The following is a 46522-nucleotide window of genomic DNA, read 5'->3' as shown; positions in this document are numbered from 1 at the left end:
GCGCCGCTGGCCCCGATCATCACGTTCCGAAACGAGGCGGACGTGATCGCGATGGCGAACTCAACGGAGTTCGGGCTGGCGAGCTATTTCTACGCCCGCGACATGAAGCGCATCTTCACGGTGGCCGAGGCGCTGCAGTCGGGCATGGTCGGGGTCAACACCGGCGCGCTGGCCAACGAGATGGCGCCGTTCGGCGGCGTCAAGCAGTCCGGCCTCGGCCGCGAAGGCTCCCACCACGGCATCGAGGGCTATCTCGAACTCAAATACGTCGCGCTGTCGGGCCTTTAGTTCCGCGCGGCGAGCCAATCCTCCACGCCCTTCGCCGCCGCTAAGCCGGTGGCGAAGCAGGCGGTGAGAAGATAGCCGCCGGTCGGGGCTTCCCAATCCAGCATTTCGCCGGAAACGAATACGCCCGGCATCGCGCGAAGGCCGAAGCCGGTGCCGACTTCCGAAAGCGCCACGCCGCCGGCCGATGAGATCGCCTCCTCGATCGGGCGCGGTCGCACGACGCGCAAGGGCAGGGACTTGATCGCCCGCGCCAGAGCCGCTGGATCGCGAGGCAGCGTCGATCCCCCGACTTCGCGAAGAAGCGCCGCTTTGACGCCGGATAGTCCGGCGGCTTTTCGAAGCAGGTTGGAAAGGCTCGTTTTCCCGCCTTGTTTTGCGATCGCCGTTTCCAGCGCGGCGGCGGTGCGGCCGGGGGTCAGGTCGAGGAAAAGGGCGGCCGTGCCGTTTCGCTCCAGGCCGTCGCGCAGGGCGCTCGCATGAGCATAGACGAGGCTTCCTTCGATGCCGGTCCGCGTCACCACGAACTCGCCCTGAACCTGCGCCCCGTCGGATCGTGCCGAAACCGCCTTCACCGGCTCGCCCGCGAAGCGGTTCGCGAAGTCGGCGCCCCATTCCACATCGAACCCGCAATTGGCCGGGCGGAAGGGTTCGACCGCGACGCCTCGATCTTGAAGCCACGGCTGCCACGCGCCGTCCGAGCCGAGGCGCGGCCAGCTCGCGCCCCCGAGCGCCAGAAGCGTGGCGTCGGCCCGGATCGTCTTCTCGCCCTTCGGGGTCTCGAAAAGAAGCGCGCCGTTTTCACTGAACCTCTTCCAACGATGGCGTGCCAGAAGGGTGACGCCAGACCCCTCCAGCCGCCTCAGCCAGGCGCGCAGAAGCGGCGAGGCTTTCATCGTGGTGGGAAAAACGCGGCCGGAAGAGCCGACGAACGTCTCGATGCCGAGGCCCGCCGCCCATTCGCGCATGTCGCTCGGCGTGAAGCCGTCGAGGGCGGCGGCCAGATGAGGCAGGCCTGCGCCGAAGCGTGTGCGGAAGCGGGCGTAGTCTTCCGAATGGGTGAGGTTGAGGCCGGACTTGCCGGCGAGCAGGAATTTGCGCCCGAAGGTCGGCATCCGCTCGAAGACGCTGACGCGATGACCGCTCGACGCCAACCGTTCGGCGGCCATGAGCCCCGCCGGCCCGCCGCCGATCACCGCGACCGAATGTGTCGTCACGCCTTCATTTCCGGCTCGATCCATGTGCCGGTCGATAAAGGGAAAACGCCTTCGACGCCAGCGCGGCGAGGCTTCAGCTTTGCGGCGAGGCCGCGCCCGCTCGGGTGGCGAAGAGATCGAGCTTCACCGTCACGTCCTTGCCCAGCCACTGCGCGGTGGAATCGTTCTGGAGGCCAAGGCCGAGCACGAGGCGATCCAGCACGACCGAGGCCGTGACATGCGCGCGTCCATCGCTTTCCGTGAAAATGAAGGGCAGGTAGAGCGGCACGATCTTGTCCTTCACGTTCATCGTGCCGTGGCCGACGAAGCCGTTCGCCGCCGCCTCGAAACGATCGACCGAGAGTGTGACCGTCGGATGGGCGGCGACATCGAAACCGTCGGGGCCGGGAACGTTGGATTTGACGAAGGCGTCTTCCACGTCGATCGATGCGGCGTCCACCGTCACCTTGGCCGAGCCCTCGGTCGGCTTTGCCGGGTCGAAGGCGATCGCGGCATCCCAGCGGCCCAACGTGCCGCCGATCGGGTTGCCGGAAAAGGCGACCTCGTAGCGGATGCTGGACGCGGTCTTGTCGATTGTCCAGGCCGAAGCGCCCGTCGCGGCCGGCGCACTTTCACCGGGCGCGGCATTGACCGCAAGGGATGTAGATTCCGGCCCGAGACGCCCTGCGGCCAAGCCGCCGCCGAAGAAGGCGACCGCGAGCCCGGCCGCCAGCGGCACGGCCAAAAATGCCGTCGACTGACGCGGCAACCGGCCGAGCGGCATCATGCGGGAAAAGGATGGCTCGCGGTCGATCGCCGAATGCTTGATCGCGCCGGCGACATGAAGAACGAGCAGGCCGAGCGTCGAATAAGCCAGAACCGCATGCATCGTGCCGGCGAGATCGGACACGCCTTCGCCCTTCCACGCGGCCGGCAGAGGCAGGTGCGGCCAGGGAAGATCGGGCGACATGGCGAGAAGCGTCGGGATCGCGGTCGGCGAAACCGACACGACCAGCCAGCCGGCCAGCGGCACGGCGAGCATCAGCAGGTAAAAAAGGAAATGCACGAGATGCGCGAGGCCGCTTTCGACCCGCGACATCGGCGCATGGGCCGGCGGCGGGTTGAGGAGGCGCCAGGCGATGCGGGCGAGCGTCAAGGCCAGGACGAGGAGGCCGATCGTCTTGTGCCATTGGAAGGTGGTGAAGCGCAGCGCGTCCGGAATGATTTGCGTGTGCATCATGGCGAAGCCACCGGCGATCTGCAGAATGATCGCGAGCGCTATCGCCCAATGGAGAAGCATCGCGCCGGCATTGTAGCCGCGCACCTTGCCCATCGCCGTCATGGAATCGTCCCGCTTTGGAATACGAAAAAGGGCGGATGCGTCCGCACCCGCCCTTTCGTGTCTTGTCCGCTTACTGCGGAACGAACTCGCTCTCGATCGTCAGCTTGACGTCGTCGGCAACCGGACCGACCAGGGTCGCGATGCCGAACTCGGAGCGCTTGATCGTGCCGGTGGCGGAGAAGCCGATCGCCGGCTTCTTGGACATCGGATGCGGGTTCAACTGCGCGTTCAGCTTGACGTCGAGTACCACCGGCTTCGTCACGCCGTGGAGCGTCAGGTCGCCCGTCACCTTACCGGTGTTGTCGCCCGTGGTTTCGATCTTGTTGGACACGAACTCGATCTTGCCGAACTTGGCGGCGTCGAGGAACATCGGGCTCGCGATCTCGGCGTTGAAGTCCTTGTCCTTGCCCGGATAGTTCGTATCGACGGAGGCCGGGTCGATCGTCGCGGTCAGCTTGGACTTCGTCGGGTCGCTGGCGTCGAGGTCGAGCGTTGCGGCGATGGTGCGGAAGCGGCCGATATAGTTGGACAGGCCGAAATGGCTGACGGTCCAGAGAACGTTGGTATGGGCGGGATCGGCCTTGTAGGTTCCGGAGGGCACGCTGATCGTCTGCGCCGAGGCGGCGGACAAGCCGGCGAGAAGCGCGCCGGCAACGGCGAGGGACTTCAGGAGCGACATCGGGTTTCCTTCTTCCGAAATGGAATGAGGGCGAACCTAACGATCGCTCCAGGCAGGCGAAATAGCCCCGGACAAGACGCACTGTTCACTTGAATGCGAAGTTTTGGGGCCGCCGTTCACATTTCGATGTCATGCGCAAAAGCGGCGCCCCGAAGGACGCCGCTCGAAAGCCGTTTCGAATCAAGGCTTCAGGACGACCTTGATGCATCCGTCCTTCTTGTCCCGGAAGGTCTTGTAGAGTTCCGGCCCGTCCGCGAGCGGGGCGGTGTGCGTGATCACGAATGAGGGATCGATCTCCCCGTTCTCGATCCGCCCGAGGAGCTTCTCCAGATAGAACTGCACCGGCGTCTGCGCCATTTTCATGGTGATGCCGCGATTGATGGCGGAACCGAAGGGGATTTTGTCGAGGAAGCCGCCGTAAACGCCGATCACCGCGACGACGCCGAAGTTGCGGCAGCAATGGATCGCCTGCCTGAGGACATGCGGGCGGTCGGTACCCATGAAGGTCGCGACCTTGATGCGGTCGATCACTGAATCGACGCTGGCCGTCGCATCGGCTTCCGAGCCCACCGCATCGATGCAGCCATCCGCGCCGCGCCCGTTGGTGAGCGCCATGATGCGGTCGTAGACGTCCTCTTCCTTGAAGTCGATGGTGATCGCGCCGGCCGCCCGCGCCATGGCGAGGCGCTCCGGCACCGTGTCGATGGCGATCACCCGCTCGGCGCCGAGCATGAAGGCGGAGCGGATGGAGAACTGGCCGACCGGCCCGCAGCCCCAGACCGCGATGGTCTCGCCGCCTTTGATGTTGCACATCTCGGCGCCCATGTAGCCGGTCGGGAAGATGTCCGACAGGAACAGGGCCTGCTCGTCGGTCATGCCGTCCGGGATCTTGATCGGGCCCACATCGGCATAGGGCACGCGGATATATTCGGCTTGGCCGCCGGCATAGCCGCCGAGGAGATGCGAATAGCCGAACAGGCCGGCGGGCGCGTTGCCCCAGAGCTTCGCAGCCTTCTCGCGGTCCGGATTGGAGCGCTCGCAGCCGGAGAAATAACCGCGCTGGCAGAAGAAGCATTCGCCGCAGGCGATCACGAAGGGGATGACGACCCGATCGCCGACCTTCAGCTTGGAGGACGCGCCGGAGCCGACATCCACCACTTCGCCCATGGTCTCGTGGCCGATCACGTCGCCGTGCTGCATGGACGGAATGACGCCGTCATAGATGTGGAGATCGGAGCCGCAGATCGCGCAGGACGTGACCTTGATGATCGCGTCGCGCGCGTCCTCGATCTTGGGGTCGGGCACGCTTTCGCAGCGCATGTCGCCCTTGCCGTGCCAGGTGAGTGCTTTCATGGATGTCGATCCTTGACGGGTTGGGGGAGGAGTTCAGTTCGCGGAGCCGGGCTCGGACATGCCGCGGTGAATCTGGGCAGCCGCGCGGTCGGGCAGCATGTCGGCCACGACGCCCATGACTTTGTTCTTCAGCGTCGGGGTGATCTTGTCCTTGCCGGCTTCCAGCGCCTCGAAAGCCGCCTTGGCGACCACGGCCGGATCGTCCTTGGAGTTCGAGGCTCCGGCTTTCGTGTCCATCATCTCGGCGCGGTTGAAGAAGTTCGTTTCGGTCACGCCCGGCAGCAGCACGGTGACGGACACGCCCGTGTCCTTCAGCTCGTTGTGCAGCGCCTCCCCGAACCAGCGCAGGAACACCTTGGTCGCCCCGTACACCGCCTCGAAGGGGTCGGGCATGGTGGAAGCGATGGAGGAGGTGAGAAGGATTTTGCCCGCGTCTCGCGCCGCCATGTCCTTCAGGACCAGCTTGGTGAGTTGAACCGCGCCGCGCACGTTGAGGTCGATCATCTTCAGCTCTTTCTGAAGATCGGTCTCGGCGAACGCGCCGCCGAGGCCGACGCCGGCATTGACGCAAAGCGCGTCCACCGGACGTCCACCCGAGCGAATCGCCTCGTACAAACCGTCGACGCCCTGTTCAGTGGAAAGGTCGCCGGCATGAACGGCGATCTCGGCTCCGTTTCGGCGCAATCGCGTCGCCGCTTCTTCCAGGTGAGCGGCGTTCTCGGCCGCGATCAGGATATCGTAGCCGTTTTCCACGAACTGCACGGCGAGCTCGAAGCCGATGCCGTTCGAACCGCCGGTGACGACGGCCAGGGGCCGGCTGGTTGTATTGCTCATGAAAAGCTCCCTTTGATCGGCAAACCGGAGGGATTCCGCGACGGTTCCGCCTGGGTTGTGGGAAAGGGTTGGCTGGCTCTCGATTATGCCGCGCCGGGAGGGCTCGCCGGAGCGTTTGCCCGATGACCGGCCGAGCGACGCTTCGGCCAAGGCGCAACGGGAACGACTTTCATGAAACTACAGAACAAGCGCGCCCTCGTGACGGGCGGCGATTCCGGCATCGGGCAGGCCATCGCGGCGATCTTCGCGGAACAAGGCGCGGATGTCGCCGTGGTGTATCACACGGATGCGGAAGGTGCGGCCGAGACCCGGCGGCGCGTCGAGGCTGCGGGCCGCAAGGCGCTCGTTCTTCAGGGCGATGTCGGCGATCCGGCTTCCGTCGCGAAGATCTACGAGGCTGTCGCGCGCGATCTCGGGCCCCTCGACATTCTCGTTAATAATGCCGGCATCGCGCCGGACGATGCCGAGGTCGCGGACCTCACCGACGAAGCGCTGGAAAGCGTCCTTCGTACCAACCTGATGGGGCCGCTGTTCTGCGCCCGGCCCTTCATTCGCCTGCGTCGTCAGAACGGCGGGGGCGGACGGATCGTCAACATCTCCTCCGTCGCCCAGCATCTGCCGACGCCCGAAAGCGCGCCCTACGGCATGGCGAAGGCCGGGCTCGGTTCCTTCGCCCGCAGCTTGTCGCGGGAACTCGCCGAGGACAAGATCAACGTCAACAACATCGCGCCCGGCCTCATCCAGACGCCGATGACGCAGGATCGCCTGGACGACCCGAAGGCCCGCGCGGAATCCTTCGAGAAGATCCCGTGGCACCGCGCCGGTCAGCCGGAGGAGATCGCGCGCCTCGCCTTGTTTCTTGCCAGCGACGACGGCGACTACGTGACGGGGCAGACCTGGGTGATGGATGGCGGCCTCACCATGCAATGGGGCGGCGCATGAGGCGAGCTGTCGTGACGTGCAACCAAACGGCGGGCGCCCGCCTTTCGGGCAGACCACGCGTGTCTCGCTTGAAAGGAAACGGAATGCGGTCCTTGTCCTCCACACGGTTCGGCGCTCTTCTCGCGCTCGTTCTTCTGGCGCCCGTTCCCGCCGCGACGGCGCAGGAAGCGGCGAAGGCGAGCCTCGAGAAGGTGGCCGACTTTCCGCATCAGGTGACGGGCGTCACCGTTTCCGAGGACAACCGCATCTTCGTCAACTTCCCCCGCTGGACGGAAGACTCGCCCGTGTCCGTCGCGGAGGTCGCCAAGGACGGTTCGATCAAGGCCTATCCGGATGACGAGTGGAACGCTTGGCGCAATGCCCGGAAGGACGAGCTCGCCCCGCAGCAGCATTTCGTCTGCGTCCAGAGCGTCGTCGCCGACAAACGAGGCGGGCTTTGGGTCCTGGACGCCGCCGCGCCGGCGCAAGCCATTCTGGTGCCGGGCGGCGCGAAGCTCGTCAAGATCGACCTGAAGACCAATAAGGCGGTGAAGACGATCGCCTTCGACGAGATCGCCGCACCGCAGGGCTCCTATCTCAACGACGTGCGCTTTTCCGTGGACGGCCGCCATGCCTTCATCACCGATTCCGGTGCCAAGGGCGCGCTTCTCGTCGTGGATCTCGAAAGCGGCAAGACGGTGAGGGTTCTCGACGGGCATCCGTCCACGCAGGTCGAGAAGGGCCTCGTGGTCCAGGCGGACGGCAAGCCGCTGCGCCGGCCGGACGGGCGCGGCGTCGAGTTTTCCGCCGACGGCATCGCGCTGTCCAAGGACGGCGCGCATCTCTACTGGCAGGCGATCAAGGGCTCCAAGCTCTACCGCGTGCCGACCAAGGACCTCACTGAACGCGCCATGGCAGGCCGGGACGTGGCCGATCTCGTGGAGCCCTTCGGCAATAACGGCGTGGCGGACGGCCTTTTGATCGGGCGGGAAAGCGGCGACATGTATGTCTCGGCCCCGCAGGAGGACGCGGTGAAGATCCGCGATCTCGATGCCGGCCCGAATGCTGAGCCGAAGATCCTCGTCAAGGACGCGCGCCTGCGCTGGCCCGACACCTTCTCGGAAGGCCCGGACGGCGTGGTCTACATCACCTCGTCGCACATTCAGGACTCGGCCTTCTTCAAGCCGGACGCCCCCGCGAGCCTGCCGACGGAGCTTTGGCGGATCAACCAGGGCAACGCGCAGCCGAAGTAACGTCCTTCTGGACGTGGGGAAGCAAGGCACCAGATGCCGGTGCCTTGCTTCCTTCGCATTCAAAGGCGGTTTCACGATGTCCGACAACTCGTTCGAGCTTTATGCCTTCTGGCGCACCTCCGCGACCTACCGGGTGCGCGTCGCCCTGGCCCTGAAGGGACTGACGGCGAAGGAGCGGATCGTCGATCTCGAAAAGGGCGAGCAGCGCGATCCGGAATTCCTGAAGCTGAACCCGATGGGCGCCATTCCGGCGCTTCGCGTCTCGAATGACGCCGCGCCGCTGACGCAGTCGCTCGCGATCCTCGAATATCTGGAAGAAACTGCGCCGGAGCCTGCGCTTCTGCCCGCCGATCCCTTAGGTCGGGCGCGCGTCCGATCGCTTGCCCTGATGATGGCCGCCGACACCCATCCGCTCGTCGTGCCGCGCGTGCGGAAAGTTCTGACCGGCGAGCACGGCTTCGATGCCGAGGCCTGGAAGGCTTGGCAGACCCGCTGGTTCACCACCGGCCTTCAGGCCATGGAGCAGAGACTGGCGGCCGAGCCCGACACCGGCACTTTCTGCCATGGCGACCGCGTGACCATCGCCGATATCTGCCTGTGCAGCATTCCGGCGGTCATGCAGGTCTTCGGTATCAAGGCGGAAGGCGTGCCGACGGTGGACCGTATCGTTGCCGCCTGCAACGCCATGCCGGAATTCGCCGATGCCGACCCGTTCCGACAGGAAGGTGCGCCGGCGCGGTGAAGCCCCGCGCCGGCGATTATGTCAGCGGTCGATCAGCGCCATCATTCTTTCCGGATAGCGCGGGCCGGCAGTGGTCTTCAGCGCCGCCTCGAGACGCGACAGGTCGTCGGCGGAAAGCTGGATGGCGGCTGACGCCACGTTCTCTTCCAGATAAGTGCGGCGCTTGGTGCCGGGGATCGGCACCACGTCGTCGCCCCGGTGGAGAAGCCAGGCGAGCGCGATCTGGCCGGGCTTGACGCCCTTCTCGTCCGCCAGCGCCTTCACCTCGTCGGCGGCGCGCATGTTGGCGTCGAAGTTCTCGCCCTGGAAGCGCGGATCGCCGCGGCGGAAATCGCCTTCCGGATAGTCCTCCGCCCGCTGCGCCGTGCCGGTCAGAAAGCCGCGTCCGAGCGGACTGAAGGGCACGAGGCCGATGCCGAGTTCGCGCAAAGCCGGAATGATCTCGTCTTCGAGATTGCGCTCCCAAAGCGAGTATTCGCTTTGCAGCGCGGAAACGGGATGAACGCCGTGGGCGCGACGGACCGTGCCCGCGCCGGCTTCCGACAGGCCGAAGAAGCGTACCTTGCCGGCCTGCACCAGTTCCCCGACCGCTCCCGCCACGTCCTCGATCGGCACATTCGGGTCGACGCGGTGCTGGTAGAGAAGGTCGATATGGTCGGTTCGCAGCCGCTTCAGCGAAGCGTCCACGACCTCGCGGATATGCTTCGGCCGGCTGTCGGCCTGCGACAAGCGGTCCTTGCCGATCACGAAGCCGAACTTGGTGGCGATCGTCACCTTATCGCGGCGGTCAGCGAAGGCGCGGCCGAGAAGTTCCTCGTTGGTGAAGGGGCCGTAGACTTCGGCCGTGTCGAAGAAGGTGACGCCGAGTTCGATCGCGCGATGCAGGGTGGCGATGGATTCCGCGTCGTCGAAACTGCCATAGGACTGGCTCATCCCCATGCAGCCGAGGCCGAGGGCGGACACTTCGAGACCCTGGCTGCCGAGCTTGCGCTTCTGGAGCATATCGCTCTCCGTTCGTTTCATGCGTGGGTTCTATATGGGGTTCAGGATGGAGCGAGCGACGACCGGGCTCGCAGAACTTGACTAGCCGCCGTCCCGTTCCGTCGATCCGTCAAGCGACCCGGCGGCGGGCGCGGGCGGCCGAGCCGTCGCGCATCGCCCAGCGGGTGACGGTGCCGACCCCGCTGACGCCGGCCCTGATGGCCTGACGACGGATTTCCGACATCTCGAAGCCGTGCATCCGCGCCGCCCAGACGGGCAGGAGGTCGATCCCGGCATCCATCGCGACTTCCCGGAAAGGGCCGAGAAGGGCGTTCGGGGCCGGTTGCGACAGAAGCGCATGGGCGACTTGGCGCGTGCGCTCGTCGTAGCGGAGGGCAGGGCGCATGGACTGGAGATAGGCTTCCACTTCCGCTCGCGATTGCGGCACGTCCAGCGCCCCAAGACGTTGTGCGACAAGCGCATATTCACGGAAGTAGCGGTCCTGTTCGGCGACCGGCAGAGCAGGATCGCGATAGCGCAGATAGGCGTCGAGAAAGGCCTTCACTTCCGCAACGTGCACCCAGGTGAGAAGCGCGGGATCGTTGGCGGAATAAGGCGTTCCATCCGGCAGGGTACCGTGCACGCGATCATGAATGCGCTGCACCCGCTCGATGAGCCGCGTCGCCTCGCCGACCGAAGCGTAGGTCGTTCCGGAAATGAACTGCGCCGTTCCCTTGAGCCGCCCGACCATATCGCGGCGAAAATCGGAATGATCCCAGACCCCGGCAAGCGCTCCGGGATGCAGCATCTGGAGAAGGAGAGCCGAGATGCCGCCGATCATCATGGAAGTGAAGTCGCCATGCACTTTCCAGGTGACGGAGCCCGGCCCGAAGAGGCCGGGATCGCCGCGAGGATTGTCGAGATCGACCACACCCGAGCCGAAGCCCACGAGCTTGTGGACTTCGCCTTGCAAACGGTCGCGGATGCCGAACATCGTGTCTTTATCCGCTCCTCTTCGCCGATCAGACCTCGTCGGCCTCGTCGGTGGTGTTCAGAAGATCGTCGATCTCGTCGGCGATGAGGTCGAGCTGCTCGCGCGTCGCGGTCAGGACGAGTTCGCCCCCCGACTCGTCGGCGATGTGTAGCGTCGCGCCTTCGCCCGAGCCGTCGGTGCGGATTTCAAATGTCTTCAGCTTCTTCTCGTTCGCCATGGTCTTCTTTCCACGATGCCGTGATGCGATTCGACTTCGGCCCAACCGACGATGCGGGGAGCCGTTCCCTCCATGCGCGAAAGCGCCGAATCCTTGTTCAGGGACGCGGCGCTTCCGTGCGGGTCGGCGTTTTACTTGTTGGGACGAACCAGTTCGGTTTCCGCCAGATGCTCGGCGATGAACCACACCTGGGGCTCGTTCGCGCGGATCACATCGCTGACCAGAAGGTCGTTCGTACCGTCGTCACCCGACTCATCGGCTGCGTCGGCCCCTTCGTGGCATTCGCGAAGGATGATTTCGTGCGCTTCCAGCAGGCGGGCGAGCTGGGTCGGCACATCCTCGCGGCCCTTCGGCGGGCGCGGAATCTTGGTCAGCTCCACCACGTCCTGCGGGGCGGCGATGCTGATGCCGCCGAGCGCCATGATGCGTTCCGCGATCGTATCGACCAGCGCCGACTGGATCTTGTAGTGCTCGTCCAGAAGCAGGTGAAGCTGGTAGAAGGTCGCGCCGGACATCTGCCAATGGTGCTTCTTGTAGAGGTCGCGGATCATGATCGTATCGGCGAGCACCTGATTGAGAATATCGATGCTCTGCTTGCGCGCGTTGTCTTCCAGCGCCAGCGGAAGCTGCTTCAGCGTGCCGAAAGGCTGGATCTCGCGATATTCGACCTTGTATTGCGGCTGGGCGGCGCCTTCGGCGTTTTTCGCCATGCTCGTATCACTCCTGTAGTTTGTAACGGTTCTAATGTCTGCGCGAAGCGACCGTTCCCGCATTGCGGCATGATGGCTCGTCGTCGCGGGTTCAGACGTTCAGCCGCCATGTTCGCGGCCATGCACCTCGGCCGGCGGGCTCGTCGCTTCGACGGCCGTGAAGGTCTCGATGATGCGATAGGTGTGCTCGGCATCGGCCGGCACGAGCCATGAATCGCCGGGCTCGATCAGGATCGTCTGCCCTTCGATCTTCAGTTCGGCCTTCCCTGAAATGGCGTAGCCGACGACCTCGTAGGAATGCCGGCTCGGTTCCTTGTCGGCGTTCGGCTCCTCGTCCTTCCAAAGGCGCATGGAAACGCGCTTGCCGGAGGCAAGGTAGATTTGCCCCTGGTCGCCGCGCGGCGAGGTGGCGCTCATGACCTTCTTGACGCTCGTATCGGTCATCGGACTTGGCTCCTTGCGCGATGGGATCATTCTCAAGACGTTTGGCGGCGGCGCGCCGTTCCCGCCGCGCTGCCGAAAGCTTGAGAGAAATCAGAAGTCGGCCGTCATCGGATCGGGACCGATCCGGCCGTTGGAATCGTCCAGTCCTTCCACGGCTTTCAAATCCTCGGCGTCGAGCTTGAAGTCGAAGACCTGGAAGTTCTGCTCGATGCGGCTCGGCGTCACGGATTTCGGGATCACGATGAGACCGTTGTCGATGTGCCAGCGAATGATGACCTGCGCGGGCGTCTTGCCGTGCTTTTCCGCGATCCGGGCGATCGCCGGGTCTTCGAGAAGTTGGCCTTGGCCGAGCGGGCTCCAGGATTGCGTCTTGATGCCGAGCTTCTCGTGCACCGCCCGCATCTGGCGCTGCTGGAAGCGCGGATGGAGTTCGATCTGGTTGAGAACCGGCGTTACATCGGTTTCGCCGATGATGCGGTCGAGATGCTCGGCGGTGAAGTTGGACACGCCGATCGAGCGCGCCTTGCCGTCTTCCTTCGCGCGGATCAAGGCGCGCCAGGTATCGACGTAGAGGTCCTTCTTCGGCATCGGCCAATGGATCAGGTAAAGGTCGACATGGTCGAGGCCGAGCCGTTCGAGGCTCGCTTCGAGGGCGCGAAGCGTCGAGTCGAAGCCTTGCTCGGCGTTCCAGAGCTTGGTGGTGACGAAGACCTGCGAACGATCGACGCTGGCCGCGCGCAAGCCTTCGCCGACGCCCTTCTCGTTGTCATAGGCGGCGGCCGTGTCGACATGGCGATAGCCGGCGCGAAGCGCGGTGGAAACGACGGTCGCGGCCTGGTCGTTCGGCGTGCGCCAAACGCCGAGACCGACCTGCGGGATCGAGCGACCGTCGTTGAAGGTGACGGTGGGCTGTTCGGACATGAAGGCTCCTCGAAACTGTCTCGGGGCCTTGAAAGCGCCCCCCGGTTTCGACGGACTTGGCGCGGGCCGCCGCCAAATCCATCGCCATCGGTACGATTTGACTCAGCCGGCCAAGCGCAGCCGGTTCGCCGTGCCCGCTTGGAGCGCGCGTTCCGTCGCGTCGACGAAGATGTCGGCGCAGGCTTCCCAGGAGAAGTCGAGCGAGCGGCGATAGGCCGCCTCGCGGGGCAAGGCGAGCGCGTCGAGGCAGGCCTGGCGGAGGTCCGGCGACAGGACGCCCGCGCCCGAATTGCCGATCACGTCGAGCGGCCCTGGAACGGGAAAGGCGGCCACCGGCACGCCGCAGGCCAGGGCCTCGATCATCACGATGCCGAAGGTGTCGGTGAGCGAGGGAAACACGAAGACATCGGCGCTGGCATAGTATCGCGCCAGGGCCTCGCCGGTCTGGAGCCCGGCGAAATGGACCTTCGGATAGCGCGCGATCATCTGGGCGAGCGACGGGCCGGCCCCGACCACGACTTTGGAGCCCGGCAGATCGAGATCGAGAAAGGCGGAAAGGTTCTTTTCCGGCGCGATGCGCGACACGCAAAGGAAGATCGGGCCGGGCAGGCCGAGCGGCAGCGGCTCGGTCTGGCAGAACTCGGCACGATCGACCCCGCGCGTCCAGACAACGAGGTTGCGGAAACCCCGCCCTTCGAGATCGCGCCGGATGCTTTCCGTCGGCACGAGACAGGAGGCGGCGGGGGCATGGAAGCGGCGAAGAAGGGCGTAGGAGAAACTGTCCGGCACCGGCGCGCGCTTGGCGATATATTCGGGAAAGCGGGTGTGGAAGCTCGTGGTGAAGGGCAGGCCGCGCTGAAGGGCCGCCCGGCGCGCCGCGATGCCGACCGGGCCTTCCGTCGCGATATGGATCGTGTCGGGCCGGAACGCATCGATCTCGCGCCCGAGGCGGAAGCTGGTCGCGAGCGCCAACCGGATTTCGGGATAGGTCGGGCAGGGAACGGTGCGAAAGTCGCGCGGCGCGACGATCTTGACCTCCACGCCGCGCGCCGACAGTTCGCGGGCGAGGTTTGAGAGCGTGCGGACCACGCCGTTGACCTGGGGCTCCCAGGCGTCGGTCGCCAAAAGAAGGCGCATCAGGCGGCCTCGTCCAGAAGATGCGCCAGCGTCGGAACCGGCACCTTGCCGCGACGACGACCCTCCACCTTGACGACATTCGTCCAGCGGATGAGTTCGAGCGAGCCGTCCGGCCCCTCGGCGACCGCCGTGCAGCTTTCCACCCAGTCGCCGGTATTGACGTATTGAATGCCCTCGCGCGTCGCGATCTCGGCATGGTGGATATGGCCGCAAATCACGCCGTCGCAGTTCTGCCGCCGCGCTTCTTCCGCCAGCGCCGTTTCGAAGGCGCCGATGAAGGACACGGCGTTCTTCACCTTCAGCTTCGCCCAGGACGAGAAGGACCAGTAGGGAAAGCCGAGCGCCCGCCGGACGCGGTTGAACACCACGTTGATCGCGATCGCCGCGTCATAGGCCCAGTCGCCGAGATAGGCGAGAAGGCGGGCATTGCGCACCACCACGTCGAACTCGTCGCCGTGCATCACGAGGAAGCGCCGTCCGTCGGCGGTTTGGTGGATGTCGTTCTGCCGCACTTCGATGCCGCCGAAATGCTGGCCGGGAAAATCGCGCAGCACTTCGTCGTGGTTGCCGGGGATATAAACGATGCGCGTGCCCTTGCGCGCCTTGCGCAGGAGCTTCTGCACCACGTCGTTATGCGATTGCGGCCAGTGCCAGGAGCGTTTCAGCCGCCACCCGTCGAAGATATCGCCGACGAGATAGATCGTCTCGGCCTCATGGAAGCGCAGAAAGTCGATCAGGAGATCGGCTTGGGCTGCCTTCGAGCCGAGATGAACGTCGGAGATAAAAAGCGTGCGGAACTGTCGGGTTTCTGTGGGAGCAACGGGCATGGCATGCGGTCTCCGCTGTTCGATGCGGGAGACATGCACGATTCCGTTTGCAGGCTTGTGACAAAGCCCGACCCGCTGCCGGGGTGATCAGTTCACTGCGGCATGGACGACACGCGCGGAAGGCGGGTGCCGTTCGGCGGGGATGACCTCAGGCGAGAAGCGGTGGAAAGCTTTCGACGGTCTCCTCCGCTTCGGCGGCTGCCGCGCTGCATCGGTCGCCCGCGAAGGCGAAGACCTCGATCGGTTCGCCGAGGCCCTTCAGCGGATAAGCGCCGAGGCTTTCCAGGGTCTTCTGGCACCCCGCCATCTCGGCGAAGGTCTTGGACAGGAGAACGGGGCGCTTCACCTTTTTGGTCAGGGCTTCCAGCCGCGCGGCGATGTTCACCGCCGGTCCGATCACGGTGAAGTCGAGACGCCGCTTGGAGCCGATATTGCCGTACATCACGTCGCCGACATGGATGCCGATGCCGTAGCCGAGCGTCGGACGGCCGAGCTGTTCGTGCTTGAGGTTCAAGGCGACCATCGCGCTCTGCGCTTCGGCGACGGCGCGCAGGAGGTCCACCGCGGCGGTCGGCTTGTCGAGCGGGAAGATGGCCAGAAGACCGTCGCCGACGAATTTCAGGATTTCGCCGCCATGCTTCTCGATCGGCTCCGACATCGCATCGAAATAGCCGTTCAGCATGTCGATCACGTCGTCGCGCGGCCAAAGCTCGGAAAGATTGGTGAAGTCGCGAAGGTCGCAGATCAGGATCGCCGCGCCAACCGTGGTGCCGCTGCCGCGCGTGATGGCGCCCGCCAGGATTTCGGCGCTTGCGTGGGGGCCGACATAGGTGTCGAGGAGCGTGCGGGCGAGGCGGTTCTTCAGCCGGATTTCGCTGACGAGGGCGAAGGCCGGCAGAAGATCGCGCAGGAGTTCGACCTCGTCGTCCCGAAAGCCTCCCGGACGGTCCGTCGCGAAGGACACCACGTGCCGGCGCCCGAGCGTATGGTCGATCGGCCAGGCCACATAATCGGTATAGCCCTGCGCGCGAAGCTCGTCGTAGATCGAGTAATGGGCGGCGTTGCCGTTGCCGCGCTCCCCCAAACGGCCGCGAATCTCGCCCAGGCCGCCCAGGATCGCCTTGATCGGGCTGTTGAGGTACAGGGCGGTTTCCTGCCGGCCGTGCTCGTAGGTCTCGATCTCCGCTTCGGCCATGCCCCGGCGCCACATGAAGCTCGCGCCGAACCATTGCGGATGCTGGATGCGAAGGGCGAGCGTCGCGCGCGCCACCGGAATGCCGCCCTCGTTCAAGCGCTGGTTCAGTTCCACGAAGATGTTGTCGATGAAACGCTCGCCGCTGGTTTCCTGCACGAGCCAGTCGAGAACGGCCGTTCGGCGCAGCGGCCACAGGCCGCTATCCACCGATGCCGATCCATGAGCAACGGAAGGGAAGAACTGCATCGCATCTCTCCATCCAGTTCGAAATGACGGGATGGGGACGCTCACGCCGCGAAGCGCGATGATCCGAACGGTCCCCTATCGCCGCAAAGATGGTGTCGCGGCGACGACGAATCCAGAGGGGGTCAGGACGATATGCGCTGTCGTTCCGAATAGCGCGACACGGCGAGGTCGCGCGCGTCGATTTCCGGCGGGCGGCCGGAAACGAGGTCGGCGATGAGCTTTCCCGAGCCGCAGCTCATGGTCCAGCCGAGCGTGCCGTGGCCGGTATTGAGGAACAGACCCTTCACCTTCGTCGGCCCGATCACCGGCGTTCCATCGGGCGTCATGGGGCGCAAGCCCGACCAGAAGCTCGCGCGGGCCATGTCGCCGCCGGGGAAAAGGTCGGACACGGAATGTTCGAGCGTGCGGCGGCGGTCCGGCGCCAGATCCTTGGTGAACCCGGAGATTTCGGCCATTCCGCCGACCCGGATACGTTTGCCGAGGCGGGTGATGGCGATCTTGTAGCTTTCGTCCATCACGGTGGATTCGGGCGCGCGCGACGCATCGACGATCGGAATGGTCAGCGAATAGCCCTTCACCGGATAAACCGGCAGGCGGATGCCGTGGGGCTTCACCATGGCGGGCGAATAAGAGCCGAGCGCGACCACCACCGCATCGGCCGGCGTGACGCCCCGGTCGGTTTCGACGCCCGCGACGCGGCCGTTCTCGGCGCGCACGCGGTGGATGGTGCGCCCGTAATCGAAGGAAACGCCGCGCGTCTGGGCGAGCTTGGCCAGAGCGTTGGCGAACATGAAGCAGTCGCCGGTTTCGTCGTTCGGCGTCAGGAGGCCGCCGACGATGCGGTTATGGGCGTGGGCCAGCGCCGGCTCGGCCTTCACGCAGCCGGAAGGATCGAGGACTTCGAAGGGAATGCCGTCCTGCCTCAGCGCCTCCACATCTTTCGCCGAGGCATCCAACTGCGCCTGCGTGCGAAAGAGCTGAAGCGTGCCCTTCATGCGCTGATCGTATTCGATGCCCGTCTCGGCTTTCAGTTCGCCGAGGCACAGGCGGCTGTAGTCGGACAAGCGCAGCATCCGGCTCTTGTTGACCGCGTAGCGCTCGGCCGTGCAGTTGGCCAGCATCTGCGCCATCCAGGACAGCATGGCGAAATCGGGCTTGGGCCGCAGGATGAGCGGGGCGTGCTCCATCATCAGCCATTTCAGCGCCTTCTTCGGAATGCCCGGCGCCGCCCAGGGCGAGCAATAACCGAAGGATACTTCGCCGGCATTGGCGAAGCTCGTTTCCAGCGCCGGCCCCGGCTGGCGGTCGATCACCGTCACCTCGTGGCCCGCCTTGGCGAGATACCAGGCGGAGGTCGTGCCGAGAATGCCGGCGCCCAAGACCGCGACCTTCATGCGCTTTCTCCGATATAGCGGCGCGCGAAGCGTCGGCCGAGCGAGGTGAGGATCTCGTAGGAGATGGTGTCGGCGGCCCCCGCCACCGCATCGACATCTTGGTTCTGACCGATGAGATCGACGAGATCGCCGTCGCCGAGCGGCGCATCGCCGATGTCGAGGATGATGGAGTCCATGGAAACGCGCCCGACCATCGGCAGGGCGCGCGCGCCGGCAAAGGCCGCGATATGGTTGCCGAGCCGGCGCGGCCAGCCGTCGGCATAGCCGATGCCGATCGTCGCGAGACGCATCGCCTGCTCTGCCACCGCGCTAAGACCGTAGCCGATGCCTGCGCCGGCCGGCACATGGCGAAGCTGGACGATCCGCGCTTCAAGCCGCACCACCGGACGCATCGGATTGGCGCGCTCGCCGGCGAGCGGCCGGCCGCCGTAAAGCGCGATGCCGGGCCGCACGAGGTCGAAGCGGAAATCGGGGCCGAGGAACACGCCGGCCGAATTGGCGAGCGACAGCGGGGCCTTCGGCAAAAGGGCGGCGAGCCGGCGGAAGCTTTCGAGCTGCGCCTTGTTCGCCGGATGCGCCGGCTCGTCGGCGCAGGCGAGATGGCTCATCACCAGCCGCGTTTCGATGCCCGCCAGAAGCGCCGAGTCGGCCGCGACCGCCTCGACCTCTTGCCCGGAAAGGCCGAGCCGGGACATGCCGGAATCCACCTGGATCGCGGCCGGCAGCCTTCCGCCTTCACGGGCGGCCAGCGCGGACCACGCACGGATCTGGGGCAGGGAATTGAGAACGGGGCGGATGTTCCGGCGGGCCGCGGCCTCCTCGGTCCCGCTCGCCAAGCCGTTCAGAACGAAGATGTCGGCATCCGGCAGCAGCGGTCGAAGTTCCAGCGCTTCGCAAAGCTGCGCGACGAAGAAGGTGCGGCAGCCTTCCGCCCATAGAGCTTTCGCGACAGGTTCGATCCCGAGCCCGTAGGCATTCGCCTTCACGACGCCCGCCACCTCGGCGCCCGTCGCCTCCTGGCGGAGCCGGGCATAGTTGGCCCGCAGCGCCGTCAGATCGACCGTCAGGATGCCGCCCGACGCGGCGAACCCGTCGCTCTCGTCCGCCGGTTCGTCCTCGATGCCGTTCGAATGCGCGAGCATGTGCGCCACCTTCGCTGAACGACGAGCATGTTCGGCGAATTATCGCCGAATGTCCGCGCGATCCGTCGAAGGATCTGCGATAAATCGAGCCGAAGGCATCAATTCATTCGAAAAAGCGCAATATTCATGGCCGAGCTCGACCGGTTGGACCGGGCCATCATCAAGGCGTTGCGGCGCAATGCGCGGGTCAGCAACGTGCAGCTCGCCGCCGAGGTCGGGCTTTCGGCCTCTGCATGCCTGCGCCGCGTGCAGATCCTGGAGGAGCAGGGCACGATCCGGGGATATACGGCGATCGTCGCGGGGTCGGGGTCAGCCGACACCCATGTGGTGATCGTGCGCATCAGCCTGGAGCGGCAGACGGAGGATGCGTTGAACCGCTTCGAGGCCGATGTCCTGAAGCATCCTGAAATCCGGGAATGCTATCTGATGACGGGCGAAGAAGACTACCTCCTTCGCCTGGAGCTTGGCGGGGCAGGGGACTACGAGCGCATCCACAAGGAGGTTCTGTCGCGCCTCCCCGGCGTTTCGCGCATCAATTCGAGCTTCGCGATCCGCAGCGTTCTTTAGCTGACTGGCGTTCAGAACGCCCTGGACACCCGCTGCTGCAGAGCGCGCGCGGGAGACGCGTATCCCTGGCCGGCGGTGTTTGCGCCCGCCATGCGAGGTCCTCGGCCTTCTTCCACCTTGAACTTGGTAAGAAGAGCGTTCAGCGAGCCGACTTCCATCGACAATTCGTTGCAGGCGGCGGTGGATTCCTCGACCATCGCCGCATTCTGCTGGATGCCCTTGTCGAGGGTCGCGACGGCCGTGTTGATCTCGGACAATCCGATGGCCTGCATCCGCGCCGCGTCCACGATGGCCGCGACATGGCCGTCGATCTCAGCGACTTTTTCCACGATGCCCTGAAGCGCCGTGCCGGCTTGGCCGACGAGTTCCACGCCTTCCTCCACTTGGAAGCGGGAGGTGGAGATGAGACCCTTGATCTCCTTGGCCGCTTCCGCCGATCTTTGGGCGAGCCCTCGAACCTCCTGCGCGACAACCGCGAAGCCCCGGCCGGCTTCCCCGGCGCGCGCCGCCTCGACGCCGGCATTGAGCGCCAGAAGGTTGGTCTGGAAGGCGATCTCGTCGATCACGCCGATGATGCTGCCGATCTTGCCCGAGGATTCCTCGATCTTGCCCATGGCGTCCACGGCGCGCGTGACGATGCCGCCCGACTGCTGCGCCTCGACGCGCGTCTTGGCGACGATCGAGCCGGCTTCCTCGGCCCGGTGGGAGGAGCGGCGCACGCCGTCCGTCATCTCCGCGAGCGCGGAGGACGTTTCCTCGACCGCCGCGGCCTGCTGCTCGGTGCGCCGCGCCAGATCGTCGGCGGCGACCCGGATCTGCTCGGCGCCGGCATGGATCAGGTTGGCATTGCCGCTGACCGTGCGCATGGCCTCGCGAAGGGTGCGGACGGAGGAATTGAGATCCTGTCGGATGGGGTCGAGAGCCTGCGTCAGAGGCTCGTCCACCGCGCAGGTCAGATCGCCTTCCGCGAGCTTGTGAAGGGCGTTGCCGAGGCGGCGCACGGCCAGAACGCGGTCCGTCACGTCGGTGGCGAACTTCGCCACTTTGACGACCTTGCCGTTCAGATCGAAGATCGGGTTGTAGGACGCCTGGATGAAGACCTCCTTGCCGTTCTTGCCGATCCGGCGGAACTCGTTCGTGAAGATCTCGCCGCCGCGCAGGCGTTCCCAGAAGCTTTCGTATTCGGCCGACCGTGTCTCGTTGGGGTCGACGAACATGCTGTGCTTGCGGCCTTGGATCTCGTCCATCGTATAGCCGAGCGCATTCAAAAAGAGGGAGTTGGCCCGCAGCACGGTGCCGTCGGTGGTGAATTCGATCGTCGCCTGCGACCGCTCCACCGCCTCCATCCGCGCCTGGTTCTCGAGCTGGCCGAGCTTGGTTTCCGTGATGTCGTTGGCGAACTTCACGATCTTGTAGACGCGGCCGCGCGCGTTGCGGATGGGGTTGTAGTTTCCGCGAATGAACACCTCCTTGCCGTTCTTGCCGAAGCGCTTGAATTCGCTGCACACGAACTCGCCGCCTCGCAGCTTGGCCCAGAAGGCTTCGTAGTCGCCCGATCGCGCGTATTCGGCCTCCACGAAGATGCGATGGTGCTGCCCCACGATCTCCGCCGGCTTGTAGTCCATCAACTCGCAGAAATTCGCGTTCGCCTTCAGGATCTTGCCGCTCAGGTCGAACTCGATCACCGCCATGGACAGATCCAAGGCGGCGAGCACATGGCCGGCGTCATTGGAAAGGATGTCCAACATGATTCTTCCTCGCAATCCCGGTGATGGCCGGCAGGGGCATTCAACGGAACTCTGCTCCCTTCGAGTTTAAGTATCCGTCAATGCGGCGGCTCGGATCGCGAAGTCCTTGTCCGAGACAATCGAAAACAAGTTCCTGAAAAACAATCGAAAATCGATGAGACTCTTGCGCCGTCCCTTATGTCAGAGGTGAAGGAAATTGGATGGCTGGGCAAGAATTGGAACAGTTCCATCGAGGTCCGATATCTTGGCGTCCAACCTTCGGTCGAATAGCAATCGAGAAGGCGACGCAGAGGAAGGGAAACAGGAAGGCCGACCGATGCGGGTCGTCCGAGATTGCCGACGGCTGCCGAACCGTTCCTCGGGTTCTTCACGGGCGGGCACCACAATCCGGGGCCAAGCATGGTGCAGCGAATGACTTGCGTGAGGCTGGGCCTGGATCAAGCTCGGCATATCAAGACCAAAATTGTTGGAGGTGGTTAACTCTCTGCAAATTCGTGTCCTTCCGGCAACATAAGCGGCCTCGGTGACGTCGTTCGTGTGCGAAAGCACCGACTCGGCGATGGATTTTCTCGGCCGCGTGATCGATAAAACCCTCCGTTTCCTCGTTGGGTCATGTTCATGGTCTTTGCTCCTCGCAAGCTTGCCGTCTCGGGACTCGCCCTTCTTCTCGGGCTGGCGGGATGTTCCGGACTGCCAAGCTCGGGGCCGGACAAGCGCGACATCAAGAGCCAGGCGGCCGTGCGCGTCGGTTATCCCGACCGCAAGGTCGGCATCGACTATGTTCTGCTCGACCTGAACAAAGAGGCCTTGAGCTACTTCCAGCATGCCGAGAAGACCTCGCTGAAGAACGGTTTCGGCGGCGGCAGGGGCGGGGCGCCGGAAACGGTGCTCGGGCCGGGCGACATCGTGCAGGTGTCGATCTTCGAAGCCGCGACCGGCGGTCTGTTCATTCCGGAAGACGCGGGCAGCCGCCCCGGCAACTACGTGACCCTGCCCCAGCAGACCGTGGACCGCGCGGGCACGATCTCCGTTCCCTATGCCGGCCGCATCCGCGCTTCCGGTCGCACCACCACCGCCGTTCAGGCCGAGATCGAGAACCTTCTGGCCAACCGGGCCATCGAGCCGCAGGTGCTGGTCACGATCGTGGAGAACCGCTCCAGCCAGGTGTCCGTTCTCGGCGACGTGAAGGAACCGGCCAAGCTCGAACTGAACCCATCGGGCGAACGCGTTCTCGATGTCATCGCCAGAGCCGGCGGCCTGTCGACGCCCGGCGTCGAAACCTATGTCACGCTGCAGCGGCGCGGCAAGGAAGGCACGGTCCTGTTCTCCGATCTCATCGAGAACCCGACCGAGAACATCTTTGTGGCCACTGGCGACACGGTCTATGTCAATCGCGAGCGCCGCACGTTCCTCGCCTTCGGCGCGTCGGGGCTCAACGGGCGCATCGACTTCGAGGAATCCAACCTCACCCTCGGCGAAGCCCTGGGCAAGGCCGGCGGTCTTCTGGACGGCCGTGCGGACCCCGCGCAGCTTCTTCTCTACCGCACGATGGACCGCTCGCTCCTGACCCGCATGCGGGTGGACGTGTCGCGCTTCTCCGGTTCGGAAGTGCCCGTCATCATCCGCGCCAACATGCGCGACCCGGCCTCCTTCTTCGCGGTGCAGAAGCTGCCGATGCAGGACAAGGACATCCTCTACGTGTCGAACTCCGACTCCACCGAGGTCCTGAAGTTCCTGAACATCGTCAACTCCGTCACGAGTTCGGCTTCGGGCGCGACCGGCGACTTCGTGTCGACCAGAACTTCCGTCCGCGACTTCTGACGCGTCTTGGCGATCGCCCGCCCTCGCGGCGGGCGTTCGCGTGGTTCCAGGCGGTATGCGGCAACGCAACCGCCGGCACCTTGTATGCCGCACCGCAAAAAAATAAGGTCCCCCGGTCGCCTCGAGGCGGCGCAACCGGATCAACCGTGGGAACCTTGCGATGAAGATTGCGGTAGCAGGCCTTGGATATGTCGGACTGTCCAACGCCATCCTGCTCGCACAGCATAACGAGGTCGTCGCGCTCGACGTGGTCGCCGCCAAGGTCGATCTCGTCAATGCCAAGCGCTCGCCGATCGTCGATGCCGAGGTCGAGGACTATCTGAAGACCCGCGAGTTGAACCTTCGGGCGACGACGGATCGCGACGAGGCCTATGCGAACGCCGATTTCGTGATCGTGGCGACGCCGACCAACTACGATCCCGACACCAACACCTTCGACACGCGCCTCGTGGAATCGGCGATCCGGGACGTGGCAGCGGTGAACCCGCAGGCGACGGTGGTGATCAAGTCCACCATCCCGGTCGGCTACACGCGCCGGGTCCGCGCCGAACTCGGCAACGACAACATCATCTTCTCGCCGGAATTCCTGCGCGAAGGCAAGGCGCTCTACGACAACCTGCATCCTTCGCGCATCATCGTCGGCGAACATTCCGAACGCGCCCAGCGCTTCGCGCAGCTTCTGCTCGAAGGGGCGATCCGGCAGGATGTCGAGGTGCTTTTCACCGGCGCCAGCGAGGCGGAGGCGATCAAGCTCTTCTCCAACACCTTTCTCGCCATGCGCGTCGCCTTCTTCAACGAGCTGGATACCTATGCGGCGACGCACGGCCTCAGCACGCGCGAGATCATCGGCGGTGTTTGCCTCGATCCGCGCATCGGCTCGCATTACAACAACCCGTCCTTCGGCTATGGCGGTTATTGCCTGCCGAAAGACACAAAGCAGCTTCTGGCGAACTATCGCGACGTGCCGCAGGATCTGATGCGCGCGATCGTTGACGCCAACTCCACGCGCAAGGACTTCATCGCCAACGACATCCTGCGCCGCGACCCGCGGATCGTCGGCGTCCACCGCCTGACCATGAAGCATGGCTCGGACAATTTCCGTCAGTCCTCGATCCAGGGCATCATGAAGCGCATCAAGGCCAAGGGCGTGCCGGTGGTGGTGTTCGAGCCGGCGCTGAAGGAGAACGAGTATTTCCGCTCGCCGGTGATGCGCGATCTATCGGAGTTCAAGCGCGTGGCCGATGTCATCGTGTCCAACCGCATGTCGGCGGAACTCGCGGATGTCAGCAACAAGGTCTATACGCGCGACCTCTTCGGCCAGGACTGAGCGCCTGCGGGCGAGGGGCCCCGCGTCCTCGTTTCCGGCCCTTCGCCGATCGCGTTTACCACTCGTTCGCATGTCGTAAGAGCGAGTGAATCCGATCGCTCTAACTGCTCAGTGCATTCTAACTCGGTCTTCGAACGGCTCTGTCATGATCTCCCTTGTCGCAACCACGGCGACAAGAGGGGACAGACCAATGCAGCTCGAAAGCAACCGCACCGAGATTTCTCAGCGCAAGTTCGTGATGGACGAGGAGCGCTCGTTCTTCAGCCGCAGCCATGCCGATGTCGTCGTGGGTCTTTGGGCGGGCGCTCAGCTCGGTCTCTCCGGCGATGCGATCAAGATCTATGCGGCTTCCGTGATGGAGGCGGGCGTGTCAGTGCCGGGCGGGCGCGGCGGCTTCGACAAGCTGGCTCACGATCTGTCGCCGTTGAAGATCGACATCGACGGCCTCCGCTCGCGCTATTCGCAAGCCATGGCGTCCTACCGCGTCGGCAATGCCTGATCGCCGAGAATCGAGCCGGCGATCAAGCCGGGGGTTGTAAGTTCCTTATCGGCCGCTCGGGGCTTTCCCGTGCGGCCGTTTTCTTTGGTGGTGAAGTCAGTCAGTTCCCCCGCCACCTGCCGGGCGATGAACTCGGCATAGTCAGTGACCTGCGGCAGGCCCATCAATTCGCCGAAGGTTCCGCGCGCCAAGGGGCCCGCGATGAAAAGGCGGGGCACGGCCTGCCCGTCGCGGTCGAGCGCTTGCCCGCTTCGTGCCGTGGCGAGCCCGAGGCCGACGCGGTCGAGCATGGCGAGGCCTGCTTGATGGAGGCTGTGGACGGGCTCCTGCGCGACGATGCTGCGATGGGCGGGGCCGGTGGTGTTGACCACGGCGTCGAAGCTCTGCCGCTCGGAAGCGGCGGTTCGCCGACGACGGAATTCGACATCCAATCTGTGCGGCGACGGGGTGGAGGAGCGCAGCGAAGCGGCGAGCGACACGAGTCGCCCCTGCGCCGTCAGCCGGTCCAGCACCGCTTCGACCTGCGGCGCGATGCGGAAGCGGTGAACGTCCCAGAAACTTCGCAGATGGCGCACGATGCGAGCCCGCTCGCTTTCGGAAAGGTCGCGCCAGATGTCCTGGCCGGCGATGCGCACGGCATCGAGAACGCCATGCCAGGACAGCCCTTCGCCCGCAGCCGCCGAGATGGCCTGCCGGATGCGTCGCAGAAGTTCCAGCGCCGTTCGCGCCGGCGGCGCGGTGAAGTCGCCATAGGGCTCGGTCGGAACGGACGCGTGGCCGCGCGAGCGCAAGCCGTTGCGCGACACGGTGGTGATGGGGCCGCGATGGCCTAAGCGGCCGAGCGTCGCGACCGTATCGGCAGCCGTCAGGCCGTTGCCGACGACGAGCACGCGCGCTTTTGGCTCGATGCCGGCCAGCGCCTTCGGGTCGTAGGGGTCGGCGATGAAGCCGGGAGCATCCTTGATCGGATGCAACGCGTGGGGTACGGCGGGCAGGGGATGCGTCGTGGCGATGACGAGAATGTCGGCTCGAACCTCCCCACTACTTGCCAGAGCGATCTCGAACCTTCCGTCTTCCAGCCGCCGCGCGCCGATGGCCTTATCGCGCCGGTGGAGGACCCTGCCCTCGGCCAGAAGCGGGTCCAGCATCGCCGCCACATAGCGGCCGAAGACGCCGCGCTGGGGAAACGCGCCGCCGCCTGCATCCAGGGAGGCGGGATCGTCGCGTGATGCACCGGTCGCGTCCAGCCAGCGCGAGAACTGGTCCGGTTCGCTCGTGTCGAGGCTCATGCGCGTTGCGGGCACGTTGATGCGATGCGCCGGCTCCCGCGTCGAATAGGCGAGCCCGCTGCCCAAACGCTCGCGCGGCTCGATCACAAGAATGGCGGGAGCGCTTGCGGCACGAAGGCGGGCCAGATGATAGGCGACGGCCGCGCCCGTGAAGCCGCCGCCGATAATGGCGACGACCGGTCCCGAGTTCATCCGCGATGCCGTCACGACTGGCTGGCGAGTCGCTTTTCCGGGCGGCGGTCGCCGGCGATGGATTCGCCGAAGGGCCCCATATTGGCTTGCCGGTCGCGTGAAGGGAGGGGGTGGGAGACCGGCAGGCGCGGCAGCACCAGTTCGCCGAAGCGGTAGGCTTCTTCCAGATGCGGGTAGCCGGACAGGATGAAGCTGTCGATGCCGAGGCGCCGATATTCGTCGATCCGCTCGGCCACCGTTTCGGGATCGCCGACGAGCGCCGTTCCCGCACCGCCGCGCACGAGACCAACGCCGGCCCAAAGGTTCGAGCTGACTTCCAGCTTGTCGCGGCGGCCGCCGTGAAGCTGGCTCATGCGCGATTGGCCGACCGAGTCCATCCGGGCGAAGACCTTCTGGGCTTCCGTGATCGTATTGTCGTCGAGGCGGCTGATGAGTTCCTCCGCCGCTTCCCAGGCCTTGGCGTTGGTTTCGCGCACGATCACGTGGAGACGGATGCCGAAGGAAACCTTGCGCCCCTTCTTTTCCGCAAGTTCCCGCACGACGCTCAGCTTCTGTGCGACCGCGGCCGGCGGCTCGCCCCAGGTCAGATATTTGTCGATCTCGCCCGCCGCGACCTCGTTCGCCGCTTCGGAGGAGCCGCCGAAATAAAGCGGCGGATAGGGCGTCTGGACCGGCGGGAAAAGCAGGCGTCCGTCCTCAATCTCGAAATGCTTGCCCTTGTGGGCAACGGTCTCGCCGGACAGGACGCGCTTGTAGATCTGGAGGAACTCGCGCGTCACCTCGTAGCGCTCGGCATGGGAAAGGAAGATGCCGTCGCCCTTGTTCTCGGCCGGATCGCCGCCGGTGACGACGTTGATCAGAAGGCGGCCGTTGGAGATGCGGTCCAGCGTCGCCGTCATGCGCGCGGCGAGCGTCGGCGACTGGAGACCGGGGCGAACGGCGACGAGAAAGCGCAGGCGCTCCGTCAGCGGCGCAAGCGCCGACGCGACCACCCAGGAATCCTCGCAGGACCGTCCCGTCGGCAGAAGCACGCCGAAATAGCCGAGCTGGTCCGCGCCTTGCGCGATCTGGCGCAGGTAAGGCAGGTCGACCGAGCGCCCGCCCTCGCTGGTGCCGAGATAGCGGCTGTCGCCATGCGTCGGCAGGAACCAGAGAACGTTGATCTTGCCGGGCGCGTCGATCGGCATGGGGCTATGGCTTTCAGGCAGGTCGTTCATGGTCTTGGGGAACCGCGTCGCCTTTTACTCGGCGGGCGAATAACGCCCGTAGCGGCCATGGCTGTAGACGAGGGGCTCGCCGCCGGAGATGCGAACCGCGCGAACCGCGCCGAAGATCAACGCGTGGCTGTGCCGCTCCACGATATGCTCGACCTCGCAATCCACCGAGGCCAACGCCCCGACCAGCGCGCCCGCGCCCGTTTCGAGCACCGTCCATTCGGCGCCGAGATAACGGTCCTTGCCCTTCACGCCGCCACGGCCCGCGAAGCGATCGGCTACCGCGACCTGGCTGTGGGTGAGGAGGTTCACGCAATAATGGCCGAAACGGCGGATGACCGGCCAGGTGGACGACGACAGGTTGATCGACACGAGCATGGTCTCGGGGTCCACGCTGAGCGAATGGGCCGTGGTCACCGTCGCGCCGGTGCGCTCGTCGCCGAGCCCGGCCGTCACCACCGACACGCCGCCGACGAGATGGCGCATCGCTTCCTTCAAGCCGTGCGGCGCGGGTGGGGGAACGGCCTCGAAGCGGGGGCGGTGAATGATGGGAGCGTCGATCTTCGGAGCGGCAAGAGACATTTCGGGACCTTTATCGGATTTCATGGCACGTCCGGCGTCCGGGAAGATTACGCGGCTTCGGTGCTGTCTCTGACGAAATATATACTAATTTGCTGGACCGAGAAGGATCGATGATCCGCTTGGATCACCCAGATGGGACGGCCTGTCCGCGAGCCAAGGGAAGCGGCGGGAATGGCGGCGAGGGGGATTCGTAGTTCAGCGCGCTTTTTCATGATTAGCGAATCGCTGGATCTGATGCGCAGTCGCTTGGAGCCATCCTTCGTCGTGAAGCAGCGTCCTGCTCGGTCGAAAACCGGAGCGCAGCGGGTTCGGAACCCGGCAGCCATAGATTTGAAAATGGGAAACCAACGGTGCCTGTTCGGCATCCAACCCGTTCATCACACAGAAGGGTTGGTGGTTCGGATGGTGGGCGTGACAGGGATTGAACCTGTGACCCCTACGATGTCAACGTAGTGCTCTCCCGCTGAGCTACACGCCCATCCGACGAAGCGGCATACACCACATCCGCCTTGGGGCCGTCAAGCGATTCGCTGGTCCTTTCGGAAGGAAATCGCTTGGCCGGCCCGGTCCGCGGCGCCTTACGCCGCGTCCTGCAGCATCTTGCCGACTTCGTCGACGAGTTCGCGCAGGTGGAAGGGCTTGGAAAGGATCTTGGCATCCTTCGGCGCCTTCGAGTCGGGGTTCAACGCGACGGCGGCAAATCCCGTGATGAACATCACCTTGAGATCGGGGTCGAGTTCGGTGGCGCGGCGCGCCAGCTCGATCCCGTCCATTTCCGGCATCACGATGTCGGTGAGAAGAAGCGAGAAGGGCTCCTCCCGCAACCGCTCGTAGGCGCTGCCGCCATTGTCGAAGGAAACCACTTCGTAGCCAGCCTTTTCCAAGGCCTTGGCCAGGAAGCGGCGCATATCGTTGTCGTCTTCGGCGAGAAGGATCTTTGACATCTCTTAAACCTGGTTCCGCCGAGGCGATCCTCTGGCTGAAGCAATCTCCATTGCATTCCTGCATTAACAGATCGCGTGGGCCTTGCCCATGTGGAATACGTGGACCACAGGCCTAGTTTGCGGCATGTTGAAGAATATGACTCATGCCGGACCGCGCGATTTGTTGGAGCCTGCCCTTCTCGAAACCCTGACCGGCTCCATCCCGGCTTTCGAGATCAGGAAGCCCGCCTTCCCCAAAATCCCGTTCGTCTTCTGCTCGCCCCATTCCGGGCGTGGGTATCCGGTGTCGTTTCTCGAGAGTTCTCGACTCAGTGCCGCCGATATCCGGCGCTCGGAAGACCTTTTCGTCGATATCCTGTTCGACTTCGCGCCGGCCATCGGTGCGCCGTTTCAGGTGGCGCATTTCCCGCGAGCCTTTCTGGATGTGAACCGCGAGCCCTACGAACTCGACCCTCGCATGTTCGCCGAGGCCCTGCCGCCCTTCGTCAACACGGGTTCCGTGCGCGTCGCGGGCGGGCTCGGCACCATCCCGCGCATCGTCGCCGAGCGCGAGGACATCTACCGGAACAAGCTCTCCGTCGCGGAAGGGATGGATCGCATCGAGCGCATCTACAAGCCCTTCCATCACAGCCTCGAAACGCTGATCCGGCAAACGCGCGAGCGCTTCGGCATCGCGGTCGTGGTGGATTGCCATTCCATGCCGTCCACCGTGCGGGCCATGCCGGGCGGGCGGCGACCGGACTTCGTGGTGGGCGACCGCTTCGGCACGAGCGCGGCCGGCGTCATCGTGTCGCACGCCATCGGGGCCCTGTCGGCGCTCGGCTACGACGTGATGCGCAACAAACCCTATGCGGGGGGCTACATCACCGAGCGCTACGGCCGGCCGGATGCGGGCGTCCATGTGATCCAGATCGAGGTCAACCGCTACCTTTATGCCGACGAGCGCAAGTTCGAGCCCTCGCGCAACTTCATGACGCTGCGCGAAGACCTTCTGCGTTTCGCGGTGGCCTTCGCCGCGGCCGTGGACGGCGAGTTCAATCAACTGGCCGCCGCCGAATAATATCTTCAGGAGAGACTGCGATGGCGACGGACGCGCGCGAACTGCCGGATGTGGACTTCCTGTTCCGGCTGGCGGATGCCGCCGATGCCGAGACCCTGCCGCGCTTTCGCCGCCAGGGCGCGGTGGACAACAAGCTGGAAGCCGCCTTTGATCCGGTGACGGAGGCCGACCGCGAGGCCGAGCGCGCGATCCGCGCCGTGATCGGCGAGACCTATCCAACCCACGCGATTTTGGGCGAGGAGCACGGCGCGGCGGGCGAGGGAGCCTTGCGCTGGGTGATCGATCCGATCGACGGCACGCGCGCCTTTATCTCCGGCATTCCCGTTTGGGGCACGCTGATCGGTCTGACGGTGGAAGGCCGAGCCCGCATCGGCATCATGAGCCAGCCTTTCACGGGCGAGCGCTTCTTCGCCGACGGCTCGGCTTCCTATCGCGAGGACCGGACGGGGCGCGATCGCAACCGCGTGCGGGAAACGACCGCGCTCGAAGAAGCGACGGTGTTCACCACGACGCCGCGCTTGTTCCAGGGGCGGCAGCGGGACAATTTCGAGGCCTTGGAGGCGAAGGCCCGCCTCACGCGGTTCGGCACCGACTGCTACGCCTTCGCGATGCTGGCCGCCGGCCAGGTGGATCTCGTGGTGGAAGCGGGTCTCAAGCCCTACGACATCGTGGCCCTGATCCCGATCGTGGAACAGGCGGGCGGCGTCATCACCACCTTCGCCGGCGGGCGCGCGGAAGACGGGGGCGACGTGATCGCCGCCGCGACGCCCGAGCTTCACCGCGCGGCGCTGGAAATCATGAACCGCTGACCGCCGGTCAGTTCAACGGCATCGCTCCGCCGGCAAAGGCGTCGAAGGCAGCGATGAACGGGGCGCGGAAACGATCGGCCTCTTGCAGCAATTCGTGCCGCGCGCCGGGCAGCGTCAAGCTGTGGCCGGAGCGCATCCGCCAAGCGAGACGCTCGGCCGCCGCGCTCGACACGACCTCGTCGTTGCCGGCGGTGACGATCAGCGTCGGGATATGGAAGCGCGAGATCGTGTCGGAATCCTCCAAACGGCGCATCGCACCCGTGGCGGCCGCGAGCCAGCCGGCGGTCGGACCGCCGACGAACAGTTCCGGCGCGGCGGCGGCGAGGGCGCGGTTGCGCTCGAACCGCTCCGCATCGCTGGTCAGCGGATTGCGCGACAGGGTGTAGGCGGCGGAAGCGCGGGTCTGGTTGCGCACCGGCACGCCGCCCATGCCCGTCCAGCGCAGCGCGCTGGCGGCAAGAAAAAGCGGCGTCGTGCGGGGACGGACGCCCGGCAGCGACACGAGCGGCGCGCTGGCGACGATCCGCTCCACCCGGTTGATCAGCATCGGCGACCCAACAAGGGCCACCGTCGCCCCCATGGAATGGGCGAGGATCGCATAGGGCCCCCGGCAATCGGGCAGGACGACATCGCGAAACACGGCTTCGAGGTCGCGCGCATAGGCTTTGAAGCTCGCGACATGACCCTTCTTTGGATTGCGGGTGACGCGCTGCGAACCGCCCTGGCCGCGCCAGTCGAAGGTCGCGACGCCGTACCCGCGCTCCGTCAGGTCCTCGATCGTCTCGAAATACTTCTCGATCGTTTCGTTGCGGCCTTGGAGGATGATCACGGTGCCGCGCGTGCGCACGAGCCGGGACGGGGCGAGCGCGAAGCGGATCGCCACCCGGTCGACCGTTTCCACCGAACCGCTCGTGATATCCTTCGGCTTCGGATTTCCCGGTATCTCGACGAGGTCTTCGCGGGCCTTGGAAACGGTCATGGTGCGTCGCGCCGGTCGCCTTTGGTCGGGCCTGTTTAAGCTCCAGAGCATGGGCCTGAGTCAACCGGGCTGGGACCGGAATGAAAAGGCCGGAAGCTTCGCGAGGAAGCTCCCGGCCCGGCGGCCGCGACGGAAGGGACGGGACGTCGCGGACGTTTGGGAAGAAGGGGTCAGCGGGAATAGATGCCGAAGGAGCCGCCGTTGCCGAGATCGAACTCGATGCCGTTCGTGGGGCGGCGGCGATCGTCGCGGCCGGGGCGTCTTCCGTCGTTCACCCAGCCGATCTGCTCGCGGGCCAGCACCTCGCCATCATAGGCGTCGAGCGCGAGGCGAACGAGCGCGCCGTTCGGGCGCACCGCCCGCACGATGTAGCGGTCGCGGCGAAGGTCGATGTCGTCGATGCGCACATAGCCCTGGCGCATCACGGTTCTCGCGATCTGCCGCTCGCTGAGGCGGTCGTCGCGATCCTCGTCGTAGCCGCGCGGGCGGTCCCAGTCGGAATCGCGGTCGCGCCAGTCGCGATACTGCGCCGGCACGACCACGGCCGGCGGCGCACCGAAGAAGCCGTTGTCATAGGCCGCGGCGGGCACCGTTACGGAAAGAACCGCGAGAAGGCCGGTCAGGCCGGCGAGAGCGATTTTCATGAGCCTTGGCTCCGAAGCGTAGATCCGTGTCCGCCGGATCGATGGGGCCGGTTCTAAGCTCACTCATCTGAACGAAATCGGAAGCCCGCGTTCATTTGCCGTTCATCGGATTTTTCTCGCCACGACCGCTCTTGAAGGCGTGAAAACCCATCGCCAAATGAGCCCTGCGGTCGCCGAAAGGGGCCGTGGGACGGTGGTCGGTTCGCCAGAACGGGAACCTTGAGGGCCGCTATCCCATCCGCATCAACCTGTTGCTTCTCTAGGAGAACAAACCATGCGTGCCATCGATTTCGCTCCGCTTTATCGCTCCACCGTCGGCTTCGACCGCCTTTTCTCGCGTCTCGATTCCCTGAACCAGGGTGAGGGCGCGCCGTCCTATCCGCCCTACAACATCGAACGCACAGGCGAGAACGCCTATCGCGTGACCATGGCGGTCGCCGGTTTCGGCGAGGCCGACCTTGCCATCGAAACGCGCGAGAACGCGTTGACGGTGAAGGGCGAGAAGGCCGAGGACAAGGCCGAGGGCGTCGAGGTCCTGCATCGCGGGATCGCGTCGCGCGCTTTCGAGCGTCGCTTCCAGCTCGCCGACCATGTGGAGGTGAAGGGCGCGACCTTGAAGAACGGCCTTCTGCATATCGATCTCGTCCGTGTCATCCCGGAGGCGATGAAGCCCCGCAAGATCGACATCGTGAACGCGGGCAACGAGAACGCCCGTCAGATCGAAGCGAACGCCGCCGCCTGAATCGGTCGGCCCTTGTCGCATAAGAGAACGGCGCCCTTCGGGGCGCCGTTTTTCGTTCTATGGATGCGTGGTCGTTTCAATGCTTGCCGAAGGCGGCGTTCACGTCCTTCTCGGAGATGCGCGCGGACGGATCTCCCTTCTGGTTGAGGTTCTGTTCCTCGGTTCCGTCGCCCATCATGCCGGGATGGCTGTTGCCGGCTTGAGTTTCCTGCCCGTCGCCGACCGGCGAGGCGTTGCGGGCTTCCGTCCAGCCGCGCATCCATTCCTCGCGGACGCCCGAGCCCACGGGAAAGTCGCAGGACGACATCGGGTGGTTGTGCTTGAAGGCAAGCTTGCCTTGTTCGAAGGGGCTGGTGCCAGTGGTCATGTCGAAGGGCCTCCTCATCGGGATCGCCCGGAAGACCGCACGCCTTCCGGAGCCTCAAAAAGATTAACCCTTCGCCCGAAGCCCGGTTCCGGCTTGGCTGTCGTGCGATCAGGCGATCAGGCGATCAGCGCGGCGAAGTCCTCGACATCCTTCTCGCTCGTGGACCAACTCGTGACGAGGCGGGCGAGGACGTCGCCTTCCTTCAGGAGGTCGTGCGAGGAATGGGGCGGGTTCCAGTCGTAGAACACTGCACCCGCCGCGCGCAGGCGTTCCGCCGTGTCCTTCTCGATGATCGCGAAGACCTCGTTGGTGCGCGTCGGCCAAGCCTGCCGCGCGTGGCTGCCCCGGTCCAGCGCGTCGCGAAGCTTGTCCGCCATGGCGTTGGAATGGCGCGCGAGTTCCAGCCAAAGGCCGTTCTCGAAATAGGCCATGAATTGCGCGGCGATGAAGCGCGTCTTGGAAAAGAGCTGCGCGCCGCGCTTGCGGATATACGGAAACTGCCGCGCCTTTTCCGGGTCGAAGAAGATCACGGCTTCCGCGCACCAGCAGCCGTTCTTGGTGGCGCCGAAGGACAGGATGTCGACGCCGCGCTTCCAGGTCATCTCGGCCGGCGAAAGGTTGGACGCGACGAGGGCGTTGGCGAAGCGCGCGCCGTCCATGTGAAGCGAAAGCTCATGCTCGTGTGCGATGCCGGCAATCGCTTCCAGGCGCTCCAGCGGATAGATCGTGCCCGCTTCGCTCGGCTGGCTGATCGTGACCGCCATCGGCTGGCCGGCATGAACGAAGCCCGGATTGAAGCGCTTCAGCTCGCGCTTCAGGTTGAAGGCGTCGATCATGCCGAGCGGGCCGTCCACGGGCGCCATGCGGGCGCCGTGGGTGAAGAATTCCGGCGCGCCGCATTCGTCTTCGACCACATGCGCCTCGCGGTGACAGAGAACCACGCCGCCCGGCCGGTTCAGGGCCGCGAAGGACAAGGAGTTCGCCGCCGTCCCGGTGCCGACGAAGAACACGGCGACCTCGCGCTCGAAGATCTCGTTGAAGCGTTGTTCCACCGCCTTGTCGAGGGTGCTGGTACCGTAGGCGGCCGCCATGCCCGCGCCGTGCTCGGCAAGACTTGCATTGATGGCCGGATGCGGTCCGGACCAGTTGTCGGATGCGAAGATCATGGGCTTTGCCTACAAGTCCACTGAGGGCGGGGCAAGACCATCCGGGCGCCGGGGCCGGGAGGGATTGCGCGGGCATGCTTTGCCTCCTAACGGTAGGCCATGGAAGATATCGCGCTGCTTTTCGGGGCCGGGGCGCTGGCCGGCGCCATGAACGCCATGGCCGGCGGCGGAAGCTTCGTCACCCTGCCGGCCTTCATCGCCGTCGGCATGCCGTCCGTTTCGGCCAATGCCACGAGCACGGTCGCGCTTTATCCGGGCGGTCTTGCCAGCGTCTATGTTTATCGCGGCGGTCTGACGAATGTCTGCGGCGTGCCGCTGCGCCCGACGCTTGTCGCGACGCTTCTCGGCGGTCTGGTCGGAGCGCTTCTCCTTCTTTGGACGCCGAGCAGGGTGTTCGACCATGTTCTGCCCTGGCTGCTTCTCGTCGCCACCTTCGCGCTCGCCTTCGGCCGGCGGCTCGGGCCGATATTGCGGGCGCGATTTCGTGCGGGGGTTCCGACCGTTCTGACGATCCAGTTCGCGCTCGGCGTTTACGGCGGCTATTTCGGCGGTGCCGTCGGGCTGATGATGCTGGCTGCCTGGAGCCTTCTGGACGAGGCCGACATCCACGCGCTGAACCCGCCGCGCGTGCTTCTGGTGACCGCCGCCAACACGGTTGCCGTTCTCTGCTTCGCGCTTGCCGGCGCGGTTTACTGGTACGCGGTGCTCGTCGCCGGAATGGGCGCGCTTCTTGGCGGTTATGGCGGCGCGCGGATCGGACGCAGCCTGCCGCCAGGCCTCGTGCGTTACGGCACCGTTCTCCTCGCCGTCGCGATGACCGTGCATTTCTTCCTGCGGGCCTACGGTTGACGGATGGCGGACGGGTCGCCTTGCGGAATGAGCCGTAGTCTGTCATAAGCCGCAAGATAGGTCAGCATTGCTGTCGTATTTCCACCGCTTCGGTGCTTCCGAAGGGAGGCTTCGCGATGGCGGTGGATGGCGGGGGGAAAGGCTCGTAAGATCGAGCCGACGAGGAAACACGAAAGAGAGGACGCGATGACGATCGACACGCCATCCATGACGGCATTGGGAGCCGCCGCCTCGAAGCGCATTGCCGATGCGCGCCGCCTGGGCCTTTACGATCCGCGCAACGAGCACGACGCCTGCGGCGTGGGCTTCATCGCGCATATGAAGAACGAGAAGTCCCATTCGATCGTGGAGAAGGGTCTTCAGATCCTTCTGAACCTCACCCATCGCGGCGCCGTCGGCGCCGACCCCCTGATGGGCGATGGCGCGGGCATGCTCGTGCAGATCCCCCACGGCTTCTTTTCCGCCGAAATGGCGAACCAAGGCGTGACTCTGCCCGAGCCGGGCCATTACGGCGTCGGCCACATCTTCATGCCGCGCGACCCCGAGCGGCGCGCGCATTTCGAGAAGCTGTTCGAGGCGGTGGTCGCCGAGGAAGGCCAGGCGGTTCTGGGCTGGCGCGACGTGCCGGTCTTCAATGGTTCGCTTTCGCAGGCCCCCGAGATCGTCGCGACCGAGCCGGTTCACCGGCAGATCTTCATCGGGCGCTCGGCCGCCATCGGCTCCGAGGAAGAGTTCGAGCGCAAGCTCTTCATCATGCGCAAGGTCGTGTCGAACCGCGTCTACGCCGAAGGCGAGGGCGAGGATCTCGGCTTCTATGTCGTGTCCCTGTCGGCGCGCACGCTCGTCTACAAGGGCATGTTTCTCGCTTATCAGCTTGGCGACTACTACAAGGACTTGGGCGACCCGCGCTTCGAGTCGGCGCTCGCCCTCGTGCACCAGCGCTTTTCCACCAACACCTTCCCGTCCTGGCGTCTGGCCCACCCTTACCGGATGGTCGCCCATAACGGCGAGATCAACACGCTGCGCGGCAACGTCAACTGGATGGCGGCGCGGCAGGCCTCGGTGGACTCCGAACTCTTCGGCAACGACATCGCCAAGCTCTGGCCGATCTCCTACGAGGGGCAGTCGGACACGGCCTGCTTCGACAACGCGCTCGAATTCCTGACGCAGGGCGGCTACCCGCTGTCCCACGCCATGATGATGCTGATCCCCGAAGCCTGGGCCGGCAACAAGCAGATGTCGAAGGCGAGAAAGGCCTTCTACGAGTACCATGCCGCCCTGATGGAGCCGTGGGACGGGCCTGCGGCCGTCGCCTTCACCGATGGTCGCCAGATCGGCGCGACGCTCGACCGCAACGGACTGCGACCCGCGCGGTACGTCGTGACCGACGACGATCTCGTGATCCTCGCCTCCGAAGCTGGCACGCTCGATGTGCCCGAGGAGCGGATCATCAGGAAGTGGCGGCTCCAGCCGGGCCGCATGCTGCTGATCGATCTGGAAAAAGGCCGCATCGTTTCCGACGAGGAGATCAAGCAGGAACTCGCCACCGAGCATCCCTATCAGGACTGGCTGCGCTCGACGCAGCTCGTTCTGGAAGACCTGAAGCCCGTCGCCCCGCGCGCGTCGCGCTCCGACGTGTCGCTGCTCGACCGCCAGCAGGCCTATGGCTACACGATCGAGGACACGCGCCAGCTCATGTCGCCGATGGCGACCACGGGGCAGGAGGCGATCGGCTCCATGGGCACCGACACGCCGATTTCGGCCATGTCCGCCAAGTCGAAGCTGCTCTACACCTATTTCAAGCAGAACTTCGCGCAGGTCACGAACCCGCCCATCGACCCGATCCGTGAGGAACTGGTGATGAGCCTCGTGTCGTTCATCGGCCCGCGCCCGAACATCTTCGATCTGGAAGGCACCTCGCGCCGCAAGCGCCTCGAGGTCCGTCAGCCGATCCTGACCAACGGCGATCTCGAAAAGATCCGCACCATCGGCCACACCGAGGACCGCTTCGACACCAAGACGCTCGACACGACCTATCCGTTCGAACAGGGCGCGGCCGGTATGAAGGGCGCGCTGGACCGGCTTTGCGAGCGCTCGGAAGCCGCAGTTGCGGGCGGCTACAACATCATCATCCTGTCCGACCGGCAGATGGGCGCCGATCGCATCCCGATCCCGGCGCTTCTCGCCTGCGCGGCCGTGCACCATCACCTGATCCGCAAGGGTCTGCGCACGTCCGCCGGTCTCGTCGTGGAATCGGGCGAGCCGCGCGAAGTGCATCACTTTGCCTGTCTCGCCGGCTACGGCGCGGAGGCGATCAACCCCTATCTCGCCTTCGACACGCTTCTCGACATGCACCGCCGCAAGGAGTTCCCGCCGGAGGTGGACCCGAGCGAGATCGTCACGCGCTACATCAAGTCGGTCGGCAAGGGCCTTCTCAAGGTCATGTCCAAGATGGGCATCTCGACCTACCAGTCCTATTGCGGTGCGCAGATCTTCGACGCGATCGGTCTGAAGTCCGACTTCGTGGCGCAGTACTTCACCGGCACGGCGACCACGATCGAGGGCGTCGGGCTGGACGAGGTGGCGCGCGAAACGGCCGAGCGGCATCGCTTGGCCTTTTCCGACGATCCGGTTCTCTTGCGCTCGCTGGAAGTCGGCGGCGAATATGCCTACCGCATGCGCGGCGAAGCGCATCTCTGGTCGCCGGATGCCGTCGCGACGCTCCAGCACGCCGTTCGTGGCAATTCCTGGGAGCGCTTCAAGGAATATTCCGCGATCGTCGACAAGTCGGCGGTCAGCGCCTCCACCATTCGCGGCCTGTTCGAGATCAAGCTTGCCGAGGATGTCGGGCTTCAGCCGGTGCCCTTGGACGAGGTGGAGCCGGCGAAGGACATCGTGCGGCGCTTCTGCACCGGCGCGATGAGCTTCGGCTCGATCTCGCGCGAAGCGCATTCGACGCTGGCGGTGGCCATGAACCGGATCGGCGGCAAGTCGAACACCGGCGAGGGCGGCGAGGAATCGGATCGCTACCTGCCGCTGCCGGACGGCTCGGCCAACCCCGAGCGCTCGGCCATCAAGCAGATCGCGTCCGGCCGGTTCGGCGTGACGACGGAATATCTCGTCAACGCCGACATGCTGCAGATCAAGGTCGCGCAAGGCGCAAAACCCGGTGAGGGCGGGCAGTTGCCCGGCCACAAGGTCGACGCGACCATCGCCAAGACGCGCCATTCGACGCCGGGCGTCGGCCTGATCTCGCCGCCGCCGCACCACGACATCTACTCGATCGAGGATCTGGCGCAGCTCATCTTCGACCTGAAGAACGTCAACCCGGCTTCCGACATCTCGGTAAAGCTCGTGTCGGAAGTCGGCGTCGGCACGGTCGCGGCGGGCGTCGCCAAGGCGCGCGCCGACCACATCATCGTGTCGGGCTATGACGGCGGCACCGGCGCTTCGCCGCTGACCTCGATCAAGCATGCCGGCTCCCCCTGGGAGATGGGCCTGGCCGAGACCCAGCAGACGCTGGTTCTCAACGGGTTGCGCTCGCGCATCGCCCTGCAGGTGGATGGCGGGCTTCGCACCGGCCGCGACGTTATCGTCGGCGCGCTGCTCGGGGCCGACGAGTTCGGCTTCTCCACCGCGCCGCTCATCGCGGCCGGCTGCATCATGATGCGCAAGTGCCACCTCAACACCTGCCCCGTCGGCGTCGCCACGCAGGACCCCGTTCTGCGCCAGCGCTTCAAGGGCACGCCGGAGCACGTGATCAACTTCTTCTTCTATGTCGCGGAAGAGGTGCGCGAGATCATGGCCGCGATGGGCGTTCGCCACCTGTCCGAACTGATCGGCCAGTCCGACCGCTTGGACAAACAGGCGATGATCGACCATTGGAAGGCGCAAGGCCTTGATTTCGGCCGCGTCTTCTTCAAGCCGGAAGGCTCGCCCGAGCAGCTTCGCTGGACGGAGCGCCAGGAGCACCCGATCGCCGACGTCCTCGACCGCAAGCTGATCGCGGAGGCTGAAGTCGCACTCACCACGCGCCAGCGCGTCGAGATCGAAACGGCCATCGGCAGCGTCGATCGCTCCGCCGGCGCCATGCTGTCGGGCGAGGTCGCCAAGCGCTTCGGCCTGAAGGGTCTTGCCGACGACACGATCTCGGTGAAGCTGACCGGCACCGCCGGCCAGAGCTTCGGCGCGTTCCTGGCGCGCGGCGTCACCTTCGAGCTGACGGGCGACGGCAACGACTATGTCGGCAAGGGCCTGTCGGGCGGCCGCATCGTGGTGCGCCCTCGCGAAAACACCCGCATCGTGCCGGAAGAGTCGATCATCATCGGCAACACGGTGCTCTACGGCGCGATCTCCGGCGAATGCTATTTCCGGGGCGTGGCGGGCGAACGCTTCGCGGTGCGCAATTCCGGCGCCATCGCGGTGGTGGAAGGCGTCGGCGACCATGGCTGCGAGTACATGACCGGCGGCGTCGTCGTCATTCTCGGCCAAACGGGACGCAACTTCGCGGCCGGCATGTCCGGCGGCGTCGCCTATGTCTACGACGAGACGGGCGACTTCGCTGAGCGCTGCAACATGGCGATGGTGGATCTCGAACCCGTGCCGGAAGAGGACGACCTTCTGGAGAAGCTGCACCATCACGGCGGCGACCTTCAGCACAAGGGCCGGGTCGACGTGTCTTCAGACATGACGGGCCATGACGACGAGCGCTTGTACCAGCTCATCCTCAACCATCACCATTACACGGGCTCGTCCCGCGCCAAGGCGATGCTGGACGACTGGGAAGCCTACCGCCCGCGTTTCGTGAAGGTCATGCCGGTGGAATACCGCCGCGCGCTTCTGGAGATGGAGCGGATGCGGATGAACGTCGCGGCCGAATGAACGACGATTGCCTCATCGGCGCTTCCGTCATATCCTTTTGGCATATGACGGAGAAGCGCCGATGAGCAGCGTGAAACAGGAGCAGCGGGCGCGCGTCTTCCGCAACGGTCGCAGCCGCGCGGTGCGCATCCCGAAGGAGTTCGATTTCGAGGGCGACGAGGTGACGATCCGGCGGGAAGCTGACGGAACGCTGCGCATCCTGCCGGACAGGAAGGAGATGACTCCGGCCGAGCTCGTCGCCTGGCTGAGGAGCCTGCCGCCCTTGTCGCCGGAAGAGATGAACTTCCCGGACATCGACGATCTTCCGCCGAAGCCGGTGGATTTCGACGGTGGTTCGTGAAGTACCTTCTCGATACGAATATCATTTCCGCGATCATCCGAGACCCCGAAGGAAGGGCCGGCAGGATCTTCGCGGAAACGCGACGTGCCGATGTCGGCACGAGCATCATCGCTGCGGCGGAGCTTCGATACGGATATGTGAAGATCGCGTCGCGGCGATGGGAGCATATCGTCGAGGCAACTCTGGCGACGATGACGGTGGTGGCATGGGACAGACCGGCGGACATGGCCTACGCCCGCTTGCGAACGGAAGCGGAGCGCCAGGGTGTGACGGTCGGGCAGAACGACATGCTGATCGCGGCCCATGCTTCGGCATTGGGAGCGATGCTGGTGTCGGACGATCGAATCTTTCCGCGGATCGCGGAGCTACGGGTGGAAAACTGGCTTCGCGCCGGTCCCAACGATTTCTGAACGGGTAGCATCATGGGCAAGGTCACAGGCTTTCTCGAAATCGACCGCCAAACGCAGAAATATCAGCCTGCGTCGGATCGCATTCGCCATTTCCGCGAGTTCGTGCTCCCGATGCCCGATCAGGAGATCGGGCGACAGGCCGCGCGCTGCATGGATTGCGGCGTTCCCTTCTGCCATGGCCCGACCGGCTGCCCCGTGCACAACCAGATCCCCGACTGGAACGATCTCGTTTATGCCGACGACTGGGAAGGCGCGATCCGCAACCTTCATTCCACCAACAACTTCCCCGAATTCACCGGCCGCATCTGTCCCGCTCCCTGCGAGGAAGCCTGCACGCTGAATCTCGAGGACATGCCGGTTTCGATCAAGACGATCGAGCAGGCGATCGCCGACAAGGCGTTCAAGCTCGGCCTCGTGCATTCGCAGCCGGCCAAGACCGCGACCGGCCGCCGCGTCGCGGTGATCGGTTCGGGGCCGACCGGGATGGCTGCCGCGCAGCAGCTCGGCCGCGCCGGCCACGAAGTTCACGTCTTCGAGCGCGAAACGCGGCCCGGAGGCCTCCTTCGCTACGGCATCCCCGACTTCAAGATGGAAAAGCACCTGATCGACCGGCGCGTCGAGCAGATGAAAGGCGAGGGCGTGACCTTCTTCTGCGGCGTCGAGATCGGCGTCGACAAGAAGCTCGAGGAACTCACCGCCGAATATGACGCGGTGCTTTATTGCGGCGGCGCGGAGCGCCCGCGCGAGGCGGGCATTCCCACCAACGGCCTGTCCGGCATCTATGACGCGATGCCCTATCTCGTGCAGCAGAACCGGCGCGTCGGCGGCGAGAACGTCCAGTCGGTCGCTTGGGCCTCGTCCGAGATCTGGGCCGGCGCCAAGCATGTCGTGGTAGTGGGCGGCGGCGACACGGCCTCCGACTGCGTCGGCACCGCCTTCCGCCAGGGCGCGGTGAAGGTGACGCAGCTCGACATCCGGCCCCAGCCGCCCAAAACCGAGAACAAGCTGGAAGTCTGGCCCTATTGGGCGACGAAGATGCGCGTGTCCTCGTCCCAGGCGGAAGGCGCGAACCGCGAATTCCAGGTCGCCACGCTCGAATTCATCGGCGAGGACGGCCATCTGACCGGCGTGAAGTGCTGCGAGGTTGACGACCGGCGCAAGCCCGTTCCCGGCACGGAATTCGTCATCCGCGCCGACCTCGCCTTTATCGCGATCGGCTTTGCCGGTCCGCTGGAGCGCGGCTTCATGGCCGAGGCGGGCGACAAGCTGGCCAAGAAGGCCGACAATCGGGGCAACGTTTCGGTGGCGGCGACCGACAAGGATTACCGCACGTCGATCGATAAGCTTTATGCCGCCGGCGACGTGCGGCGCGGGCAGTCGCTCGTGGTCTGGGCGATCCGCGAAGGGCGTCAGGCCGCGCACGCGATCGACCGCGACCTGATGGGCATGACGACGCTTCCGCTTTGACGAAAACGGGCGCCGACCGGTTCGGCGCTCGCGACCGGTTCAGCGGGGCGGTGCGGCGGGTGCCGTGTCCGGCGCGGCGTCCCCGCCGGCCTTGGACTGGTTGCTCCAGTCCTCGATGATGGCATCCTGGAGCGGCGGAGTCGGCGTCGCGGGTTGCAACGGTTTTGCCGAACGCATGTCCTGGAGGCTGACCGAGCCGCGCGAGACGATCGGCGCGGCGCCGCGATCGGGCGCGACCGGCCCAGCCTTCTCGCTCCAGGCGAAATCGTCCGCCCGCCCGCTTGCGGCCGGCAGGGGCGCGCCGGACAGGACCAGCCGCTCACGAGGGGAGGGCTGGGACGGATAGGTGCCGGGCAGAACCGCGCCGCCGAGCAGCGTTTCGCCGCCATCGAGCGACGGGCTGTTCATCGCCACCACCGGCATGGCCGTGGCGTTGGCGGGATTCTGCGGCACGGCCTTCGCGGCGTCGGGCTGAGCCGCTGCCACCGCGCCTTCGAAGCCGGCGCCGAACAGCTTCTCCAGCGGCTTCTCGGCGAAGAAGGCGAGCTTCCTCGCCCCCTGCGGGGTCATGGTGATGCCGTCGGAATTGCGCAGCCGCGCAGGCTGGCCGGCGATGTCCGGGCCACTTGAAACGAAGGCCCCGTCGGCATCCACGAAGCCGTCCCAGACATCCACGAACTCGCCGCCCACTTCCGTGGCGGCTTCGCGATAAAGCTCGTTGAAGTAAGCCAGATCGTCGCTGGCCTTGGTGGACTTCACCCCCGGCAGGCCGACCCAGACGAGCGGCAGCTTGCGGTCGCGCACGGCCTTGGCGAGGGCGTCGATGCGAAGCTTGTATTCCGCCGCCCATTCCTCGCCGCGCAGGTCCATGGCCTCCCCGCCGTCGCGCATCGTCTGACGGTCGTTGGTGCCGAGCATCACCGCGACGGCTGCCGGCTTCTCCTCGTCGATGATCGCGCCGATCCGGTCGGGCCAGTCGAAATGGTCGTCGCGCACGAGGCCGGACGAGCCGTCGGTGCGATCGGCGATGCGGATGCCGGGCTTGTCGGCGACGCTGGCTTCCAGGCCCTTGGCGAGCGACAGGGCCATGAAGTCGCCGACCACGAGGACCACCTTCGCGTCGGCGGCCTTTTCCACCGGCTTGGCGGCCTCGGCGGTGCGTGTCGCCGCAGCTCCCGCGCCGGTCGCCGCCGCGTCCGAGCCGGGCGCCTGCCTTTTCGGCGCGGAGCGCGGCTTGTCGGGTTGGGCTCGCCGGCTCGGGCTCACCGGCGGATCGATATAGTATTTGGGGCGCGGCCCGGCATTCGGCGGCGGGTCGATATAGCGCCGCTGCTGCTGACCCCCGCCGAAGATGCGCCCGACGAAGCCGAAGGGATTGTCCTGCGCGGCGGCCGGCACCGGGTTCAGGATGGTGCCGGGCGCGATCAAGGCCAGCGGGATCGCGGCGGCGCGAAGCCACCCCGCCCTGCGCGGTCTTGCCTTCGTCGCGGCCTGCCGCCGGTCGCTGTCCCGCATTCCTTACCTCTTGCGCATCATCTCCAGCAGAGCCTTCGAGGCGTTGCCGTCCGCTTCCATGCCTGCGCCACGTTGATAAGCCATTATGGCGTTTTTGGAAGTCGAGCCGATCTTGCCGTCGATCTTGCCGTCATAAAGGCCGTGCGTGGTGAGATGCTTCTGCACCTCGTAGCGCTCGGCCATGGACAAGGGCTTGTAGCCGCGCGGCCAATCCTGGACGAAGGGCGCGCCGCCTGCGATGAGGTCGGCGAGATGCCCGACGGCGAGGGCATATTTGTCGGCATTGTTATAGGCTTTGATGACATAGAAATTCTTGGTCATCAGGAAGGCCGGGCCATTGGTGCCGGCCGGCAGCATCAAGGTCGCGCGGTCGCCCGGCGACGCGAAACGGCCGCCGCTGGCGCGAACGAAGCCCTTCTGCGCCCAAGCTGAAAGGCTCATGCTCTTGCCCGCGAGCGAGGCGGCGCCGGCGGAAGGCAGCATTACTTCATAGCCCCAGGTCTTGCCCGTCTGCCAGCCGTTCTTCTTCAGAAGATTGGCGGAGGTGGCCAGCGCATCGGGCACGGAGGTCCAGATGTCGGCATGGCCGTTGCCGTCCATGTCGGCCTGATAAAGCAGGTAGCTCGTCGGGATGAACTGCGTGTGGCCCATGGCACCCGCCCAGGAGCCGGTCAGACCCTTCACCGAGACGTCGCGGTCCTGAAGCATCTTCAGGGCGGCGATGAGCTGCGAGCGGGCGTACTTGCCGCGTTTGGGGTCCTGATAGGCGAGGGTGGCGAGCGAGCGGGGCACGGAGCGCACCACGTCCTGGCGTTCCAGAACGCGGCCGTAATCCGACTCCATCGACCAGATGGCGAGAAGCACGTCGCGGTCGACGCCGAAACGCGCCTCGATCTTGTCGAGCCAGGGCTTCAACTGCTGGCGCCGCGCCTGACCCTCGCCCGCCGAGATCTCGTTGACGCGATTGTCCATGTAGTCCCAGATCGTGTCCTTGAACTCGGGCTGGAACCGCGCCTTCTCGAGGACTTGCGGATCGGGCTCGGTGACGCCGGCGAAGGCCGCGCGATAGGTCGAGCGCGAAATGCCGCTTTTCGCGGCCGTGGTCTCGAACTTGGCGATCCAGTCCTGGAAGCCGGCATCGGCGAAGGCGCGATCGGGCGCGGACGCGAGAAGCGCCGCCGACAGCGCGCAGGCGAGAACGGCAACTCGGGAGGTGTCAAACTTGCGCATCGGGCAACCTCGGTCGTTGAAACTCTCTGCTCCGGCCTTTCCGACAGGAAAACGGGGCCGGCACAGTGGACGCGGCAAAGCCGCTCCTTGTTCCGGCAAGCTATCGTTTACCCCTTAAGGCAAACTTTACCACGAGTTCCGTTTCGAGGCAGATATGTTCAATTTACCTTGAAAAGTGCCGATTTGGCGGCTTCGCTGGTCGTGGCGATCCGGACGGGTTACACAGCCTCCGACAAAGGGTCGCAACGCTTCAAGCAGGAGAACCGCATGAAAAAGGTGCGCAAGGCCGTGTTTCCGGTCGCTGGACTCGGGACACGTTTCCTTCCGGCCACGAAAGCCGTTCCAAAGGAGATGCTGACCGTCGTCGACCGTCCGATCCTGCAATATGTGGTGGACGAGGCGCGCGAAGCGGGAATCGAGCAGCTTATCTTCGTGACCGGCCGCAACAAGGGCGTCATCGAGGACTATTTCGACGTTCAATACGAGCTGAACGACACGCTGACGCAGCGCGGGAAGACGAAGGAGCTGCAGCTTCTCGACTCCATGCAGCCGACGGCCGGCCATGCGAGCTTCACCCGCCAGCAATTGCCGCTCGGTCTCGGCCATGCCGTCTGGTGCGCCCGCGAACTCGTCGGCAACGAGCCCTTCGCCGTGCTTCTGCCCGATGTCATCATGCAGGCCGAGCGCGGGTGCCTCGCTTCCATGATCGATCTCTATGGGACCTCCGGCGGCAACATCCTGTCCGTGGAAGAGGTCAACCCGCGCGAAGCCAACAAATACGGCATCGTCGGTCGGGCCGGCGATGTCGGCAACGGCTTCAAGATCGACGGCATGGTGGAAAAGCCGAAGGTGGAGGAAGCGCCGTCCAACCTGGCGATTTCCGGCCGCTACATTCTCCAGCCCGAAATCTTCGACATCCTGGAAACGCAGGAGCGCGGCGCCGGCAACGAAATCCAGCTCACCGACGGCATGCTCAAGCTCGCCGATGCGCAGGACTTCTTCGGTTACGTCTTCACCGGCAAGACCTACGATTGCGGCAGCAAGGAAGGCTTCATCAAGGCCAATGT

The 46522-nt window shown here is 65.3% G+C and carries 44 protein-coding genes and 1 tRNA gene (1 of these 45 running past the window's edge); 17 read left to right on the top strand and 28 right to left on the bottom strand.

From position 1 onward, the window contains the following. The coding region (locus tag F9929_RS18925) for an aldehyde dehydrogenase family protein (RefSeq protein WP_152048108.1) at positions 1-288 on the top strand (288 nt) is incomplete at its 5' end. Here F9929_RS18925 and F9929_RS18920 read toward each other — a convergent pair. The 5 genes from F9929_RS18920 to F9929_RS18900 form a co-directional block, all read right to left on the bottom strand. Then, the gene (locus tag F9929_RS18920) at positions 285-1502 is read right to left on the bottom strand and encodes a TIGR03862 family flavoprotein (RefSeq protein WP_268915672.1); all 1218 of its coding nucleotides are present in this window, start codon (positions 1500-1502) and stop codon (positions 285-287) included. The two genes, F9929_RS18925 and F9929_RS18920, sit on opposite strands and share 4 nt — an antisense overlap. Before the next feature lie 73 nt (positions 1503-1575). Further along, on the bottom strand, positions 1576-2823 hold the full coding sequence (locus tag F9929_RS18915) for a cytochrome b/b6 domain-containing protein (protein WP_152048106.1): 1248 nt from the start codon (positions 2821-2823) through the stop codon (positions 1576-1578). A gap of 70 nt (positions 2824-2893) precedes the next feature. Continuing rightward, the gene (locus F9929_RS18910; RefSeq protein WP_152048105.1) at positions 2894-3502 is read right to left on the bottom strand and encodes a YceI family protein; all 609 of its coding nucleotides are present in this window, start codon (positions 3500-3502) and stop codon (positions 2894-2896) included. A 180-nt stretch (positions 3503-3682) separates the two neighbouring features. Continuing rightward, a complete protein-coding gene (locus F9929_RS18905) occupies positions 3683-4855 on the bottom strand; it encodes a zinc-dependent alcohol dehydrogenase (protein ID WP_152048104.1) in 1173 nt (390 codons plus the stop codon). A gap of 33 nt (positions 4856-4888) precedes the next feature. Continuing rightward, on the bottom strand, positions 4889-5689 hold the full coding sequence (locus tag F9929_RS18900) for an SDR family NAD(P)-dependent oxidoreductase (RefSeq protein WP_152048103.1): 801 nt from the start codon (positions 5687-5689) through the stop codon (positions 4889-4891). 171 nt (positions 5690-5860) lie between these two features. Here F9929_RS18900 and F9929_RS18895 point away from each other — a divergent pair, with 171 nt between their 5' ends. The 3 genes from F9929_RS18895 to maiA all read left to right on the top strand — a co-directional run bounded on the left by F9929_RS18895 (position 5861) and on the right by maiA (position 8605). Continuing rightward, on the top strand, positions 5861-6631 hold the full coding sequence (locus F9929_RS18895) for an SDR family NAD(P)-dependent oxidoreductase (RefSeq protein WP_152048102.1): 771 nt from the start codon (positions 5861-5863) through the stop codon (positions 6629-6631). 83 nt (positions 6632-6714) lie between these two features. Next, a complete protein-coding gene (locus tag F9929_RS18890; protein ID WP_152048101.1) occupies positions 6715-7863 on the top strand; it encodes an L-dopachrome tautomerase-related protein in 1149 nt (382 codons plus the stop codon). A 76-nt stretch (positions 7864-7939) separates the two neighbouring features. Then, complete coding sequence (maiA, locus tag F9929_RS18885) at positions 7940-8605, top strand: maleylacetoacetate isomerase (protein WP_152048100.1); 666 nt, start codon at positions 7940-7942, stop codon at positions 8603-8605. A 21-nt stretch (positions 8606-8626) separates the two neighbouring features. Here the strand turns inward: maiA and F9929_RS18880 are convergent, their stop codons facing one another. The 11 genes from F9929_RS18880 to alr form a co-directional block, all read right to left on the bottom strand. Beyond that, positions 8627-9607 carry an aldo/keto reductase gene (locus F9929_RS18880; protein ID WP_152048099.1) on the bottom strand — a complete coding sequence of 327 codons (981 nt, stop codon included), beginning with the start codon at positions 9605-9607 and terminating at the stop codon, positions 8627-8629. 109 nt (positions 9608-9716) lie between these two features. Further along, the gene (locus F9929_RS18875) at positions 9717-10580 is read right to left on the bottom strand and encodes an oxygenase MpaB family protein (protein WP_152048098.1); all 864 of its coding nucleotides are present in this window, start codon (positions 10578-10580) and stop codon (positions 9717-9719) included. Between the two features lie 28 nt (positions 10581-10608). Next, positions 10609-10797 (bottom strand): hypothetical protein, encoded by a 189-nt coding sequence (locus F9929_RS18870; RefSeq protein ID WP_152048097.1) that lies wholly within the window; start codon positions 10795-10797, stop codon positions 10609-10611. Between the two features lie 131 nt (positions 10798-10928). Beyond that, on the bottom strand, positions 10929-11507 hold the full coding sequence (locus F9929_RS18865) for a Dps family protein (RefSeq protein ID WP_152048096.1): 579 nt from the start codon (positions 11505-11507) through the stop codon (positions 10929-10931). 99 nt (positions 11508-11606) lie between these two features. Next, a complete protein-coding gene (locus F9929_RS18860) occupies positions 11607-11951 on the bottom strand; it encodes a cupin domain-containing protein (RefSeq protein ID WP_152048095.1) in 345 nt (114 codons plus the stop codon). Between the two features lie 90 nt (positions 11952-12041). Further along, on the bottom strand, positions 12042-12872 hold the full coding sequence (locus F9929_RS18855) for an aldo/keto reductase (RefSeq protein ID WP_152048094.1): 831 nt from the start codon (positions 12870-12872) through the stop codon (positions 12042-12044). A gap of 102 nt (positions 12873-12974) precedes the next feature. Then, on the bottom strand, positions 12975-14009 hold the full coding sequence (locus F9929_RS18850; RefSeq protein ID WP_152048093.1) for a glycosyltransferase family 4 protein: 1035 nt from the start codon (positions 14007-14009) through the stop codon (positions 12975-12977). Then, positions 14009-14836, bottom strand: coding sequence for a UDP-2,3-diacylglucosamine diphosphatase (locus F9929_RS18845; protein ID WP_152048092.1), 828 nt, complete (start codon positions 14834-14836; stop codon positions 14009-14011). Before F9929_RS18845 ends, F9929_RS18850 begins: the two co-directional genes overlap by 1 nt. A 148-nt stretch (positions 14837-14984) precedes the next feature. After that, entirely contained in the window at positions 14985-16277 is a 1293-nt protein-coding gene (locus F9929_RS18840) for an adenylate/guanylate cyclase domain-containing protein (RefSeq protein WP_152048091.1), read from the bottom strand. A gap of 122 nt (positions 16278-16399) precedes the next feature. Next, positions 16400-17671 (bottom strand): D-amino acid dehydrogenase, encoded by a 1272-nt coding sequence (locus F9929_RS18835; RefSeq protein WP_152048090.1) that lies wholly within the window; start codon positions 17669-17671, stop codon positions 16400-16402. Next, positions 17668-18813 carry an alanine racemase gene (gene alr, locus F9929_RS18830; RefSeq protein WP_152048089.1) on the bottom strand — a complete coding sequence of 382 codons (1146 nt, stop codon included), beginning with the start codon at positions 18811-18813 and terminating at the stop codon, positions 17668-17670. Before alr ends, F9929_RS18835 begins: the two co-directional genes overlap by 4 nt. Positions 18814-18939: 126 nt before the next feature. Between alr and F9929_RS18825 the strand changes: the two genes are divergently transcribed. Next, complete coding sequence (locus F9929_RS18825; protein WP_152048088.1) at positions 18940-19380, top strand: Lrp/AsnC family transcriptional regulator; 441 nt, start codon at positions 18940-18942, stop codon at positions 19378-19380. An 11-nt stretch (positions 19381-19391) separates the two neighbouring features. On the opposite strand, the gene F9929_RS18820 is transcribed toward F9929_RS18825, so the two are convergent. Next, a complete protein-coding gene (locus F9929_RS18820) occupies positions 19392-21128 on the bottom strand; it encodes a methyl-accepting chemotaxis protein (RefSeq protein WP_152048087.1) in 1737 nt (578 codons plus the stop codon). Between the two features lie 618 nt (positions 21129-21746). Here F9929_RS18820 and F9929_RS18815 point away from each other — a divergent pair. From F9929_RS18815 to F9929_RS18805, 3 genes are all read left to right on the top strand, one after another. Continuing rightward, positions 21747-22949, top strand: coding sequence for a polysaccharide biosynthesis/export family protein (locus tag F9929_RS18815; protein ID WP_152048086.1), 1203 nt, complete (start codon positions 21747-21749; stop codon positions 22947-22949). A gap of 160 nt (positions 22950-23109) precedes the next feature. Next, entirely contained in the window at positions 23110-24276 is a 1167-nt protein-coding gene (locus F9929_RS18810) for a nucleotide sugar dehydrogenase (protein ID WP_152048085.1), read from the top strand. Positions 24277-24466: 190 nt separating this feature from the next. Continuing rightward, positions 24467-24775, top strand: coding sequence for an ATPase inhibitor subunit zeta (locus tag F9929_RS18805; RefSeq protein ID WP_193227827.1), 309 nt, complete (start codon positions 24467-24469; stop codon positions 24773-24775). Here F9929_RS18805 and F9929_RS18800 read toward each other — a convergent pair. The 5 genes from F9929_RS18800 to cpdR form a co-directional block, all read right to left on the bottom strand. Then, positions 24754-26256 carry an FAD/NAD(P)-binding protein gene (locus F9929_RS18800; RefSeq protein WP_235919427.1) on the bottom strand — a complete coding sequence of 501 codons (1503 nt, stop codon included), beginning with the start codon at positions 26254-26256 and terminating at the stop codon, positions 24754-24756. The two genes, F9929_RS18805 and F9929_RS18800, sit on opposite strands and share 22 nt — an antisense overlap. Positions 26257-26267: 11 nt before the next feature. Further along, positions 26268-27443: an FMNH2-dependent alkanesulfonate monooxygenase gene (gene ssuD / locus F9929_RS18795; protein ID WP_152048083.1), complete on the bottom strand. Its 1176-nt coding sequence runs from the start codon at positions 27441-27443 to the stop codon at positions 26268-26270. 54 nt (positions 27444-27497) lie between these two features. Next, positions 27498-28076 (bottom strand): flavin reductase family protein, encoded by a 579-nt coding sequence (locus tag F9929_RS18790; RefSeq protein ID WP_235919425.1) that lies wholly within the window; start codon positions 28074-28076, stop codon positions 27498-27500. A 379-nt stretch (positions 28077-28455) separates the two neighbouring features. Continuing rightward, positions 28456-28530 (bottom strand) — tRNA-Val (locus F9929_RS18785). Between the two features lie 100 nt (positions 28531-28630). Further along, positions 28631-28996: a cell cycle two-component system response regulator CpdR gene (gene cpdR, locus F9929_RS18780; protein ID WP_150970950.1), complete on the bottom strand. Its 366-nt coding sequence runs from the start codon at positions 28994-28996 to the stop codon at positions 28631-28633. Between the two features lie 160 nt (positions 28997-29156). On the opposite strand from cpdR, the gene F9929_RS18775 reads away from it, so the two are divergent. Together F9929_RS18775 and hisN are read left to right on the top strand one after the other, a co-directional pair. Next, positions 29157-30056 (top strand): N-formylglutamate amidohydrolase, encoded by a 900-nt coding sequence (locus F9929_RS18775; RefSeq protein ID WP_235919423.1) that lies wholly within the window; start codon positions 29157-29159, stop codon positions 30054-30056. A 20-nt stretch (positions 30057-30076) separates the two neighbouring features. Further along, the gene (gene hisN / locus F9929_RS18770; protein ID WP_152048081.1) at positions 30077-30865 is read left to right on the top strand and encodes a histidinol-phosphatase; all 789 of its coding nucleotides are present in this window, start codon (positions 30077-30079) and stop codon (positions 30863-30865) included. A gap of 7 nt (positions 30866-30872) precedes the next feature. On the opposite strand, the gene F9929_RS18765 is transcribed toward hisN, so the two are convergent. Both F9929_RS18765 and F9929_RS18760 read right to left on the bottom strand, forming a co-directional pair. After that, positions 30873-31844, bottom strand: coding sequence for an alpha/beta fold hydrolase (locus F9929_RS18765; RefSeq protein WP_152048080.1), 972 nt, complete (start codon positions 31842-31844; stop codon positions 30873-30875). Positions 31845-32014: 170 nt separating this feature from the next. Further along, a complete protein-coding gene (locus tag F9929_RS18760) occupies positions 32015-32488 on the bottom strand; it encodes a PepSY domain-containing protein (RefSeq protein WP_152048079.1) in 474 nt (157 codons plus the stop codon). 274 nt (positions 32489-32762) lie between these two features. Between F9929_RS18760 and F9929_RS18755 the strand changes: the two genes are divergently transcribed. After that, positions 32763-33230: an Hsp20 family protein gene (locus tag F9929_RS18755; protein ID WP_152048078.1), complete on the top strand. Its 468-nt coding sequence runs from the start codon at positions 32763-32765 to the stop codon at positions 33228-33230. Positions 33231-33306: 76 nt separating this feature from the next. Here the strand turns inward: F9929_RS18755 and F9929_RS18750 are convergent, their stop codons facing one another. Together F9929_RS18750 and F9929_RS18745 are read right to left on the bottom strand one after the other, a co-directional pair. Continuing rightward, positions 33307-33597 carry an Rmf/CrpP family protein gene (locus F9929_RS18750; RefSeq protein ID WP_152048077.1) on the bottom strand — a complete coding sequence of 97 codons (291 nt, stop codon included), beginning with the start codon at positions 33595-33597 and terminating at the stop codon, positions 33307-33309. A gap of 116 nt (positions 33598-33713) precedes the next feature. Next, entirely contained in the window at positions 33714-34763 is a 1050-nt protein-coding gene (locus F9929_RS18745) for a threonine aldolase family protein (protein ID WP_152048076.1), read from the bottom strand. A gap of 99 nt (positions 34764-34862) precedes the next feature. Here F9929_RS18745 and F9929_RS18740 point away from each other — a divergent pair, with 99 nt between their 5' ends. The 5 genes from F9929_RS18740 to F9929_RS18720 all read left to right on the top strand — a co-directional run bounded on the left by F9929_RS18740 (position 34863) and on the right by F9929_RS18720 (position 42710). Further along, the gene (locus F9929_RS18740; RefSeq protein WP_152048075.1) at positions 34863-35612 is read left to right on the top strand and encodes a sulfite exporter TauE/SafE family protein; all 750 of its coding nucleotides are present in this window, start codon (positions 34863-34865) and stop codon (positions 35610-35612) included. A gap of 207 nt (positions 35613-35819) precedes the next feature. After that, positions 35820-40493, top strand: a complete 4674-nt coding sequence (gltB, locus tag F9929_RS18735; protein ID WP_235919433.1) for a glutamate synthase large subunit — start codon at positions 35820-35822, stop codon at positions 40491-40493. A 61-nt stretch (positions 40494-40554) separates the two neighbouring features. Next, positions 40555-40833, top strand: coding sequence for an antitoxin (locus F9929_RS18730; RefSeq protein WP_152048073.1), 279 nt, complete (start codon positions 40555-40557; stop codon positions 40831-40833). Further along, positions 40830-41243, top strand: coding sequence for a PIN domain-containing protein (locus F9929_RS18725; RefSeq protein ID WP_152048072.1), 414 nt, complete (start codon positions 40830-40832; stop codon positions 41241-41243). Before F9929_RS18730 ends, F9929_RS18725 begins: the two co-directional genes overlap by 4 nt. Positions 41244-41255: 12 nt before the next feature. Further along, positions 41256-42710, top strand: a complete 1455-nt coding sequence (locus tag F9929_RS18720; RefSeq protein WP_152048071.1) for a glutamate synthase subunit beta — start codon at positions 41256-41258, stop codon at positions 42708-42710. A gap of 39 nt (positions 42711-42749) precedes the next feature. Here the strand turns inward: F9929_RS18720 and F9929_RS18715 are convergent, their stop codons facing one another. Then, complete coding sequence (locus tag F9929_RS18715) at positions 42750-44225, bottom strand: SGNH/GDSL hydrolase family protein (RefSeq protein WP_152048070.1); 1476 nt, start codon at positions 44223-44225, stop codon at positions 42750-42752. A 3-nt stretch (positions 44226-44228) separates the two neighbouring features. Further along, positions 44229-45455, bottom strand: coding sequence for a lytic murein transglycosylase (locus F9929_RS18710; protein WP_152048069.1), 1227 nt, complete (start codon positions 45453-45455; stop codon positions 44229-44231). A 267-nt stretch (positions 45456-45722) separates the two neighbouring features. Between F9929_RS18710 and galU the strand changes: the two genes are divergently transcribed. Next, positions 45723-46522, top strand: the 5' portion of a protein-coding gene (galU, locus tag F9929_RS18705; RefSeq protein ID WP_152048068.1) for a UTP--glucose-1-phosphate uridylyltransferase GalU. 70 nt of this gene lie beyond the right edge of the window; the window shows 800 of its 870 coding nt (coding positions 1-800); its start codon is at positions 45723-45725; its stop codon lies off the right edge, out of view.

The sequence above is a fragment of the Aureimonas psammosilenae genome (assembly GCF_009176975.1).
GTDB classification, from domain to species: Bacteria; Pseudomonadota; Alphaproteobacteria; order Rhizobiales; family Rhizobiaceae; genus Plantimonas; species Plantimonas psammosilenae.
Note: the sequence above shows the minus strand (reverse complement) of the source record. Positions and strands in the feature narration are given on the sequence as shown.

Coding starts and splice junctions, on each gene's coding strand:
- F9929_RS18840 (WP_152048091.1), bottom strand. CDS start 16,277: ATGCAGTTCTTCCCTTCCGTTGCTCATGGATCGGCATCGGTGGATAGC.
- F9929_RS18865 (WP_152048096.1), bottom strand. CDS start 11,507: ATGGCGAAAAACGCCGAAGGCGCCGCCCAGCCGCAATACAAGGTCGAA.
- F9929_RS18910 (WP_152048105.1), bottom strand. CDS start 3,502: ATGTCGCTCCTGAAGTCCCTCGCCGTTGCCGGCGCGCTTCTCGCCGGC.
- F9929_RS18835 (WP_152048090.1), bottom strand. CDS start 17,671: ATGAAGGTCGCGGTCTTGGGCGCCGGCATTCTCGGCACGACCTCCGCC.
- F9929_RS18790 (WP_235919425.1), bottom strand. CDS start 28,076: ATGAAATCCGATAAAGGTCCCGAAATGTCTCTTGCCGCTCCGAAGATC.
- cpdR (WP_150970950.1), bottom strand. CDS start 28,996: ATGTCAAAGATCCTTCTCGCCGAAGACGACAACGATATGCGCCGCTTC.
- F9929_RS18900 (WP_152048103.1), bottom strand. CDS start 5,689: ATGAGCAATACAACCAGCCGGCCCCTGGCCGTCGTCACCGGCGGTTCG.
- F9929_RS18825 (WP_152048088.1), top strand. CDS start 18,940: ATGGCCGAGCTCGACCGGTTGGACCGGGCCATCATCAAGGCGTTGCGG.
- gltB (WP_235919433.1), top strand. CDS start 35,820: ATGACGGCATTGGGAGCCGCCGCCTCGAAGCGCATTGCCGATGCGCGC.
- F9929_RS18740 (WP_152048075.1), top strand. CDS start 34,863: ATGGAAGATATCGCGCTGCTTTTCGGGGCCGGGGCGCTGGCCGGCGCC.
- F9929_RS18905 (WP_152048104.1), bottom strand. CDS start 4,855: ATGAAAGCACTCACCTGGCACGGCAAGGGCGACATGCGCTGCGAAAGC.
- hisN (WP_152048081.1), top strand. CDS start 30,077: ATGGCGACGGACGCGCGCGAACTGCCGGATGTGGACTTCCTGTTCCGG.
- F9929_RS18810 (WP_152048085.1), top strand. CDS start 23,110: ATGAAGATTGCGGTAGCAGGCCTTGGATATGTCGGACTGTCCAACGCC.
- F9929_RS18710 (WP_152048069.1), bottom strand. CDS start 45,455: ATGCGCAAGTTTGACACCTCCCGAGTTGCCGTTCTCGCCTGCGCGCTG.
- alr (WP_152048089.1), bottom strand. CDS start 18,813: ATGCTCGCGCATTCGAACGGCATCGAGGACGAACCGGCGGACGAGAGC.
- F9929_RS18915 (WP_152048106.1), bottom strand. CDS start 2,823: ATGACGGCGATGGGCAAGGTGCGCGGCTACAATGCCGGCGCGATGCTT.
- F9929_RS18745 (WP_152048076.1), bottom strand. CDS start 34,763: ATGATCTTCGCATCCGACAACTGGTCCGGACCGCATCCGGCCATCAAT.
- F9929_RS18730 (WP_152048073.1), top strand. CDS start 40,555: ATGAGCAGCGTGAAACAGGAGCAGCGGGCGCGCGTCTTCCGCAACGGT.
- F9929_RS18755 (WP_152048078.1), top strand. CDS start 32,763: ATGCGTGCCATCGATTTCGCTCCGCTTTATCGCTCCACCGTCGGCTTC.
- F9929_RS18815 (WP_152048086.1), top strand. CDS start 21,747: ATGGTCTTTGCTCCTCGCAAGCTTGCCGTCTCGGGACTCGCCCTTCTT.
- F9929_RS18855 (WP_152048094.1), bottom strand. CDS start 12,872: ATGTCCGAACAGCCCACCGTCACCTTCAACGACGGTCGCTCGATCCCG.
- F9929_RS18875 (WP_152048098.1), bottom strand. CDS start 10,580: ATGTTCGGCATCCGCGACCGTTTGCAAGGCGAAGTCCACAAGCTCGTG.
- F9929_RS18890 (WP_152048101.1), top strand. CDS start 6,715: ATGCGGTCCTTGTCCTCCACACGGTTCGGCGCTCTTCTCGCGCTCGTT.
- F9929_RS18805 (WP_193227827.1), top strand. CDS start 24,467: ATGCAGCTCGAAAGCAACCGCACCGAGATTTCTCAGCGCAAGTTCGTG.
- F9929_RS18715 (WP_152048070.1), bottom strand. CDS start 44,225: ATGCGGGACAGCGACCGGCGGCAGGCCGCGACGAAGGCAAGACCGCGC.
- F9929_RS18895 (WP_152048102.1), top strand. CDS start 5,861: ATGAAACTACAGAACAAGCGCGCCCTCGTGACGGGCGGCGATTCCGGC.
- F9929_RS18760 (WP_152048079.1), bottom strand. CDS start 32,488: ATGAAAATCGCTCTCGCCGGCCTGACCGGCCTTCTCGCGGTTCTTTCC.
- F9929_RS18845 (WP_152048092.1), bottom strand. CDS start 14,836: ATGCCCGTTGCTCCCACAGAAACCCGACAGTTCCGCACGCTTTTTATC.
- ssuD (WP_152048083.1), bottom strand. CDS start 27,443: ATGCCGATCGACGCGCCCGGCAAGATCAACGTTCTCTGGTTCCTGCCG.
- F9929_RS18720 (WP_152048071.1), top strand. CDS start 41,256: ATGGGCAAGGTCACAGGCTTTCTCGAAATCGACCGCCAAACGCAGAAA.
- F9929_RS18800 (WP_235919427.1), bottom strand. CDS start 26,256: ATGAACTCGGGACCGGTCGTCGCCATTATCGGCGGCGGCTTCACGGGC.
- F9929_RS18820 (WP_152048087.1), bottom strand. CDS start 21,128: ATGTTGGACATCCTTTCCAATGACGCCGGCCATGTGCTCGCCGCCTTG.
- F9929_RS18880 (WP_152048099.1), bottom strand. CDS start 9,607: ATGCTCCAGAAGCGCAAGCTCGGCAGCCAGGGTCTCGAAGTGTCCGCC.
- F9929_RS18850 (WP_152048093.1), bottom strand. CDS start 14,009: ATGCGCCTTCTTTTGGCGACCGACGCCTGGGAGCCCCAGGTCAACGGC.
- F9929_RS18765 (WP_152048080.1), bottom strand. CDS start 31,844: ATGACCGTTTCCAAGGCCCGCGAAGACCTCGTCGAGATACCGGGAAAT.
- F9929_RS18870 (WP_152048097.1), bottom strand. CDS start 10,797: ATGGCGAACGAGAAGAAGCTGAAGACATTTGAAATCCGCACCGACGGC.
- maiA (WP_152048100.1), top strand. CDS start 7,940: ATGTCCGACAACTCGTTCGAGCTTTATGCCTTCTGGCGCACCTCCGCG.
- F9929_RS18750 (WP_152048077.1), bottom strand. CDS start 33,597: ATGACCACTGGCACCAGCCCCTTCGAACAAGGCAAGCTTGCCTTCAAG.
- F9929_RS18860 (WP_152048095.1), bottom strand. CDS start 11,951: ATGACCGATACGAGCGTCAAGAAGGTCATGAGCGCCACCTCGCCGCGC.